The sequence below is a fragment of the Sinorhizobium sp. KGO-5 genome (assembly GCF_036245905.1).
In the GTDB taxonomy this organism is placed as follows: domain Bacteria; phylum Pseudomonadota; class Alphaproteobacteria; order Rhizobiales; family Rhizobiaceae; genus Sinorhizobium; species Sinorhizobium meliloti_A.
The window spans coordinates 903,307-958,246 of sequence record NZ_BDIZ01000002.1 but is presented as its reverse complement, the minus strand read 5'-3'; the positions used below and the strand labels follow the sequence as shown (position 1 = coordinate 958,246).

The window sequence follows — 54,940 nt, the reverse complement described above, 5'->3', positions numbered from 1 at the left end:
TTCACCCTCGCCGGGAAAGAGATCCAGGAAGGCATGCGGAACCGGTGGGTACTGGCAACCACCTTGCTACTGACCGCACTTGCCCTGACGCTGTCCTTCCTTGGCAGCGTGCCGACCGGTAGCGTGGGCGTCGACAAGCTTGATGTCGTCATCGTCAGCCTCTCGAGCCTCACCATCTTCCTCGTGCCGTTGATCGCCCTCCTGCTGTCGCATGACGCGATCGTCGGCGAGATGGAGCGAGGAACGATGCTGCTTCTCCTCAGCTATCCTATCGGACGCCGTGAGGTCGTCTTCGGGAAGTTCCTCGGTCATCTGGCGATACTCGCCTTCGCAACGCTCTTCGGCTACGGCGCGGCTGCTGCCGCGCTGGTCGCGACGGGAAGCGCTGTCGGACCGGATAGCTGGCGGGCCTTCGGGTCGATGATCGCGTCCTCGATCCTCCTTGGGGCCGTGTTTGCGTCGATCGGCTATCTTATAAGCTCGATGGCCAGGGAGCGCGCGACGGCCGGGGGCATCGCGATTGGAATCTGGCTGTTCTTCGTGTTGATCTACGACATGGCGCTGCTCGGCGGCCTCGTTGCCGCGCAAGGGCTGGCCATTCCGACCGGGCTGCTCAACCTGCTCCTGCTCGCCAACCCGACCGACGTCTATCGCTTGCTCAATCTCGGTTCCGGTGGGGCACGCGCTCTTTCGGCCCTGGGAGGCGTCGCCGACCACACCGGCCTTTCCGCGCCCGTTCTGCTTGCAGCGTTCGGGTTCTGGACGCTCGCACCGCTGGGATTCGCCACGTTGATCTTCTCAAGGAGGGAGCTATGAGGTTCACGGTCGCCACTGCCATCCTCGCCGCAACGCTTGTCCTTGCCGGCTGCCAGAAGGAGGAGGATGCGACGATGCCCTCCCCCTATGCGCTCACGGCCGATGCAATGGGACGCTACTGCGGCATGAACGTCCTCGAGCATCCGGGGCCGAAGGGCCAGATCATCCTGCAGGACATCCCCGAACCCATCTGGTTTTCTTCGGCGCGGGACACCGTCGCCTTTACGATGTTACCGGAGGAACCCAAGGACGTCGCCGCGATCTATGTTTCGGACATGGGCGCAGCGCCGAGCTGGGGGGAGCCGGGAGCGCAGAACTGGATCGACGCGACAAAGGCGTTCTACGTCATCGGCAGCAAGGTAAGGGGCGGAATGGGGGCCGAGGAGGCGGTGCCGTTTTCGAGCGAACGCGCTGCACGGGATTTCGCTGAAAGGAATGGCGGCCGGGTGACCGGATTCGAGCAAATTCCCGCGGACTATGTACTGGGGACCGGGGCCTCCGAGTACGGCGCGGGAATCGAAACCGAGAGCCATGGGGAGGCTCAAACTCGTGGTTAGCCCGATTACGCGCCGCAGGGCGATCTGCATCATGGCCGCTGCCGCCGGACTCCCGCTGCTGGACCTTGGCGGACGTGCCGAAGCCGCAGTGGCCGCGTTGACGTGGAGAGGCCGCGCCCTGGGCGCGCCCGCGACACTGATCCTGAACTTAGAGAGCCAGGCAGCCGCGGCGCGGCTCATAGACCGAGTCGTTGCCGAGGTGTCGCGCCTCGAGAGGGTGTTCAGTCTTTACCAGAGCGATTCCGTCCTCTCCGAACTGAACCGAACCGGAGCGATTGCCGCTCCGCCGTCGGATCTGGTGAACCTGCTCGAGGCGAGCCATGACTTCTGGGTGGCGACTGGTGGAGCCTTCGACCCCACCGTTCAGCCTCTGTGGACGCTCTATGCAGAGCACTTTTCCGCCAGCGACGCTGATCCTGCGGGACCGCCGGAGGCCGCGAAGAGGCGCGCAATGTCGCGCGTCGGCATGGACAAGCTCAAGTTCAGCCGCGATCGCGTCGTATTCTCCCGACCGGGAATGGCGTTGACCCTCAATGGCATAGCGCAGGGCTACATCACCGACCGGATCGTCGGCCTACTCAAGGATGCGGGTATGGCAAACAGTCTCGTCAGCATGGGCGAAACACGCGCCATCGGGGCGCAGCACGACGGTCGGCCGTGGCGGGTCGGACTTGCGACGCGAGAAGATGCCGGCACGCCGGACAGCGTACTGAACCTCGTCAACAGGGCCGTCGCGACCTCGAGCCCGGACGGCTTCCAGTTCGGCGGCTCCGGCCGGTTCGGCCATATTCTCGACCCGCTGAGCGGGGCAACGCCAAGACTCTATCGACGGGTCAGCGTCGTAGCCCCGACTGCGACGGCTGCCGACGCCTTCTCAACCGCCTTCAGCCTTATGGGCAGTTCGGCTGTCCGCATCGCGTGCGAGCACCATTCGGAACTGACCGTTGATATGATCTCCACTTCGGGTGCGCACGAGCGGTGCGGCCGTGCGTGACGCCGGTGGCCCAAAGATCCGGGGGTCCGAAAACGACAAGATCTGAAGCTCAATCCGCGCAATTCCGCTCTGTTGCTGAGTAGAATTCAAGGTCTGCGTCAGCGTCAGCGGAATGATGCACAGTCAGTGCAGCCGAGACAGCTGCACTCGTATTTTGAACAGGGCGCAGTCAGAGCGCCCCGGTTTGAAGAGCCGTTCAGCGGCCAAAGGAGAGCCCCAAATGCTGACCCAGAAAACCAAAGATATCGTCAAAGCCACGGCCCCAGTGCTCGCGCAGCACGGGCATGCGATCATCCAGCATTTCTATAAGCGGATGTTTCAGGCGCACCCGGAACTCAAGAACATATTCAACATGGCGCACCAGGAAAGGGGCGAGCAACAGCAAGCGCTCGCACGCGCCGTCTACGCCTATGCGGCCAACATCGAAAATCCGGAGAGCCTTTCGGCGGTGCTGAAGGATATCGCCCATAAGCACGCCAGCCTTGGCGTGCGACCGGAACAATACCCCATCGTCGGAGAACATCTGCTTGCATCGATCAAGGAGGTGCTGGGAGATGCCGCGACAGATGAAATCATTTCAGCCTGGGAACAGGCCTATGGCAATCTGGCGGATATTCTGGCTGGCATGGAGAGTGAGCTCTATGAGCGCTCGGACGAACGCTCCGGTGGTTGGACCGGCTGGCGTCGTTTTATCGTCCGTGAGAAGCACCCGGAGAGCGATGTCATCACCTCATTCGTGCTGGAGCCGGCGGACGGTGGACAGGTGGCGGATTTCGAGCCTGGACAATACACGAGTGTCGCGGTGCATGTGCCAAAGCTCGGGTACCAGCAGATACGCCAATACAGCCTTTCGGATTCTCCGAACGGACGCAGCTATCGCATTTCCGTCAAGAGAGAAGATGGCGGCTTGGGGACGCCCGGCTACGTCTCGTCCTTGCTGCACGATGATGTCAATGTCGGCGATGAACTCAAGCTCGCCGCTCCCTACGGGAATTTCTACATCGACGTCACCGCGACGACGCCGATCGTTCTGATAAGCGGCGGAGTCGGTCTGACGCCGATGGTCAGTATGCTGAAGAAGGCGCTCCAGACACCGCCGCGGAAGGTCGTGTTCGTGCATGGCGCACGAAACAGCGCAGTGCATGCGATGCGTGACCGTCTGAAGGAAGCCTCCCGTACCTACCCGGACTTCAAGCTGTTCATCTTCTACAACGAGCCCCTGCCGACGGATATCGAGGGGCATGACTACGATTTCCCCGGATTGGTCGACGTCGAGAAGATCAGGGACAGCATTCTCCTCGAGGAGGCCGACTATTACATCTGCGGACCGGTTCCGTTCATGCGGATGCAGCACGACAAGCTGCTCAGTCTTGGCATTTCCGAAGCGCATATTCACTACGAAGTATTCGGTCCCAATTTATTCGCCGAGTGAGGGCAGCACCGGACGAAGCGGTTTCTCCCAAGGGCCGAGGGGCCGGCCTTCGGACTGGCTGCGGCTGGGCTTGCGCTGCGAAGGGTCTGGGTCAAGATGCGTCTGAGGTCTGCGTGATCTCAGTTCGCGAGCTCGCGCGATAAAAGGTCACTTCTTCGCTGATCACGCGATCCTCGCTGTTCAGGATTGCGGTCCATATTCGGTTCCCGATTTTGACGCGCAAGCGGCACGTGCCAGCGTCTTCACCCTCGCCGCGCTCGACCGTGCTGGTGACGAGTCCCCTACGGATGTTCCGACGCAAGTCGTCGCTTGAGAGCTGGAAACGATCCGCGAGCGCAGCGGGGTCGAATGTGAAATCTCCATTTTGATCTCGTTGAACCTGCATGACTCTCTCCTGCAAGATACATCTAATCGGAGGGGCATTCTCAAGCACCGGCACCTTGGTGCTCTGCGGACATAGAAACCCCTTCCGCGGCCGTGATGCCGTTGCCACGCTCGACCTTATTGCCGAGTGCGGCGCTGAACGCGGGTCTAGGAACAGGACCGCTCATGGCCGGAAAATATGCGACGAGGAAGAGCGTCCACCCCGCCATCCAACAGATTGCGGCAGCAGCGACGGTGTCGAAAGCGTTTTCATTCAACCAGCCGCCGGAAATCCGCAGCAGCGCCGAGAGCGACACGAGTGAGAACGCGACCGCCATGGCCCGACCGAGGATCAGGAACTCGCCGTCGCGGACCATGGCTGGCCGCATCATCAAAGCCGCGATCATCGTGCTCATCGCGCCCATCGTCAGCGCGTGCAGGGCGTCATCTGCTGGAACCTGGTCGGGTATAATAGCTGAAAGACCGCCGAGAATGAGCGCCGTCGGTGTCCAGGCGAAGGCAACATGCAGGATGAACAAGGACGGATAGTGGCGGGTCTCCAGGATCTGCCATGCGCTCATCTGCCACAGCAGCACAGCGCCCGAAAACAACAGCAGGAGACCTGGCAGCGTGGGCGGACAAGCGCCATGAAGACAGGTCGCGACGAGAATGCCCGCAGCCGCCAGGTGCGAAAGCTCCCGCCGGTTGCGGAGGGACCTCCCTCCCCCTGCCCGGTCCAGCCAGGAGCGGGTGAAGGCGGGGACGGCGCGCCCGCCTATAAGAACGATCAGCGCGGCATAAAGCAGCGGCATGGGACTCGGGCCATCGCCGATGCTAGCCAAGGCATTTATGCCAAGCGCGCCTGTTCCAAGCGGCGCCCAGCACCGATCCCACGCCCCCGAGACCACGACGCCACAGATCAGCATCGACGTCAGGAACGCGAAATAGGCCGATACCCCGATCGCAGCAGCGATTAGGGGTAGATGCTCCGAGAGCGCGCCAGTCAGGCGGGCGGCGCACCATAGGCCGGTAGCGATCATAGTGGCGGCCGGCGGTACGGGCCCCCTCTTCGTCCAGGCCGGCAGGGCCGTCAGCAGATAGCCCCCTGCCGCAGCTCCCCCCATGCCGAACACAAGTTCGCGGCTGTGCCACTCGACCCTGTCCGGTGCGAGTTGTTGCGGGAGGAGCCAGACCATCGGCACGACAAGCGCCCATAGTCCCGCGAGAAAAAACAGGGGTCGGTATGGCGCCCGCCAGATGGAACCCCAATCGGTCGACTCGTAAGTCAAACGGCCGCCTGGGACTGGTCTTCGAAGCGCGGAAACAGCACGGCGTTCTCGAGATGCATGTGCGCGATCAAGTCGTCGGTGAACTTGCGCAGTCCCGTATAAAGCGCGGTCCACGAGCCGCAGGCGTCTGGCGGCAGCGAAAGCCCATGGGTCACATGTTCGATCGTCCGGAGATGCTCCGCCTCCTCCTCGTGCTCGTCTCGCATCCGCATGATCGGATGGGCGATCACCGCACTGCCGCCGCGTTGCATCATCGGGAAGAGGACCTGCTCTTCTTTCATCATGTGGCTCTCAAGGTTGTCCCGCAAGTGCTCAAGAACCTGGGAGAGCCCGATCGGTGCAGAGCGGTGGTCTCCGTGCACCCGCTCCACCTTCTGGGCGAGCGGGATGAGCCAGGCGAGCTCCGCACGGTGCGTCTGGTGATATCTGTCCAGGATGTGTCCGATGAGGTCCGATGTCTGCGCAGGTGCATCTCGTCTTGCGGCCACGACGAGGGATTGCAACTCTGCAAGCAGCGCCGACGGTGCGAGACCCGCCTTAACGGCGGCTTCCGAGAGTCGGACGTCGCCGCCGCAACAGAAGCTGATGTCATGTCCCCGGAATAGTTGCGCGGCTCCGGGCAGCTCTGCTGCGATTGCTGACACAGTGTTGTCGAGGCTTATTTCCGTCATGAGCTTTTCCTTTGCCGTGTTTCTTCCCAGGTGTGTGCTTGGATTCCGCTGGCCGAAGCCAGTATCGCGCCGAATTCGCGTCCCTGAATTCGACATTCCTTGTGCAGAATTTTGGTCCGCACGTCTTTGCGCCTGCGCAAACAGTGCTTTTCAACGTCGCGCTCCAGAATTGTGCTTTCGCAGAGAGAGAGCACGCGCGCCTTTGTGCCTGCAGGAAAGTGGCTTGCCGAATGTCTTGTCGAACACGGCGTCCTGGCCGCTCGAGACTTCGCCCCCCAGTGGATGTTAAGCTAAGCAAGGGGCATCTTCAGGGCCGGATTCCAACCTTGCCCTCGAGCTTCACGAGCTCGAAATCGGAGACCAGGAGATCAAGCCGCACATGCCAAGCGCCGGGCAAGGGCACCACGAGACCATCGACGCGCCAGTTTCTCTCCCCGGCGGGCTGCGCGGGCCGCCGGATCGCTTCTATGCCAGACGCGGGATTGGAAAGGACGAGCGTCACCTCCCTTGGCGCGAGGACCTGCCCGTCCTTGCCGAACACCTCGATGAATGCCGCCACCTGACCGACACGGCCTGGCGAGAGCCGCACATTCGCCATGGCTCGCGCTGCATGGAGATGAACGGCTGCAGGTCGGGAAGCGGCAACTTCCAATGCGCGCGGCGGGGGCGTGAACCGCCATACTGCGGCTACGCCGAAGATCAAGACGGCGACGACGGTTTCGATGGCGATCGACCGAGCGAGGCGCCCTGCAGCCGGTGCGTCACGTCGCTCTGCCGGCTCCGTCAGCCGCAGGCGATTAAACACCGCAAGAGCAAGAAGCAGAACAAACAAAGCCAATTTGGCGAGGAGGACCGCCCCGTAGGCGGTCTCAACCAATGCTGCCGGTTTGCGAACCTGGGTCACGGCCAACACCATGCCAGCGACGATCAGCAAGGCGAGAACGAGCGGGATCGTGGTAGAGAAGCGGCGCAGCATGCCCGCAGACTCTGGTGTGCGACGTGCCAGCGCTAGTCCCAGCGGTGTAAGCACTCCTGTCCAGAACGCAATCCCGACGCCGTGAAGGAAGACCATCGGGCGCGTAACCCATTGCGGTTCCGCGGCGCTGGCATGGCCGCTCAGCGCAAGTGCCAGACCGGTCCCGCTGAGCGCAGCCAGAGAAAGAAGGCGCCCCCAGCCGCCCTTCGCGACCAGCGCAAAGGTCGCCATCACAGATGCAAGAACGGCGACGACGGAGGTCCGGCCGAAGCTAGTGCTCATTCCAGCTTGCCAAGTAGCCAAATGCACGAGGCGCCGAAGAGGAACGGCGAGCGCGTCGAGACCCTGGAAACCGACAGACAGCAGCGCTCCGACGAGTCCGACGCCGAGAATGATGTGAATGGCCACGGTTCCGGAGCGCTCGCCCTTTCCAAGCCACGACAGCGCGAACGACCCGCCAATTCCTAGAAAGAGGCCGAGATAGAGGGCGAGCTTTGCCATCCATATTGCCGTGCCAACCTCCCAGTCTATGCCCACTGCGGCTGCGGGAGGCGTTGCGCTCGGCGCCCCAATCGTGAAGATCACCGAACCACCGATCGGATGTCCGTCTTCGGAGACCACACGCCAGGAAAGCACATGCGTGCCCCGGACGAGTCTGGATGGTGGTTCGATTTTCAGTGTTCGATCGCGTAGCTCGTAGTGTTCGAGGCTAACGCTCGAGCCGTGCGGCCCGACCAGTCTGAGGGAGAGCGGCGAGATCACCTCGCTGAAGGTCATCAAAAACGCCGCAGGCGCCTCGGCGAGCACGGCGTTGTCTGCCGGGTTGGTCTCGACCAGCGATGCATGCGCGAAGGCCGTTGCGGCGAGCCAGAGCCATGCGGAACAGGCCAGCACCGAAAGCGCCAGCATGCGAGCCGGGGCGTGGCATCGGCGTCCCTCCAAGCGCGGGTTGATCATGCCAATCTCCGTCAGCCATATAGGGAAGCGCGCCTCGAGTGCACGCTTCCCTCCGCCTCTCATTGTTTTTAGTGGCTGCCCGCCTTTTCGAGGAGCTTTACACCGGGAGCCGGAAACTCGAGATCGTCGCCGCTCTGGCCTTCTGCCGGGATCTCGATCCATCGTTCAGCCGCGCCGTCGGGGCACTCCTGCACGGTCGGGAAATAGAGCACCTTGCCCGCCGGCAGGTCCGACGTCAGATAAACGCGCACTACGAACTCATCGTACTCGTCGTCTCCCAGATGGCCCCCCTTCCACAGCACCTCCTTCACGCCCTCCTTCGTCGGGGTGCCGTGGTTGTCGTAGGACTTCTCGTAGGCGCCGCTTACCTTCTCCAGGGTCCAGCCGGGCTTGGGCATCGGCTTAACGGCAATAACGCCCTCCGGAATCTGGACGCGCACCGCGTTGGTCGGCTTCCCGTCGCAGCCGTGCGGCACGCGGAAGACGGCCTTATAGCTCGCGCCTACCGGAGCTTCCTTCGTTTCGAGCGAGGTGTGAGCGATCGCCGCTCCCGCACCAACGGCAATCAGGGGGGCGGTCAGCACCAGTTTCTTTAGCATTGGACTTCTCTCCTTATCGAATGCCGGCTCGCGTCGGCGGGGTTCGCGAGGACCAGCGTCGCCGGTCCGCTTCACAGCTGAAGGGGTTGAGTTGGGGACTGGACAGCAGCCCGCAGTTCACGAAGTTCGGATAGCCCGCACCTCGACTAACGTTGGTCCAGGCGCCAGGAAGTTTCCGGCGTGGGAAAACACGCTCGACGCGATCTAGGCAGTCGGCGGCGGAGCTCGGGGACAGCCGGGATCATGGTCGCTTCTGCGAACCAACAGCTCGCAGGATGGGGGCAGGACAGCGCTTGAAGACCGCGGCGTTACAGGAACCGACGCGAGACCGCCAGGTGCTGCAGGCAAAGCTGAGGACAGGCCGCATCCGAGGATACAGCACTCGGCCAGCCTGTCGTGATCGCGGCCGCCAGGGTCAGTGTCGGAGTGGCTTGCCCCCGTAATGCAGAGGGGATCGCCGAAGGGATCCAATTGTCGGACAACCGGTCCTTGACCGGCAAAAGCGTGGACAACGGACTGCAGGACGAGCATGCAGGCGGCGACCAGCGCCAGCCCTCGGCTCAATCCCGTTCGTCGTCTCGCCATCGTCCATTCTCCATTCGGGCGCAGCACTCGATGCAGCAAATAGACGAGCCTGTTGGAACAATCCTTGTTCCAGATCAACAAACGCGGGGTCGGAGAGATAAGCGCAGTTATTCGCGGATCAGCTGGCCGCATTCGCCCTAACGATTGGCGTTTACCGCCGACGCTTTGGCAACAGCGATAAAACCAGCGTCGCAATAGGTCCGGTTTCAAGCGACGCGATAGCCGTGGTGATCAAGGCCCGACTTGTCTAGGCACCCGGATGCCGCGCGTGATGCCGATCGCCGCTCCCAGCGTCCCCCCGGCGACGATCCCCGCAGACCCACCAGCAAGGACTGCAATTAGACAATTGAGGACAGCGGCCCCGAGTCCGGAATTCGACAGGAGAGTGATCCCGGCGACGAGGCCGACTAGACCGCCGATCGCGCCAAGGGCAATTGCAAACAAGGTCACGGACTCCGAAGGATCAATCTGGCGGTCCGGCATGTCGTTCTGTTTCGAACTTGACCTCTCCACAGCTTGCTCCGGGGAGCGGTTGTCCATGTGTTCATCCGTGTTTGGCATTGGATCCTCCGGGGTGCAGCGTCGCTTCATCGTCTTCTTTCGGTCCAGAACGCTGGCCTGTGCTGGCGGTTCCGTCCCTGGCCGGGTCCGCCGGCGGCCCTTCGTCTTCCTTATCGTCCAACAGGACTCTTTCAGCCGCCCCGTCCAGGTCCTCATATTGACCCGCACGCAGCGACCAGAGAAATGCCAGCAGTCCGACAGCGCCCATCGCCAATGCCACCGGTATAAGAACGGCAAGATAGTTCATGGCTTTGCCGTGACTGGTTTGGTCGCCCGGAAAAAGCGCGGGCCCTTTCTAACCTTTGCACGGAGGCGCAGCGCGTTTCCAACGACGACGATCGAGGACAAGGACATGGCCAGCGCCGCAGCGAGCGGCGTGACCAGTCCTGCGATTGCGAAGGGCACGCTGACGATATTGTAGGCGACTGCCATTCCGAAGTTCTGGCGGATCAGCACATCGGCCCTGGACGCGGCTTCGATGACTTCTCGGACAGCCAGCAGGCTGTGACCAAGGAACACGAAATCGGACGCGCTTCGTCCGATGTCCGTCGCCGACGACGGGGCGATCGACACGTGTGCGGCGGAAAGAGCCGGCGCGTCGTTGAGACCGTCGCCGATCATCAGCACCTTGCTGCCCGCCTCGGCCAATGACCGGATGGCCTTCACCTTCTCACCGGGAAGTAGCTCGGCCGAGAACTTCTCGATGCCCAACTGCTTGGCGACGGACGAAACCGCGGGTTGGGCATCTCCTGAAACTATCGCTAGTGAATAGCCGGCGGAGCGGAGTGTCTGTACAAGCTCTCGAGCGCCAGGACGGATGGAGTCCTCAAATGCGAAAACCGCTATCGTTTCGCAGTCCTTCGACAGCACGGCTACTGACGCCGCTCCCAGGTCGACCTGCCTTGCATTCGACGCCCACGACGGGCGCCCGAGACGGTAGACCGCATTCCCTGCCCGCCCCTCGATTCCGCAGCCATGAACCTCCTCCAGACTCTCGAACTCCAGAGGGGACCCGGGCCGTCCTGCGCCCGCCATGGCAATGGCCGCGGAGGCGGGATGCCGCGAGACCCTCGCCATCGCCGCGGCCAGAGACAAGAGCCGGGGCTCAATGTCGTCCGCATTGACCAGACGCATCTCGCCGAAGGTCAACGTCCCGGTCTTGTCGAAGAGTACGGTGTCGATTTCGTTCAGTCTCTCGAATGCGGACCCGTCGCGCGCCATGATTCCGCGTTCGAAGAGGCGCCGTGCCGCCACCACCTGTACCATCGGCACGGCAAGTCCAAGGGCGCATGGGCAGGTAATGATCAGCACGGCGATGGCAATGCTGACTGACTTGTGGAGATCTCCGGTTCCGTAAAGCCATGCGAACATGGAAAGGAGGGCGACACCGTGCACGACGGGCGCATACAAGCTTGCGGCGCGATCAGCGATTCGGCGGTAATTGGAGCGCCCGCTCTCGGCAGCCTCCATCATGCGGGTCATCTCGGCCAGGAAAGAACCGTCGGCGGATACGGTCGCCACCAGTGTCAGCGGATTGGCGAGGTTCATCACTCCCGCCTGCAATGCGCTTCCCGGCGCTGCACGCTTCCACTCGCTCTCCCCTGAAACGAGCGAACAATCAAGCTCCGAGGCGCCTTTAACAACAACGCCGTCGACCGGCACGCGCTCGCCGGCGGCGACCAGCAGATGCATGCCAGGCTTGATCTCGGAAAGCGAGACGTAATCAATCGCGCCGTCCGCCCGGATCACATTGGCGCCCCGCGGCGCGAGCCTCGCAAGCGCTCCGACGGCGGAACGCGCCTTGCCCCGCACCAGGTGATCCAGTGCTCGCCCTGCCAGCAGGACGAACAGCAAGGACGTGCTCGCGTCGAAATAGGCATAAGCCGCGTTGTGAAGGGTGTCGTAAACACTCAGGGCGAAGGCAAGGAGAACGCCGACGCTGATCGGAACGTCCATATTGGTGCGGCCGTGCCGCAGCGCCGCCCACGCCGAGCGATAAAAAATCCTGCCGGAATAGACGATCGCCGGCAGAGCGAGCGCGGCCGAGATCAGATGGAAAGCATGGCGCGTCGCGGGATCAGCCCCGGACCAGACCGATACCGAGAGAATCATGATGTTCATCGCCGAGAAGCCGGCAACCGCGAGCGCCTTTAGAAGGGAAGAAAGCACCGGATCCTGGGTGTCCTCCTCAATGGAGGCCAGATGCGAGGCATAGCCGATTTTCACAAGTGCGGCGGTGAAATCCGGGCTCTCGTCGTCATTGCCGCGCCAGTTGATGGTCACGCGCCGGGAGGACAGATTCACTCGTGCGAGTTCCACGCCGGGGAGTTTCCTAAGCACGCCTTCGACGGCAGCGATGCAGGCGGCACAATGCATGTCGGGCAGCGCCAATACGGTTTGGCGAAGGCCGTCGCCGAGATCGCGGCTCGCAAGCCGGATCTCCTCAGCCTGCGGGCTCGTCCGAGGAGCGGCCCCAGCGCTTGCAACGGCTATCCCGGAACAGCAGGACATGACTAGTGCACCGCCTTGTAGGCGTGCCACGTTGCATGCCCGAGCAAGGGGAAGATCACGACCAGACCGATCAGCCCGGTGGCGACGCTTACCAGGAACAGTCCAAGCACAATCGCGCCCCAGACGAGCATCGGACGGAGATTGTTCCAGACAAGCGCCACGCTGATCCCCATTGCCGTGAACGCATCGATGCGCTGGTCCAGAAGCATCGGGATGGAGAACACGCTGATAGCAAAGGAAAAGCCCGCAAAAAGCGCGCCTATGAAAATGCCGACTGCAAGCATGGCCCAACCGGTCGGCGTCGTCAGAAGCAGTTGCGTGACATGCCCTAGGCCCGGAAACGGCCGAACTCCAAAAAACAAGGCATAGATGAGCACGGCCGCACGCATCCAGAGCAGCATGAGCATGCAGAGCAGAAGCCCCGTGAAGAACACCTGGGCCCCGGCCACCGGTCTGACGCGGAGCATGCTCCCAAGAGTGACCGGCTCGGAGCGCTCGAGGCGCGAGCTCTTCAGGTAAAGGCCCGTGGCGAGGAGCGGCGCGATGATCATGAAACCTGCAACGGCGGGGAACAAGAAATAGTCGCGTCCGGTCGCGAAGAGGAGCCAGATGATCAGGAAGGAAACGACGAAGACGGTTATCCCGTAGGTCAGGCTGAGCATCGGGAAAGTGATCAGGTCACGCCAACCTTTCGCCAACCACTCGAAGGGCGCCTGGGCCGGTAAATGGCGCTGCCATTTCGGGTTCCAGGTCTCCTCTATTCCTGAGACCTCGCCTACCCAACGCTGTAACTTTCGAGTTCCAGACATATGTCTCTCCACGGGTACACCATGCCGTCAGCAGGATGATTTTGCGGCCCTGTACTGTCCCGGTGTCGGCCCCGTCTCCTTGAGGTGGGCGACGCATCCGGGATCGCTATCGATCGCGACGTAAAGCATGTGGGCGTTAGCGCCGAGGAAAATCGCCGCAGCAACGAGGCCCCACCAGGCCAGCGTCGATCTGCTTCGTCTGGCAACAACCTTCGTCATCACGGCTTCTCCACGCCCAGCGCGTTGACATAGAGGGCCAGAATCTTGATCTCCGCCGGTGTCAGCCGCTCGTCCCATGTCGGCATGTGGCCCTGGCGTCCGCCATGGACCGACTCGATGATGGTTTGCATCGAGCCGCCATAGATCCAATAGGCATCGGTCAGGTTCGGAGCGCCGACCTCCCGGCTGCCTCTCGCGTCTTCGCCGTGGCAGGCGGCGCAAGTGGTGAGGAACACTTCTCTGCCCGTCTCGATCCGGCCGATGTTCTCCGGCGTGGAGTATTGGGGATTGGTGAGCGAATAGACGTAGGCGGCGACATCACGGACCTGATTGCGTTCGAGCATCTGGTCGCGTCCGAACGAGGGCATCTGCCCGACGCGGCTCTCAGGGTGCCTGGTGTTGATGCCAACCCTCAGGGTCTGCTCAATATCCTCCGGTCCGCCGCCCCAAAGCCAGTCGTCATCGGTCAAATCCGGATAGTTGCTGCGACCCTTTCCGTCGACGCCGTGGCAAACGGCGCAGTTGTCGCCGAAGAGTTGATGGCCGGTTGAGCGCACCGTCGCCATAAGGCGTTCGTCCGCCCTTATCTCGTCGTAGGAGAGCGTATCGATTTGGTTCTCCCAGGTCGCTCTGGCGGCAGCCGCGGCGGTTAGTTTTTCCTCGACAACGTCGCGCTCGTCGATCCCAAGCAGGCCCTTGGTGTAGGTGGTGCCCAGCGGCCACGTGGGCAGCAGAACCCACCAGATAAGCGCGAAGACATGAGTGATGACGAGGAAAAGCAGCACTCCGCGCGGAACCGGGGTGTCGAGCTCCTTGATGCCGTTCCACTCATGCCCGGTGGTCTTCCGGCCGCTGATTGGATCGACTTCTTCTACGTCCATGGCTGATCATCCTTGTCGAGAATCGCCTTCTTGGCGCGATCGAAACGGTCGCGGTTAGCCGGCCAGAACGTGTAGACGATGACGCAGATCGAGAATCCGATGAGATAGAAGAGCCCCCAGCTTTTCGCCGCCTCCACCAGTGTCTCGTGCGTCACGTCCATGACGAATTGTCCCTTTCTCGTTCAATCGGCTGGATCGGGTACCTGTTCCGGCGCTGCCGTGTTTTGGTACGCCGCCTTTGTCAGCCGTCCGAGGACCTGCAGATAGGCGACGAGCGCATCCATTTCCGTGACCCGTGTTGCCACCCCGTCGAAGGCGCTGACCCGGGTCTCCTCGCCATATCGTTCGGTGACGCCCGACGCCTGCTCGCTGTCGGGCATGGCCTGGCCGAAGGCGTCCTGCGCGGCGTTCTCGATCATTTCGTCGGTATAGGGCACTCCGACGCTTCGCTGCGCCTCCAGATGAAGACCGAGGTCATCCAGGCGCAATGGTGTCCGCGCCAGCCAGGCATAGGCCGGCATGTTCGACTCCGGCACGACGTCGCGCGGGTTGGTGAGATGGGCTACATGCCAGAAATCGGAATATTTGCCTCCTACCCTGGCGAGATCCGGTCCGGTTCGCTTCGACCCCCACAGCATCGGGTGATCATATTTGGATTCGACCGCCAGCGAATACGGGCCGTAGCGCTCGACCTCGTCGCGCAGCGTGCGGATCATCTGGCTGTGGCAGGCATAGCAGCCCTCGCGGATATAGATGTTGCGGCCGGCGAGCTCCAGCGGCGTGTAGAGCCGCATGTCCTCGACGTCCTCGACGGTCTCGTCAATTGTGAACAGCGGAGCGATCTCCACGATGCCGCCGACACTGGCCGCCAGAATGATCGCCAGCACGAAACCGATCGCCGTCCGCTCGAGCTTTCGATGGATAAGTTCGCGCATGATCCTACTCCGCCGGTCCCGTTGCCGCGCCTTTCGGCAATGGCGCGGCGACCGGAACGTCGTCGTGCCGTTCAGCCAGCACAGGGACGCCGCGAACGGTCATCCAGATGTTGTAGGTGGCGACAACGGCTCCGATCAGGAACAGCAGGCCGCCGAAGGCGCGTGCAATGTAGTAGGGGTACATCGCCACCAGGGAATCCACGAAGGAATAGGCGAGCGTCCCCTCCCCGGTATAGGTCCGCCACATCAGGCCCTGAATGATGCCCGAGTTCCACATTGCGAAGACGTAGATCACGGTGCCGGCGAAGGCGAGCCAGAAATGGACTTCAACGAGGGCTGCCGAATACATCCTCTCGCGCTTCCAGATCGCCGGCACGAGCGTGTAGAGCGAACCGTAGGTGATCAACGCCACCCAGCCCAGGGCCCCTGCGTGGACATGGCCGACTGTCCAGTCGGTGTAGTGCGAAAGCGAATTGACGGGACGGACCGCGAGGAAAGATCCCTCGAAGGTCGACAGGCCGTAAAAGAAGGCGGCCATCATAATGAAGCGCAGCGTCGCGTCGTCGCGAACCTTGTGCCAGGCGCCGTTCAGGGTCAGCAGCGCGTTGCCGGCCGATGCCCATGAGGGAACAAGCAGCATCACAGAGAATGTCATGCCGAGGTTCTGCACCCAATGTGGCAGGGCCGTATAATGAAGGTGGTGCGAGCCGGCCCACATGTAGAAGAAGGTTATGCCCCAAAAGCTGAGGATAGACAGCCGATAGGAAAAGATGGGCCGCTCGGCACGCTTCGGCAGGTAGTAATAGAGCATCGCCAGGAAGCCTGCCGTCAGGAAGAAAGCGACCGCATTGTGCCCGTACCACCACTGCACCATCGAGTCCTGCACGCCCGCCCAGATCGTGTAGCTCTTGGCATGCCCCAGGGAGACCGGAACTGTCAGGTTGTTGATGATGTGCAGGATCGCCACGACCACGATGAAGGCCATGTAGTACCAGTTGGCGACGTAGATGTGAGGCTCCCTGCGCCGCGCCAGCGTCCGGATGTAGAGGATGAAATAGGTGACCCAGACGATGACGAGCCAGAGGTCGGCATACCATTCTGCCTCGGCATATTCCTTCGACTGCGTGACGCCCATGAAATAGCCGGTCACGGCCAGAATGCAGAAGAGATTGTAGCCGAACAGCACGAACCATGGGCTGAGTTGGTCCGCCAGCCGGGCGCGCGAGGTCCTTTGAACCACGTGGAACGAGGTTGCGATCAGGGCGTTGCCGCCGAACCCGAAAATTACCCCGGTCGTGTGGGCCGGCCTGATCCGCCCGAAGCTCGCCCAGGCGGTATCGAAATTGAGGCTAGGCCAGGCGAGCTGCGCGGCGGCCCAGACTCCGACGAACATGCCGAAGATCGCCCAAAACAACGTGAACCAGACGCCGACCTTGATGGGATCGTCGTAGTAGCGGGAGATTCGCGACGGATCCGGCGGAGGTCCGAACGAGCTCGACATTATAACATACAGCAGGCCGAGGCTGTATAAGAGGACAATCGCGCCATGTACTCCGAGCGGGTCGAACCGGCCTGCTGCCGCCATGGCTATGCCCACAATAGCCAGGACGAGCAATATTGCCGCGGCTCGATCCCGTTCTCGCGTCGTCAACTGTCCCATGAAGTTGCTCCCTCGTCATGAACAGCCCCTAGCAACGAGCATCTATCCCCCAAGGGGGACAAATCAAGGCTTCTGTCGATCTTTGCCGATCGCATCCAGGGCTTGAAGTCGATGCTTGACGGCACGGCACATGGTTCCCCATCCTCGCGCGACGCGGATAGCGAAACCAAGCATCCGCAGCCTTCTGGAACCGGACCATGTCTTACCGGAAGATGTATTGTGTCAACTCCTCAATTATCAGTAAATTAAACGTTGTGCGTGTATTTTCGGATCGGTCGTGCTGCTGCTCCGGCTTAGATCCGCTCCAGCTCGTGCCGGTCGTGAATCTCGATCATCCGACCCTTTACGGTGACCCCGGACTGGCGCAGCGTCGAAAAGGCGCGTGACAGGGCTTCCGGGGCCAGGCCAAGCTTCCCCGCAAGCACGTACTTCTGGAACGGCAAGCGGAACGAGAAGCTTGTGGTGGTGCCGTTTGGACAATGGCTGAGGATGTAGCTTGCAACGCGCTGCGTAGCGGTGAGCAGGCGATCTTGTGCGAGCAGGTCTTCCGTTATATTGCCTCGATGGCAGAGATGCTCGATGAAAGCCTGCGCCACATCGGGGTCTGCGGCGGCAAATTGGCGAAGCTTGGCACTGTCAATGCGCGCAATGTTGGATGCTTCGGCAGCCTCCGCGCTGGCGGTGGCACGCCCCAGGTACATGACGTTCTCGGCAAACATTTCGCCTTTGGAGAACACCGCCACATCGGCCTCGCGCCCGTCTTTTCCAACGCGGTAGAGGCGGATCAGACCTGAAAGTACAAAGAACACGTCGTCGATGCTGTCGCCCTTGTGGAAGAGGATATCGTGCTCCTCGTAGGTGGATAGCCTCGTGTCCTCGATAATGGCGTCGACGGTGGAGCACGGCAGCCGTCCGAAGAAGCGCGAACTCAGGAAGGTCGTCCTATCGCTCGAAGTCAATTGCAGCGTCTTCATTGCGAATGTCCCAATAAACCTGCCATCAGTCTAGCGCTATGCCGGTTTCGGTAAGTTGATCTTGGTCAAATAGCTGGAAAGGCCGGCTCGATTCACCCTTGCGATCTCCGTCGTCGAGTACGCGCCAGGAGGCTCCGTCGAGGTCCTCGTACTGTCCGCTCTTGAGCGCCCACAGAAATGCGACCAGCCCCAGACCACCGAGACTGAGTGCGATTGGAATGAGATAGATGAGGGTGTTCATGAGGTCACCGCGTCTGAATGCATCAATGTGGATGGCGTCGCGGCCTTACCGGCGGCAAGGCTGCGCTTCAGTCTCAGAGCATTGAAGACCACCACGAGCGACGAGGTGGACATAGCGACAGCGGCAACAAGCGGAGTTGCGTACCCAAGAATGGCGATCGGCACGGCGATGACGTTGTAGCCAATCGCCAGCACGAAGTTCTGCCTGATAAGTCGTCCGGCGTGCCGCGAAGTCTCGATGGCGAAGGGAACTGCCGAAAGGGCCTCATGCATAAAGACGAAGTCGGCAGCCTGGCGCCCTACATCGGCGGCAGTCGCCGGAGCCATGGAAACGTGTGCCGCACGCAGAACCGGCGCGTCGTTTATGCCGTCCCCCACTACCAGGGCCTTGTGACCTGCCTCGGCGGCAGCGGCGCATGCCTCGACTTTTTCGCGTGGCGAGAGTTCGGAATGCCAGTTCGAAATCCCCAAACTCCTGGCGAGGGCTGCGACCACAGACTCCCGGTCGCCGGATAGGATTCCCGTCGCAATGTCCAGGCGGCCAAGGGCTTCGATCGATTCGCGCGACGCGGGGCGCGGCCGATCCTCGAACCGGAAGCAGGCAAGCTCAAGAAAATCCAACGACAGGATTGCCTCCGATTGCCCGCCATCGGAGCCCGGATCGCCGACCGCAAAGCCGCGGCTTCCGAGCCGATAGACGCCGTCCGTGGTCTTCACTTCGATGCCGGCGCCGGGAATTTCCCGGATATCGCCAGCAAGCGCAGGGATTGCCCCTGCCGAATTCTGAATCGCTATTGCGATCGGATGGCGCGAATGCACCGCGATAGCCGCCGCAATCGCGAGCCGACCCCCTGCGATTTCGTGCGCATTCACGAGCCGTGGTCTGCCGATGGTCAGCGTGCCGGTCTTATCCAGGAGCACCGAGTCGATCTCAGAGAGACGCTCCATCGCCGTGCCATCCTTGACCATGACACCGCCTTGGAACAGCCGCCCGGCCGCAACGACCTGGACGACGGGAACCGCGAGACCAAGAGCGCAGGGGCATGTGATGATGAGCACCGCCACTGCGATCAGCATGGCATGGTGGACATCTCCCTCCACTAGCATCCAGCCGACAAAGGTCAGGAGCGCCAGCAGATGGACGGCCGGCGAGTAATAGCGGGCAGCGCGGTCGGCTATGCGTCGGTAGCGCGCCCTGCCCCCTTCGGCAGCCTCCATCAATCCGATGATTTCGGCGATGAACGAGTCGCGCGACGCGGCGGTCGTCTCCAGCGTGAGCGGTCCGGTGAGGTTGAGCGTGCCGGCCTGAACCGTGTCCCCTGTGGCGACCACGGTCGGCGAGCTCTCGCCGTTGACCACGGAGCGATCGAGGTCGCTTGTCCCGGACAGCACCCGTCCATCGACGGGGATACGCTCGCCAGCCGCGACAATCAGGCGTTCGCCTGGCTTGATCTCGTCGACGGCGCGGTACTCGCGCGAGCCATCCGGATGGACAATCGTGGCCCCGCGCGGAGACAAGCGTGCGAGACCGCTGATCGCCGTTCGTGCACGGCCCCGCATCATGTGATCGAGCGTACGGCCGATCAGCAGGAAGAACAGCAAGGTCACGGATGCATCGAACCAGGCATGTTCGCCATGACCAATCGTCTCGTAGAGCGACATGCCATAGGAAAGGCTGACGGCGAGCGCGATCGGCACATCCATGTTGGTTCGGCCGTGGCGAATGGCGTTCCATGCCGACTCGTAGAAAAAGCGGCCAGCATAGATCAGCGCTGGTCCGGCGATCAGCGCCGAGATCCAGTGGAAGAGATCGCGGGTGGCCGCATCCGCCCCAGACCAGACTGACACGGAGAGCAGCATGATATTGGTTGCGGCGAATCCGGAAACGGCAACCGCGAGGATCAACTGCTTCAGCAGGTCGTCGCCCTCGTCCCCGCCGGGCGAAAAGAGGTGTGTCTGATAACCACGCTCAGCGATGGCATGCAAGAAGTCACAGGGATCGGTGCGACGACCGCCAACCTCCTCCTTCCAGACGATTGAAACCCGACGGGAGGAGAGATTGACGCGGGCGCGTTCGACTTCGGGCTTGGCGTGCAGCGCTCCTTCGATCGTGGCGATGCAGGCACCGCAACAGGCATCGGGGACGCTCAGCTCCGACTGACGCAACCCGCCTCCGAGGTCCCGGCTCGCAAGCCAAAGTTCCTCGGAGACGGGCGACGCCTGCCCTCCTTCGGCAAGCATGGTTGCCGCACCAACGGCGCAGCAGCTCATTTGTCACCTCCCTCTGCGATGAAGCGGATCGTCTGGCGGTGAACCACCGCATCCCCCGCCATGGCCGTAATGGCGGCGATCCATTGACCGGGCTTCAACTCCTCAGCCAATGCAAAAGCGCCCTCGCCCCGCGGACGGAGCTCGACGCGAAGGTCCTCATGCTCCTCAACCGGTCGTTTGAGAACGGCGATTACCTTGTCGATTTGTCGGTCCGGTTCTCCGTTGCGGGTAAGGACGTAGCGGATTGCGCGGGGTTCGGCCGTCAGTCGTCCCTTGATGCCGCTTGCCTGAAAGGCGCGGCCCTCAGCCACCTTGCCGTTGAATTGCTGGCTGGCGACGTAGGTGTTCTCGACGACAAGGCCGCTCCAGCTTCGGCTGGCGTTCCAAGCCATGACGAGGTTGACGGAGATGATGGTGCCGAAGAAGAGGCCCATGACCGCCACCATGTGCCAACCGGTGAATCCGCGCTCCGGGCCGCGCTGTTTCGTTGTCGTGCTCATCGTCTTGCTGCTCCCGGGAGATTAAAATTGGCCTGATACACATCGCGTTCGTGGCTGGACGGATCCTCCGCGATGAGGGAGAAGCCCTCTTCCGCTTCGGCGAGTCTACCCTTCGGCAACGTGACGAAGACCTTGAGTGGGGTGACCTTGTCCGGCTCGACGCCGATCGTGATGCTGCGCCCGTCGCCGGTCGCCTGGCCGGCCACGCGCATGGTGGCGGCGGGCATACCCTCGATGGTCAGGCTGATGGTACGCTGTTCGGGGATCATGTTGAGCAGCTTGACCATATAGCCGTTGCGCACCGAGCCGTCGGATTCTACGACGAACTGGGGGTTGCGGTCGTGCAGGACGTTCAGTTCCAATCGGTCGCGCGCCAGCAGGCCGAAAAGAAGACCGAGTCCGACAATCGCCCAGACGCCGAAATAGACGAGAACGCGGGGCCGGAAGACGATGCGCCAGTTGAGATGCCGCACCTTGTCACGGAAGGCGCCATTGGCGTCGCGCACGCGGGTCGGGTCGATCTCCGCAGTCCCGCCGCTGGTCGCAAGGGCCATATTGGCGGCATAGTCGCTGAGCGTCGCGTACGAGATCAGCCCGCGCTCGCGGCCGAGCTTGTCCATCACGCCGTCGCAGGCGTCGATGCAGAGGGCGCAGGTGATGCATTCGAGCTGCTGGCCATCGCGAATGTCGATGCCCATGGGACAGACGGCGACGCAGGCGTTGCACTCGACGCAATCCCCGACGACTTCGCCGGCAGCCGCCGCCTTCTTCGCATGCCGCGAGCGCGGTTCCCCCCGCCAGTCGTTGTAAGTGACGACGAGCGAGTTCTCGTCCAGCATGGCCGCCTGGATGCGCGGCCATGGGCACATGTAGGTGCAGACCTGCTCGCGCATCAGTCCGCCGAAGACATAGGTCGTCGCGGTCAGAATGCCGATCGTGGTATAGGCGACCGGCGGCGCATCGAGCGCGACCAGGCTCGCCAAAAGCGAGGGCGCATCGGCGAAATAGAATATCCACGCACCGCCGGTCGCAACCCCGATCGCCAGCCAGACGGAATGCTTGGCCATGCGCTTGCGGATTTTGTCGAAGCTCCACGCTCCAGCGTCGAGGCGCATGCGCGCGTTGCGGTCGCCCTCGATGAAGCGCTCGACGACGAGGAAAAGGTCGACCCAGACGGTCTGCGGGCAGGCATAGCCGCACCAGGCCCGCCCGACCGCCGAAGTCACCAGGAAGAGACCGAAGCCCGCCATGACGAGGAGCCCCGCAACGAAGAAGAACTCCTGCGGCCAAATCTCTATGAAGAAGAAATAGAAACGCCGGGAAGCGAGGTCGATAAGGACTGCCTGATCCGGCGCATGCGCCCCGCGGTCCCAACGGATCCACGGCGTCAGATAGTAGATGCCGAGCGTCACCAGCATCACCAGCCACTTGAACCGGCGGAAGCGACCCTCGGTCCTCTTCGGGAAGATCTTCCGACGCTTCTCGTAGAGCGGCCCTCGCACGCGCGCGGCATTGACCGCTTCGGCATCGAGCCGTTCGACTGAAGCTTTGGTTATCGGCTGGTGGAGCATGCAGGCAGGTCCCGGCGGTGGTTTCGCTTGTGAGGCGACCTTTGCCGATGTGCACTCCGGTCACCTTGATCTGCATCAAGTCCGCGCTCGGATGCCGAACGTTGCGGTGGGCACCCCACGGGCTTTGAACGGGCCGGTCTCCCCTGCCCGTAGACGAACGAAAGCTTGCCACCCCACCCGTGACCAGGAAAATCGGCCGCACGCGTGCACGGCCAATCGGTCGTGGACCTCTACTCGCCGCCGCCGAGCGAGTGGACGAACACCGCGAGCTGCTTGACGGCGTGGTCGCCGAGGCGCGGCAGCCATGCGGGCATCACGCCATGCTTCGGCGTCTTCATCTGCGCGATGACCGCCTGCTCGCCCTCGCCCTTGAGCCAGATCGCATCGGCGAGGTTGGGTGCTCCCATCTCACGGTTTCCTTTCGCGTCTGCGCCATGGCAGGAAGCGCAATTGTCGGCGAAGACCTGCTTGCCCTGCTCGACGAGGTGCGGTTGCGACGGTGCCTGAGTGAGGCTCACGACGTAGGCGGCCGTCTGCTGCATCTGCTCTGGCGTCAGCATGTCGCCGAAGGGCGGCATCTCCGAAACCCGTGTCTCCCCGTCGGGGGCGTGGCGAACCCCATGAGCTATGGTCTGATAAATTTCTTCCGGCTTGCCGCCCCAGAGCCAGTCGTCGTCATTGAGATTCGGGAAGCCCTGCCCGCCCGCAGCCCCCGAGCCGTGGCACTGGGCGCAGTTCACCTTGAAGACGGAAGCCCCGGCTGAAACGGCGAATTTCTGCAGTTGCGGATTTGCGATGATCTCCTCGACCGAGCTCGATGCGATCTGCTCCAGGTTGCCGGCCTGTGCAGCCCTGGCAGCGTTCAGTTCGACGCTGACTTCGGCGCGACTCGAATAGCCGAGCACGCCCTTGGTCGCCTCCGTCAGCATAGGCCACGAGGGATAGGCGATCGCATAGCCGATCGCCCAGATGACCGTGGCATAAAAGCTGTAGACCCACCAGCGCGGCATCGGATTATTGAGTTCGCGGATGCCGTCCCACTCATGCCCGGTGGTTTCTACGCCGCTGACCTCGTCGACGTGCTTGTGCTTGTCGGCCATAGATCAGTCCTCCTTCAGCGGGATGACAGACGCCTGAGCGGCAGCCTTCTTGGCGCCGGGGCGGAAGATGAAAAAAACGACACCGAGGAAGAACAACGTCATCGCGAGCAATCCCCAGCTATCAGCAAAATGGCGCATGGCCGTGTACGTTTCCATGTTGCCTCCTTCTCAGCGATAGCCGGCGGCGTCGTCGTAGGTGGAGAAGTCGACGAGCGTGCCCAGCATCTGGAGATAGGCGACGAGCGCATCCATCTCCGTAAGCCTTTGCGGATCACCGTCGAAGTCGCCGAGCTTGGCCTTGGGATAGCGTGCCTCCACGCCCGAACCGTCGGCATTCGGATCGGCCTGGGCCTTAAGGTCCGCAGCCGCGTTTCCGATCATCTCGTCGGTGTAGGGGACCCCGACAGCTCTGTTCGCCTTAAGGCTCATGGCAATATTCGTCACCTCGAGCGGTGTCTCCTTCAGGAACGCATAGCTCGGCATTACAGATTCCGGTACGACTGAGCGGGGCTCGATCATGTGCTGGACATGCCATTCATTGGAATAGCGGTCGCCGACGCGGGCGAGATCCGGTCCGGTTCGCTTGGAACCCCATTGAAAGGGATGGTCGTACATCGACTCCGCCGCCAACGAGTAATGGCCGTACCGCTCCACCTCATCACGGAAAGGACGGATCATCTGGCTGTGACAGACGTAGCATCCCTCGCGGATGTAGATGTCTCGGCCGGCAAGCTCAAGCGGGGAGTATGGCCGCATGCCCTCGACTTTCTCGATGGTGTTTTCGAGATAGAAGAGCGGCGCGATTTCGACGATTCCGCCGATGGAAACGACCAGGAGCGAGCCTATCAGCAGCAGCGTGGCATTGCGCTCGAGTATCGCGTGTTTGTCGAGAATGGACATAGTCTTTGCTCTCCTATTCTGCAGGCGCCGGCAGCGGTACAGCACCAAAGATCGGTTCCTCATCGCGGACGCGCCCGAGTATCGTCATGGTTACGTTGAAGGCCATGAGGAGCGCGCCGGCGAGAAACAGGGCGCCGCCGGCGGCGCGCATGACATAGTAGGGGAACATGGCCGCGACCGTTTCCGCGAAGGAGTACACGAGGAAGCCTTGGTCGTCGTATTCGCGCCACATCAAACCTTGCTGAATACCGGCGACCCACATAACAGCGGCGTAGACGACGATGCCGAGGGTGGCGAGCCAGAAGTGCCAGTTGACCATGCGCACGCTATAGAGCCGTTCGCGGTTCCACAGCTTCGGCACGAGATAGTAGATCGCGCCGAAAGTGATCAGTCCGTTCCACCCGAGCGCGCCGGAATGGACGTGGCCGATGGTCCAGTCAGTGTAGTGGCTGAGCGAGTTGACTGTCTTAATCGACATCATCGGGCCTTCGAAGGTCGCCATGCCGTAGAAGGCGACGGCCATCACCATCATGCGGACCACCGGATCGGTCCGGATTTTGTCCCAGGCGCCAGACAGCGTCATCAGGCCGTTGATCATGCCGCCCCACGAGGGCATCCAGAGCATGATGGAGAAGACCATGCCGAGCGTTTGCGCCCAGTCGGGCAGTGCCGTGTAATGCAGGTGGTGAGGACCGGCCCAGATGTACATGAAGATGATCGCCCAGAAGTGGATGATCGACAGACGGTAGGAATAGACAGGGCGGTTCACCTGTTTCGGGATGAAGTAGTACATCATCGCCAGGAAGCCCGCCGTGAGAAAGAAGCCCACCGCGTTGTGCCCGTACCACCACTGCGTCAGCGCGTCTTGCACGCCGGAAAATGCGGAGTAGCTCTTCGAACCAAGGAAGGAGACGGGCACCGCCAGATTGTTGACGACGTGCAGCATCGCGATGGTGACGATGAAGGCGAGGTAGAACCAGTTCGCCACATAGATATGCGGTTCCTTGCGCTTCAGGACCGTGCCGAGGAAGGCGACGAGGTAGGCGATCCACACGATGGTGAGCCAGAGGTCGACGTACCATTCCGGCTCCGCATACTCGCGACTCTGGGTAATTCCGAGCAGGTAGCCGGTAGCCGCGAGGACGATAAAGAGCTGGTACCCCCAGAAGACGAACCAACCGAGGTCCCCACCGAAGAGCCGTGCGCGGCTGGTACGCTGCACGACATAAAACGAAGTTGCGATAAGCGCGTTGCCCCCGAAGGCGAAAATGACGGCGGACGTGTGAAGCGGCCGTACCCGGCCGAAGTTGAACCAAGGCTCCACGTTGAGATCGGGAAAGGCGAGCTGAAGGGCAACGACCACACCGACGAGAAAGCCGACCACGCCCCAGAATACCGTCGCGATTACGCCGTACTTCACGACCTCGTCAAAGTATTCGTTTCGACGGCCGGGATGACCCGCGGTAGCCGGACGGAAGTCAACGCGGCGCATGAGCACCAGGGTGCCGGCGAGCAGCACGAAGAACAGCACCCACATGTGCGCGCCGAACTGGCGGTCCTGCGCAAGGCCGGCTCCGACCAGCGCCAGGAAGGCGCCCACGGCAAGCACGACCATCTCGACTGTGTGTTTCATGATTGGGCTCCAACCCTCTCTAATCGCTGACTGACGCACGCGGTGGGGACCGCAAAACTATTGCGAGAATTGTCAGAGGCCGGCCCGTGGCACCTTGATCCAGATCAAGTTGCTTGGGAGCTCGCGAGACGTGCTGCCAGGGCAAAAAGTGCCGGACAAGAGCGGAAAGACATCGGTATGCAACGATGCGACCTCCTCCGCTCGCACAGCGGTGCGGACCGTGAGGTCGCGAAGGCGCCGGAAGTTTGCGGGCTTGGAATAGTGGGATCGGCCGGCCCAACGGAGCTGCAAAGGTATATACAAGCGACGGAGACTGGGGGCGTAGGATCCATCGGGCGATCGCCTGCGGATGTGGGAGACTATTGCTCGCCGGCGCAGGCTGCCCGGCCCGTCATCTCGTCCATCTCGACGCAGAAGAAGATATGCGCAGACGCCCCTGAGATCTCTTGCGGTACAGGTTTGAAGCCCCCTGGTTCCCACCAGTTGGCCTTCTTTTGGAGCAGGGACCAGGCGTGAAGCCGCTCGTTACCGCAGCCTTGCGCCGGTAGTTCTCTGTACGTGCCCGTCACGACCACGCTCTTCCACCGTCGATTGCTGGCAAATTCGGAAATCTGCAGCGACACCTTTGGGTTGCTGCGCATCCAGTCGATTTTCTGGCCAGGCATGGAAAAGAAATAAAATGCTTTACCCGAATGCGCGTACGTGATCGGCACTATGTAGGGCTGGCCGCCCCTGCAACATGCCAGCCGCGCGAGATCTCCGGCTGCCACGACGCCTTGGCATTCCTCACGAGACATTTCCCTTACAAACATGGCTCTTCCCTCCTCCAGTTAGACCACGCCGGATTGGCGGCGGCGGAGAATCAGAGGGGCCTATTGCGCGGCCCCGGCCAGTCTTAGTCGCAGAGCGAACGCAGAGCTTCCAGCTTGACGATATCGATCGTCCTTGCGTCCCTGAGCGCGATGACGCTGCGCGCCTTCAGTTTTGTCACCACGCGCGATACCGTTTCGATCGTCAGGCCGAGATAGTCCGCGATATCCTGTCGCGACATGGGCAAGCGTAGCTGCCTGCCTCCTCCCTGACGTTCGCAAAGATCAACGAGGAATGCGGCGATCCGCTCCACGGCACATTGCCTGCCGATCACCAGAAGATGCTGCTGAGCCCGCGCCATGCCGGTCAAGGCGAGCGCGAGAAGCTCCCGCGAACGCTCCTGCATATGCCGGCGCCCGAAAACGGCCAATGTTGTTTCCGTGATGGCTTCGGCAAAGAAAGAATGGTTGGATCCCGCTTCGAAACCGAACATTTCGCCTGGGAGATGAAAGGACACGACTTGTCGGCGTCCATCTGAAAGGAGACGGTAGACACGCACGGCTCCGATCGATACCTGATAGCACTTGTCGTTGAGATCGCCCTGGGCATAGATCTCGCGACCCGGCTTGTAGGTGGCGACAAGATGGGGCCCAGCAATTGGGGCCGGTCCAAGGTGTTCGGCCTCGATGGACTGTGGTTTGGCTTGTGCAGCGGCGTACATGGTTATCCCCCGTTCGATGTGGGGACAGATTGCCAATTCGCGTGACTTGGAGAAATTCGGTTAGATCACTAAGGAAGACTACTTAGCCGCCTCGATCAGGCTGTTGATCACGCCGAGCAGGTCGGCACCGGTGAACGGCTTCGTCAATGTCGTATTGTCAACACGTTGCTGAAGGGCCGACAGGCCATCAACTAGCAATATGGCCCGGCGGCCCCTATTGCTAAGGAATTGCGCCGCGGCCTGAGGCTCGGATCTCAGTACGTCATCGTCGAGAATGGTGCAGAGCGCTTCCCGGCAAGAGGCTTCAGCCTTCTGCACAGTGTCGTAGGATTCGGTGGAATATCCTTCGACCTCCAGGGCGAATGCCACGGACCGCCGGATGCCCTGGTCCGCTGCAACGACGATAATGGTTTTCGCATCCAACAATTTAAGTCCCGCGCAATCTGCCCTGCAACTGGCAGCAATGAGCCGCCATTAAGCCGCTTGCGGCAACGCACCGCATTGCGCGAGATCAACTCGGCGGATCAGGAAGGGCCGAAACCTGCGGCCAGAGCCATTCGCACAAGATGGGGAAGGCTCTTCGCCTTCATCTTGGCCATTACGTTGGCACGGTGCACCTCGACGGTGCGAGGACTGATGTCCAGGTCATAAGCGATCGACTTGTTGGGAAGGCCCGCGACGACTGCCGAGAGCACCTGGCGTTCTCTCTCGCTCAGCGTCTGGAGCCTTGCTCGGATATCGTTGGCTTCATCCGCATCGGCTTCCGAAGCGACCAGATGTTCAGATGCCCTCTCGATTGCCTCGATGATCACGGTATCTTCGAAAGGCTTTTCGATGAAATCCACGGCCCCCGCCTTCATAGCCTCCACCGCCATGGGTACGTCGCCGTGCCCCGTAATTACGATCGAGGGTATATTGATCTTGCGATCGCCGAGATTGCGCAGAAGCTCTACGCCGGACATGTCCGGCATTCTCAGGTCCGTGACGAGAACCCCGGTTCTGACGTCCGGCGCGAAAGCCAGAAAGGCCTCGGCGGATTGATGCATTTTCACGGCGAATCCGTTCATTGTCAGCATGAAGGCCAGCGACTTTCTGACCGGCTCTTCGTCATCAACAATGTGCACCGTATAATCAGTCATTTGCAACGATCCGTTCATCTACATAGGCGGGAAGCGTAAACCGGAAGGTGGCTCCGCCGGCCGCATTTTTCGAGACTGTCATCTCACCGCCGTGCGCCTCGACAATCCGCTTCGAAATGGACAGCCCGATGCCCATTCCGCTAGCCTTGGTCGTGACGAACGGCTTGAAGAGCTGGCCGGAGATTTCCTCCGGAATACCTCCACCCGTGTCTTCGACAAGGACGGCAACCTCCCCCCCACCGGCCGGCATGGTGCGGATCGTCAGCTCTCGGCGGTCGACGAGGCGCATTGACTCGATCGCGTTGCGCATCAGATTGATGAGGACCTGCTGGACTTGGATACGGTCCACCATTGCCATTTCGGCACCGGGCAGATATTCGAATACGGTTCTGACGCCCTGCTCGCGGGAGCCGACCAGAGCCAGCGCGGCGGCCTCCTTCACCAGTTTGCGGATGTCTTCCGGCGCCTTCTCCGTCTCCCCCTTTGTGACGAACTCCCTGAGATGTTTGATGATCTGGCCGGCCCGCAGCGACTGGCTCGCCACCTCTTCGAGCGCCTCGCGCATTCGTGTAGCTATGGCGTCGTCCATGTCACGCAACAGCCTGGTACAGCCATGCGCATAGTTGGCGATCGCCGAAAGGGGCTGGTTCAGTTCGTGGGCGAGCGTCGAGGCCATCTCGCCCATCTCGTTGAGGCGGGCAAGGCGCGCCAGTTCAGCTTGTATCTGCTCGAGCCTTGCGGCAGACTCCTCCCGCTCCGTCAGGTCTCTGATGAAGCCGGTGAAGAACCTCTCGCCGCCGGACCGCATCTCTCCCACGGCGAGCTTCATCGGAAACGTCGATCCATCCTTCCGCTGCCCGGAGACAACGCGATCGATACCGATGATGCGCTTTTCCCCCGTTCTCATGTAGCGCTGCATATATCCGTCGTGTTCGTGGCGGTAGGGTTCCGGCATCAATATGCGCAGGTTCTGGCCGATAACCTCCTCTTCCGTGTATCCGAACTGCCGCACGGCCGCGGCGTTGAAGGACACGATTGTGCCATCGGTAGCGCTGACCACTGTGGCGTCGGGAACAGTATCCAAAATCGATCTCAGATGAGCGTCGCGGGCCCTTATGACGTTCTCGGTCCGGTCGATGGCGCGTTTTGCCGCCTCAAGCACTTCTCCCAGTGCCACGATCAGAAGCACTGCCGACCCGAAGACCACCAGTTCCACGAGACTCGGACCGTCGGCACTGGTGATCTGCTGATGAAGAACCGCTGCAAAAAGCGACAGCCCGGCCGCAAAGAGGATCGCATTGCGGCCGCCGACCAGCGCCACGACGAGCATGGCAGGGATAAGCGAGAAGAGAAGAAGGCCTTCGCCGATTGGTTCGCCTAGTGTCACTCTGAGGGCGACAACGCTCGACGTGACTATCGCGGCGACAACATAGGCTGCGACGCCGTGGCCTCTCCACCTGACGAGCAACCTTCCCAACCGAGTTCTCTCAAAAACGCTCTCTGAAAGCATCCCATTATCCATCGAAGGACTATATACCGCTGCAGTGTCTAGCGTCTTCGCTGTATTTGCACCATGCAGACTCTTCCATAGACGATGCTGGAGTAAACAGCCAACCCGCCGCTTGCTCCGAATCGCTTCAGGACGGGAGTCCATCACGACGCTCTTGACCGTGATCAATGTAGCCCCCGAGACGCAGAGTAGGATCGCTCTGCATTTAAATTGGGTTCGGGAGACCAGATCAATGACGTACAAGACGATCCTCCTCGTCGTTGGTGTCAGCCAATTCGAAGATGACCTGAGAGCAGCGGCAGATCTTTGTGCATCGGAGGGTGCGCACCTCTCGGTTCTCGCTAGCAAGATAGCCACTCTCCCTCCGATGGGAGACCTCTCAGCGATCTCCGACGCCTGGATTGACAGCCGTGACAGTGACATGGAGCAACTGCGCCAAGCAGTCAGAGGAGCTAAGGAGATCCTCGGAAATACCGGGACTTCATTCGATGTGACTGGGCGATACTCAGAGACGACGCGGCTCGGGCAAGACGTCGGAGAGCGTGCCCGGTATGCGGATGTCACCTTGATCGGCACAAGTCTAAGGGTAGATGACCTCCTCCGGCGGGGAGTCATAGAAGGTGCTCTCTTCTTTTCGGCACGGCCTGTCCTGCTCGCAGCGAATCTCCGATCGGCCACCTTGCAACCGAAGAACGTCCTTCTTGCGTGGAACTCGACCATTGAGTCCACAAGGGCCGCCCGCGAAGCGCTGGACATGATGAGAGATGCCGAGGGGGTGAACCTGGTGCTCGTCGATCCAAAGATCAAGAACGGCAAAGAACCCGGCGCCGATATCGCCACCTATCTTGCACGCCACGGGGTCAAAGTAACAGTCGCCCGGCTTCCGAGTGCCGGCCGCCCGGTCGAAGAGGTACTCGTCCAGTACGCACGCGACACTTCGGCCGACCTGATCGTGATCGGCGCCTACGGGCACTCGCGCATCCGCGAGAGGATATTCGGCGGCGTAACTAAGACGATGATTGACGCACCGATCCTGCCGGTCTTGATGGTCCGATAATCCTTTGTTCTCCCCCTGCCGGGAGGCTTCCGAAGCGCCGCCCAATGCGTCGGAGCCGGCGGTCTCAATTCGCGAGCGCGGCGCTGTGAGCCTCGTCCAAGACTCGCTTTAGCTCATCGATCGCGGAAGCGGAGGGCAGCGTCTCACCTTCCAGTTCCGGAGGCAGCTTCCATCCGGGCTCAACGCCCTGCATGTTGGGCAGTTCGTGAGCGATGCCCTTATGGCAGTCGATGCAGGTCGCCCTGCCCGGCAGCAGGTAGCGTGTATGGATTTCTGCGGCACGCTTAGTCTGCTTGGAAAGGTCCATCGCTGCCGACGAGTGACAGTTGCGGCACTCGAGGATGTCGTTGGCCTTGAGCCGCGCCCCCGTTCGTGCTTGGCGAGTTCCAGGCGGTGGTCGAGGAACTTTTCGCGCGTGTTGATGGTCCCGAAGATCTTCCCCACACTTCCTTGGAGGCCTGCATCTTTGCGGGCGATCTTGTCCGTCCATTCATGCGATATCGCTGAAACCAACAATGACAGCACTAAACAGACCCGACGCAGACGGGCTTGTACTGCGCCGGGTTATTAGTTGGCGTGCTGCCGATACTATTGGAGAGCAACGGCGAGCGCCGCGTCGAGGCGCTCCCGCGCCTTCTTGGGCAGCTTCACTGCCTTTACCTTTTCGACATTGGCGGGCGCGTCACCGACGACGACTGCCGCGACCATGCCCATGCCGACGTGCGGCGTGCACTTCACGCCGTAGACTCCTGGCACGTCGAAGGTCACCTTGTAGGTCTCGTTCATCTTGCTCTTGAATGCCGAAGCCCCGTCGGGAATCATGTCCTTGATCGTCTCGACATTATGTCCCTTGTCGGTCGGAACAAACGTGACGCTGTCGCCCGGATTGACCTTGACGAATGCCGGCTCGAAGACCATTGCTCCCTCAGAGCCCTTGTTAAGCATGTGGACCTCGAAATCGGCGGCGAATGCTGTGCCGGTGAAGGCGGCAAGAACTGCGGCGACTGCCATGCCCTTTGCGATTATGCGCACTTGAAATTCTCCTTGGTTTCAGAACCCTGTTCGGTTCTTGCTACAAGGAGATAGAATAGAAAGAGCACCTGCTCTTTGATGCTTGTCAAATAGCCATCGGAAATCCGTCTAGTCGCGCCCGCCGTCTGCGAGCGCCGTCAAGCCTGGCAGGTCGCAGACGATGAGCTTTTGCCGCCCGCCCTCGACCAGTCCCTTCTGCTCCCAGGCGCTGAGAATGCGCGACACCGTATGCAGCGTGGTTCCGGTCATTTCAGCTATGTCCTGGCGGGAGATCGGAAAGTCTATGCGGACGCCGCCTTTTTCCTGCTTGCCCGCCTGCCGCGAAAGGCGCAGCACCGCATGGGCGACGCGCCTCTCCACCTCCTGGGTCGACATCTCGCGAATCCGCGTGTGTGCCTCTTCGAGGCGCTGGCCGATCGTCTGCATGGTGCTGACGGCTAGATGCGGATTCTGCTCGACGAATTGCGGCCAGAGATCCGTAGGCCAGGAAAGAGCAAGACTTTCCGTAACGGCCGTAGCAGTACCGGGATAATCCGAACGCTGCAGCGCCTTTGCAAATCCGAAGAGGTCACCCGGATGGACGACGCGCACGATGATCTGCTGACCGTCCTCAGTGACCTGGGTCACCTTCAGCCGCCCGTGCAGGAGGAGGAAAAAGCTTGTGGCTCTCTGACCTTGCTCGAAAACAGCGTCACCTTGGGGCACGCGCCTTGCCGTCGCATGGGCGAGCATCCTGTCCAGATCCGCGTCGCTCATCCTGTCGAACAGGGCAAGCGACCGTACGACACTCCGGTCGATCTTCATTCGATTTTCCTACTGCAGGATTCCTTGGATCGGAACCAACGCGACCATGATCTCACTATCATGGCGGAAGGAGGGAACAAAGCAGAGTATCCGCGGCGCGACAGAACGCGGTTGTCGTGAGTGCTTGAGAAGCACCCTTCAATGCGATGCACCTCAGACGTCGAGGCCCTTCTCGCGAAGCGCCTGCAGCAGGGGTGCATACCAACGGGTATTCTTCACTAGACGGAAGCCGACGTTGTCCGGGGGCGCGCCGACGGCGCAGCCGCCCCCCTTGGGCTTGCGGATAAAGGAACTGAGCGCGGCGCGATGCTTGCCCGTGGCTATGTAGATGCCGCAGGATGAGGTGTCGCTGGTAATGCTTCCTGTGCGGTCGAGCGTGACACGCCTAACGCAGGTCGTCGTCCATTCCCAGACATTGCCGCCAAAGTCGGTGAGGCCCGTCTCGCTTTCGCCGAAATGTCCGAGTCGCTGCGGCTCCGGCTCGCGGGAGGCCTTGCGCGCGGTCTCGCGGTAGTAGTCGGCAAGCCACCGCAAGGCTGGATTGGAGCCGTCGTCCTCGACGTCGAGCGCGTCGTCGGGAAAACGGCTGCCGGCCGCAAAGGCGAGCTGCTCGTCAGTCGGCAGCATCCAGATCGTGCCGCTTCGCCGGCTGAGCCAGGCGGCATAAGCTTGCGCATCGTCGAAGCTGACGCCCGTTGCCGGCGTGCTTCCAGTATCTGCGGGTACGTGCTCGGGTTCGGCGGGCGGGCATGCCTGTTCCGCGACGCAGCGCGCGTAGTCTGCGGCGGTTACTTGATATTTCATGATGATGAGCGGCGCGCTCATGCGCACAGTCTCCACCGGCCCGTCGACGGCATAGCCGTTCTTGAAGAACTCCCCGGCTGCACGATACCGGAAATCCCTCGGAGCTACGGTTACGACGGGCGGTTCATCAAGGGCGCTGCCCGACGGAGCGCTGCCCAGCAGCCCTGTCTCAAATGCGAGGATTCCGGCGAGTATCAGAAAGAGCGCGGAGGGTATTGCAAGAGAGATGGGAGCGACTTCTCTGCCTTTTGAAAGTGCGTCCATGGCGGCCTCCTTGCGACGATCGTTCCTTGCCGGTCTCACCGAGAGATCTGGCGGCGAGTGTGCCGGTCGCTCCGACGCGGGCCATCGGGGCGACCGGCTTCAGTCAGGTACCCGATGGAGCAAGGAGCGAGGTCATCAGGTCGTCGTTCCAATCGCCGGTGACGGCGAAATGAGCGGCAGCGCCGAGCTCGAACGCCTCGATCAGGTTGTGGTTGACGTAGGCATAGATTCCGGGCTGCTCGAAGGTGTAGAAGGCAGCGCCCGCCGTGCCGCCGGGTATGAACCAGGTCTCCTGATCGACCTCGGGAGGATTGCGGAACTTGCCGGTCGCCCAGACATAGTCGCCATGGCCGCCGATCAGGTGCGGGCGCGTGTCACGATTTGCCTGCGAATGGAGGATCAAGACTTTCTCGCCGACGGCGGCCTTGAGCGCGTTGTCGCCGGTGAGCGCCCCGACTGCGCCGTTGAAGACAATGTGGGACGGGGTAAGCGTGCGCATCACTTCGAGCGTATCAGCATAGGCTTCCCCGACGCTTTCATACTTCTTGAACTTGCCGTTTGCGTCGCGCGGCACGTAGAAGTCCTGCTCACCGACATAGTAGACCTTGTCATAGGTAAGCGGCTTGCCCTTGCCGTCGGTTAGTCCTTCGCGCGGCAGCACCATGATCGCACCGTTCATCCCCGAAGTGACGTGCCACGGAACCATGCCGGGAGGCGCACAGTGGTAGACGAAAACGCCCGCCTTGGTCGCCTTGAAGCGCAGCACCGTGGTCTCGCCCGGATTGACGACCGTCAGTGCGCCGCCCCCAAGCGCGCCGGTTGCCGAATGGAAGTCGATATTGTGCTGCAGCGTGTTCGTGTCCGCGTTGATGAGCGTCAGCTCGACATAGTCGTCCTGGTGCACGACCATCAGCGGACCGGGAACCGAACCGTTGAAGGTCATGGCATGGAGCTCAGTACCCTGCTCGTCGATGACGATCTTCTTCTCCACGATCGTCAGCGTGAACTCGACGACCTTCGGCCCGCCTTCGGCCTTTTGCGTATGGGCGTGGACAAAGGGCGGTTTGACGAGATCTACCTTGACGCGCGGCAGCGACGCGACGTCGAGGGAGGCCACCTTGGCTACCGCCTCTTCCGCATGGGCCGATACGGCGCCAACCAGCGGCGTCAGTGCGCCTGCGATCGCGGCGCCGGCCAGCATGCTGCGACGTGTCATCTGGAATTGCTCAGACATGGAACCTCTCCTTGAGAAGACGGAGCGAATATCGCCCGGTCATGCTCATTCTAGGGTGGTAACGGGTAGGCTCTTTGAGGTGGAGCAAACAGGCAAATTGCCCTGATGCGACATTTTGGCCAGCAGGGCGACAACTCCGTACGGCGTTGCCGCCGGTACCCAGCTGCCACGTCTTTGACAATTGGCAAAGAAGACCTTGCTCAACTCCGGTAGTCAGAGGCGACCCAGACATTAGGAGTTGAATCATGAATGGATCAAAGGCGGCCAAGCGGGAAGGCTACGTGCCGCGGGGCCTCGCCCGCACGGGCCCGGTGCTCTTTTCATACGGATTCAGGCCCTTCTTTCTCGGCGCCGCTGTTTGGGCGGTCGTCGCTATGACCCTCTGGATCGCGGCCCTGGCAGGTCATCTCGAAATCGCCGGAGGGTATGGGCCTCACGCCTGGCATGCGCACGAGATGCTGTTTGGCTTCGCCCCGGCTGTCCTTGCCGGCTTCTTGCTGACCGCGGTACCGAACTGGACAGGCCGCCTCCCCGTCTCCGGCTGGCCGCTCGCCGGGCTGTTCGCGCTGTGGCTGGCGGGACGCGCGGCGCTGCTGTCCCCGGATGTGATCGGCATCCCGCCCGCAGCGGCGATAGACTGCCTCTTCCTACCCGCGCTGCTCTTGATCTGCGCCCGCGAGGTAATCGCCGGCCGCAAGTGGAAGGATTTGAAGGTGTTGGGCGGTCTTCTCGCGTTGTCGCTTGCCAATGCCTGCTTTCATTTCGCCGTGGTCACGGGAGACCATGTCCATATCGCGATGCGCCTCGGCATTTCCGCCTATGTGGTACTCGTCACCATCATCGGCGGTCGGATCTTGCCGAGTTTCACCCGCAACTGGTTGAATCGTGCCGGCCGGACCGAATTTCCGGTTCCCTACAACCACTTCGACACAGGCGCCATTCTCGCAGGCATCGCAGCGCTTGGCGCATGGACGCTTGTTCCCGACCATCAGCTCACGGCGGTGGCGGCTTTTGCCGCCGCACTGCTGCACACCGTCCGGCTCGCCCGCTGGCGCGGTTGGCGCACCTGGCCGGAAATGCTGCTCGTCATACTGCACGTCGCCTATGCCTTCGTTCCCCTGGGCTTCGCCGCAATCGGCATGGGCGCGCTTGGCTTCGTCGAAGAACGTTCGGTCATGCATGTGCTCACGGTGGGGGCCATCGCCGCGATGATGCTAGCAGTCATGACCCGCGCGAGCCGCGGCCACACGGGCTATCCGCTTACCGCATCGCGATTGACGGCCGCCTCATATGCCGCGATCGTCGTTTCGGCACTGTTGCGCCCGCTGGCTGAAATACTTCCCGTCGTCGCAGCGGGTCTCTATGCTGTCTCCGGAAGCGCGTGGATCATGGCCTTCGCGCTGTTCTGCGTCGAATACGGGCCAATTCTCGTGCGCAAGCGCCGTGCGTTGCGGTAGAGCACCCTCACAACCGAAGCGACGAAAAATCAGGAACTCGACCGCCTGGACAACAGGCGCCTTCTCGAGGGCGAATGGCACGCCAAGCAGCCCGTCGGTGAACTCGCGAAAGTGCGGAGAGCGTTTTGCAACTAAAGAGAATTAGATTTGTTTGCTCGCCGTCAAAGTGAGACGGCGCTCTCAGGGATAGGGTCGGCCGACTTCCGATCTGGTTCCAGCCGCTGCCGCATCGGAATGCACGAGGGGCGGCCAACAGAGAAGTCCAAGACAATGACGCAAACACCAGCGAAACCATCCATCGACGTCCGCACCGTTCCCCCGCGCGAGCGTCATCCGCGCATCTTCGGAATGCTCGAAACGCTCCCGGCTGGCAGCTCTATGTTGATCACCAGCGACCACGATCCGCGGCCGCTCCACTACAAGTTGGAAACGACTTTCCCAGGCGAATTCGGCTGGGATTATCTCGAAGAAGGGCCGGCAGTCTGGCGCGTCGAGATCGCCCGTCTTGAAAACGGCTCCGGCTGCGAATGCTGCTGCGACTCGGATCATTGATCCGGCCCCGCAGGTAACAATTACCGAGCATGGTGATTTAAATGCCAGCAGTCACGCTTTCCCCATGGACGATGTCCTATTTCGCCGCTGCCTGCCTCTTTCTGATGGTCGGGCAGGGCGTGATGGCAGCGGGCTATGGCCATCCGTTCGCCGCCGTCGAAGCACCCGCGACGTTGGCGCTTGTGCACGTCGTCGTCATCGGCTGGCTGGGCCTCCTGATGACGGGGGCTCTGCTCCAGTTCGTGCCGGTGCTGGTTGCGGCGCCGCTTCGCGGGAGGCGGCTGGCTCTCCCGGCTCTGATGCTCCTTATTCCCGGACTTCTTCTGCTCCTCGGCGGCTTTGCTGCACTTGGCGGGGCGGAAGGGGTATCGCCGGCCATGTTGCCGTCCGGCGCGCTCCTACTGGCGATGGGCTTCGGTCTCGTCATCATCATGCTCGCGGCGACGCTCCTTTCGGCGCGACCGCTGCCGCTTCCCGCTCGCTTCGTCGCTGTGGGTCTCGGCGCGCTGATCGTCGCGGTTCTTGCCGGCGGCGCCTTCACGCTCGTCTTAACTGGCGCCGTCACGAGTGCTGCGGCGATCGCGCTTCTCCTCAAGGGAGTGCCGCTTCACGCGGCGCTTGGCCTTGCAGGCTGGCTGACCTTCACCGCGATCGGCGTTAGCTATAGGCTGCTGCCGATGTTCATGCTTGCGCCGGATGACACGCGGGCCACAGGCAGGATCGTCTGGTGGACGGGCGCCGCTGCCCTGGCGATCGTCGTTGCCAGCATCGTCTCCATTGCAGTGAATAGCGAAGCCGTGGAAGGGGCGAGGAGCACCGCGGCATTTCTGGCCGTCTTCGCCACCGTTCTCTACGCGGCCGACGTCTTGCGCCTGCTTCGCGAGCGCCGCCGCAAAACCGTGGAACTAAACATCCGCGCGAGCTATGCGGCCTTTGCCGCTCTTTTCGCTTCCGTGGTCATGTTCGCCGTGCCAACCACACGGGTCGCGGCAGGTGAAGACGCAGCGGCGCTCGTCTACCTCTTCGTCTTTGGCTGGTTGACCGGCCTTGGCCTCGCGCAGCTCTACAAGATTGTTCCGTTTTTGACATGGCTCGAATGCTATGGCCCCGTTCTCGGGCGGGTCGCAGTACCGCGTGTTCAGGACTTGGTCGAGGAGAAGCGCGCAAGCCTCTGGTTTTTCGTCTACTACTTGGCCGTGATTGCGGCAACGCTTTCGCTTTTTGCCGAAAGGTCGGCGGCTTTCCGCGTCGCCACGCTAGCGCAACTCTGCGCGACGATCGGCCTGATGGTGGAATTCGTCCGCGCCCGTCTGCTTTGCTCCGTCGCGGCGCCGCTGCGCCTTCCCGCGGGCGCGCTGAGGCCGCATCTCTTCCTCCCGATCTCTCGACCACAGGAGTAATCGATGACTATCGAGACCCAGAACCCAGCACCAAGAGAATTCGACGTCCGACCCATATTGAGGAGCGGCGGCGAGCCGTTCCAAGCGATCATGGAGGCGGTGAACGAGTTGAGAACGGGCCAAGCGTTACGGCTGCTTGCTCCCTTTCGTCCGCAGCCGCTGTTCAAAGTGATGGAGGGCCGCGGCTTTAGCCACGAGGCACAGGAGATACAAGGCGGCGACTGGGAAGTCTTGTTCACGCCAAAGGCAGCGGGAGCCCCCGTCGAGGTCTCTGCAGATGCCGACGATCCGGACTCCTGGCCCGATCCCGTCGAAAACCTCGACCTGACCGAGCTCGACCCCCCGGAACCCATGGTCCGCATCCTCGCGGCTGCAGAGCAGCTGCGGCCGGGCGAGGTGCTGTTCGCGCTACTTTCCCGCGAACCGATCTTCCTCTTCCCGGAGCTCTCCAAGCGGGGGCACCAGTGGGCGGGTAATTTCGACGAAACACGAACCACCTTCCGCATCTTTGTCCGCGTCGGTGATAAGGGCTGAAGCCATGATCGAACCGGAAAACGCGACGATCTGCGATTCAATCCGCGATGCACTGCGCATGATCATCGACCCTGAGCTTGGCCGCAATATAGTCGATCTCGGACTTATCTATGATGTATCCGTCGAGGATGGCGGCGTCGTCCATGTGACGATGACCACGACCACGAAGGGCTGTCCGGCAAGCGAATATCTGAAAGAGGCAGTGCGCAACTGCGTCTGGTATTTACCGGGTGTTGAGTATGCAGAGGTTCGGCTGACCTACGAGCCGGCCTGGACCCCAGATATGATGGCCGGCAGACATGGTTGGCTCCGCTAACCCCACGGCCTGGGCTCGCAGTCATAGTTGAATGCGCCCAATCCCCATGGATTGGCTGGATCACGCGAGCTCTCGTCCATGTCTTTGACATTCAAAGAGAACGGTCCGCCCGCGCCGAGTACTAGATAACAAGCCCCTATGAGATCGCGGCTGCTGTGAGTTTCCTCTCGCTCAGGCACAAGTGCTTTGCCCGAGAAGGTCCTTCTTGCTTTCGTGCGACGCCCTTCGCGACCGCGTTTGCTATGCCGCCCGCACCGCGGCCGAATAGACGCGGCGCAGTCCTCGAAGGTGCGAATGGCAGGTTAGGATTGCGCATGTAAATCCGGATGGCCGAAGTCTCCCCTGCCTGAGAAGATCATCAAACGACCGACGGGGATTGCCGGACAAATGGTCGTCGCCTGGGTGATCACGACACTCGCTGCCGCGCTGATTGCGGCTTCCATAGATGCAGTCGACATCCTTTGACATTGCTCAAAGAGGCCGCCCCGGTCCGCCGCTAGAATGGCACCCGATCAAGGTTCCACCCTCACCAGAAGGACTCTCCATGCAACCGGCTCTTGTCGCAAAATATGGCGAGGCACGCCTGCCCCGTTACACGAGCTATCCGACGGCACCCCGTTTTTCGCCCGCCGTCGGCGCCAGCACCTATGCCGACTGGCTCGCAGCCATCGCTCCGGGGAAGCCGACGTCGCTCTACCTGCACATCCCCTTCTGTCGATCGATGTGCTGGTACTGCGGCTGCCACACGACGATCACGCAGCGCGACCAGCCGATCCTCGACTACCTCGACATGCTTCGAGAGGAGGTTCGTCTAGTCTCGGCAATCACGTGTTCGCCGCTCAGCATCGACCACGTGCATTTCGGCGGGGGCACGCCGACTATCGTGCAGCCGGAGGAATTCCGTGCACTGATAACACTGCTGCGCGAGCATTTCGAGTTCGCGAGCACCGCGGAAATCGCCGTGGAAATCGACCCGCGAACGCTCGAGCACGAAATGGCTACGGCCCTCGGCCAAGCCGGTGTCCGTAGGGCGAGCCTCGGGGTGCAGAGCTTCGATCCGGTGGTACAGAAGGCGATCAACCGGATCCAGAGCGAGGAGCAGACGATGGAGGCCGTTTCGCACCTGCGTCAGTCCGGCGTCAACAGCATCAATTTCGATCTCATCTACGGCCTGCCGCACCAGACTGTCGAATCCTGCATCGCGACCGCCGAGGCGGCGATCCGGATGGGACCCGAGCGCTTCGCAGTCTTCGGATACGCCCACATCCCCACGTTCAAGAAGCACCAGAAGCTGATCGACGAGCAGGCGCTTGCTGATGCGGAGGGCCGCGTCGCCCAGGCCGAGGCCATAGCGGCGACACTTGCCGCCGCCGGCTACTGCCGCATCGGGCTCGATCATTTCGCCCTCGCGGACGACAGCCTGGCGATCGCGCAGGCAAGCGGTCGATTGCACCGAAATTTCCAGGGTTACACGACCGATGCCTGCGAGACTCTCATCGGCCTCGGTGCGTCGGCGATCGGGCGGATGGACGACGGCTATGTGCAGAACGAGGTGCCGCCGGGCCTGTACGCGCAACACATTGCCTCGGGTCGGCTTGCAACGGTGAAAGGCTACCGGATGACGCGGGAGGATAGGTTGCGGGCAAGCATCATCGAGCGGCTGATGTGCGACTTCGGCGTCGATGTTCCCGCTCTCGCCACCGCGCACGGCTTCGATCCTGAGATGCTGCTCCGTGGCAATACCAGGCTCGCAATGCTGCAAAGTGACGGCATCCTTGATATCGCCGACGGCGTCATACGGCTGCGCGAAGGGGGACGCTTCCTTATCCGTGCCGCCGCTGCGGCCTTCGACGCCTATATCGATCAACCGGGACGGACCCATAGCAAGGCGGCGTGAAGGCCGCCTCAAGCTGAGAACAGAGAGGCCCGGCATGTACGCGCATGCCGGGCCTTCCGTCTCGCGGCCTGCCCCCGCCTATCTTACAAGGCCGCGATAGATCGCCGGCAGGGCTGCAGGCAGCCTGCCGATGTTACTGACGACTGCGTAGCCGTTCTGACCGAATATGACCGGCAGATAGGATCTCGCCTCGCGATCCACTGTCACCCCGAAGACGCTGATGCCCGAGCGGCGCGCTTCGCCGACTGCGCGGCGGCTGTCCTCTAGCGCGAAACGTCCCTCGTAGTGGTCGACATCGTTGGGCTTGCCGTCGGTCAGGACGATGAGGAGCTTGCGGCGATTCGGCCGTTCGATAAGCCCCGCTGCAGCGTGGCGGATGGCCGCGCCCATGCGGGTGTAGTAGCCGGGTTTCAGCGCCGCGATGCGCGCCTCGATCGTCGCGCTCATCACCTCGTCGAAGGCCTTCACGGTCTCCATCCGCACCCAATCCCGCCGTCGGGACGTGAAGGTGAGGATTTCATGGGCGTCGCCACAGGCCGAAAGCCCATGCGCCAGCACCTGAAGCGCCTGCTTCTCGACATCGAGGACGCGAAGATCATCGAACCAGGCGTCGGTCGAGAGCGACACGTCCACGAGGATCGTCACCGCAAGGTCATGCTCCTGGGGGCGGCTCATCATGTGGATGCGGTCGCTGCCCTGCCCTCCGGCCCTTATGTCTGTGCGAGTCCGGACAACCGCGTCGAGATCGAGATCGGCGCCGTCGATCTGCGCCCTCAACATCTCGTGTCGCGGCCGCAACACCTCGAACTGACGACGCACACGCCGGATCAGGCTCTTCGTCGTCGGATCCGCTTCTCCCGGCAGGCCTTCCGCTGAGGCGGGCGCCGCAAGCACCCGGCAATGATCCTTAAGGTAGCCGCCGCTGCGATAGTCCCATTCGGGATAGGTGACTTCCGCCATGAGCGGCGTGCGGTCCAGCGCTTCCGGGGGAAGGTCGAGGTCGAAGCGAAAGCGAGCGGCCGGGCGCCCGTTGCGTTCGCCGAGTGTCATGTCGTCGAGCTCGTCGGCGGCGCTGGCGTCGTGGTCATCGCTGTCGTCCGCCGGACGATCGACATTGACCATTTCGGCCATGGCGAGGATCTTTTCGAAGCGGTTGAGGATGAACGGGCTCCGCTCGGACTGGCGCTGTGCCTCGCGTGTCGCCACATGGCGCGTCGTCTCCGGCCCTCCTGCTCTGTCGCCACCGCGAGCGGGCTCGTCTTCGCCGTGTCGCCGCTCCGTCTCTTCACGCAGGAGCGCGTCGGGCCAGAGCGGCACTGGAAGCATTGGCAGGTAGCCGGGTGGGGCATTTCGGGGAAAGATGACCGGCGGCACGTCGTCATTCAGGCCGGCGCCGTCTCTCAGCATGTAGAGTATCCGGTTTTCGACATGCTGCTCGACCGAAGGAAGCGAGCGCCGCTGTCGGACCTTGAGCACCGCCCTGCAGAGACGACGATAGCGTTGGCGCATTGCGGGATAGGTGGCGAGCACCGACCTTACCGTTTCACCGGCACGCGAAAGGAGTGCCAGATCGCGCGATAGCGGGTCGGCGGCGCCGACGGGCTTGAGCGGCATGACGGCCATCATCGCGGCCAGCCAGAAATACAGGTCGCGGTTGAGACGCCGCAGGGGAAAGAGATCGACCTCTGCCGGCAGCATCAGCGTCGCATGGTCGCGCGCCGGCTGGACGAGCTTCTCCTCGCCAAGGCCCATGCGCTGGCGCAAGCGCAGCCGGTGCGCGGAGGTACGGCCGCGGGCGGGTGCGATCTGCACCGCCCGCTCGCCGCCAAGACCGCGGAAGTACACGGCGAGCACGGCCTGGACCTCATCGAGCCGGACCACCTCGTCCGGGAAGCGCGGCCAGGTCCGCGTATTGCCGATCAAGCGGTGCCAGGCGCGGCCGACCGTTTCTTCGAGTTCGAGGAAGTCCAGCATTTTCTTATCCCTGGCGGACGACCGCGTCCGCGATCTCTATGAGCGCGGCCTTGACGTCCGGCTCGTCGGTGAGCGGTTCGATCATCGTCGCCAAAACGGCGTCGCGCACCGACACTCCGTTTTCGACAAGGCTGGCGCAATAGACGAGCAGGCGCGTCGAGACACCCTCCTCGAGATCATGCCCCTTGAGACCCCGTAGCCGATGCGCGAGATCGACAAGCTGCGCGACCCGGCTCTCGTCGAGCCCGCTCTCTTCGGAAACGACGGCAATCTCGCTCGCCCTCGGCAGGAAGTCGAACTCGATGGCAACGAAGCGCTGCCGCGTGCTCGGCTTGAGGGCCTTGAGCAGGTTCTGGTAGCCGGGATTGTAGGAGACCACCAGCATGAAGCCGGGGGGCGCCTCCAGGAGCTCGCCGGTGCGTTCGAGGGGCAGGATGCGCCGGTCGTCGGTGAGCGGATGCAGCACCACCGCGACATCCTTGCGGGCCTCGACGATCTCATCGAGGTAGCAGATGCCGCCCTCGCGCACGGCCCTAGTCAGGGGGCCGTCGACCCAGACGGTGTCGCCTCCTTTGAGGAGATAGCGGCCAGTCAGGTCTGCGGCGGCGAGATCGTCGTGACACGACACGGTCGAAAGCGGCAGCCCGAGCTTCGACGCCATATGGGCTACGAAGCGCGTCTTTCCGCAACCGGTCGGGCCCTTCAGCAGGAGCGGAAGCTGGCGCGTCCAGGCGCTTTCAAAGAGCTCGCATTCCCGGCCTGACGGGGAATAGGCCGGGATAGCCGAGTCAGGAATGGGCGGAGTCTTGAGGGCGATGTTCATGAACAATCTCCGGGTTCTAACTTCAAACGAGGCGGCCGGCCAAGTGGGCCGGCCATTTCCCTTCATTCGGCGGGTTGGACGGCTTGGTTGAGGGCCGCGCTGGCGCTCCTGCCGGGCACAAGGACTGCCCAGAAGAACATCAACGCCGAGATGAGTACGACCACGCCGGATCCGAGGCGGATCCAGTAGAAGAGGGCCAGTTGCTCCTGCACGGCCATGAAGCTCTCGCCGAGGACCCGCTGCAGGTGGACCTGGACGACGCCGGCGAAGGTGAGCGCGAAGGTCATGACGGACATGGCGCTGCACATGGCCCAGAAGCTGGCGATCGACAGCCACTGGTTATAGGGCGCCCGTCCCTTGATCTCCGGGATGGCATAGGCCATCACGGCGAGGTTGAGCATCACATAGGCGCCGAAGAAGGCGAGATGCCCGTGCGCAGCGGTGACCTGGGTACCATGGGTGTAATAGTTGACCGACGAAAGCGTGTGCAGGAAGCCCCAGACGCCGGCTCCGAAGAAGGCCATCACCGAGCAGCCGATCGACCACAGGAGCGCGGCCTTGTTCGGATGCTTGCGGCCGGCCTTCCAGGTCATGACGAAGGTGAAGGCCACCATGGTGAAGAAAGGGGCGACCTCGAGCGTGGAGAAGAGCGAGCCGATCCACTGCCAGTAGCCCGGTGCGCCGATCCAGTAATAATGGTGGCCGGTACCGAGGATGCCGGAGAAGAGCGCCAGGCCGACGATGACATAGAGCCACTTTTCGACGACCTCGCGGTCGATGCCGTTGAGCTTGATCATCAGGAAGGCCAGAACCGAGGCCATGATCAGTTCCCAGACGCCTTCGACCCACAGATGGACGACGTACCACCAGTACATCTTGTCGAGCGCGAGATTGACCGGATTGTAGAAGGCGAAGAGGAAGAAGATCGCCACGCCCCAGAGGCCGAAGATCAGGATGTTCGTAACCGTGGTCTTGCGACCCTTCAGTACGGTCAGGGTGATGTTGAAGAGAAACATCAGGGCCACGACGACGATGCCGACCTTGATCGCGAAGGGCTGCTCAAGAAATTCGCGGCCTTCGTGGATATGGAGGAGATACCCGACGACCGCAACGGCCGCGGCCACCAGGAAGATCCAGAACTGTGCGACCGCGATCTTGGGACTATAGAGCTCCGTCTCCGCCTCTTCCGGGAGCAGGTAATAGGTGGCGCCCATGAAACCCATCAACAGCCAGACGATCAGCGCGTTGGTGTGCACCATGCGGACGATGTTGAACGGCAGCAGTTCGGAGAGCGTGTTGGGAAGCACATAGATGGTGCCGGCGAGCACACCGAAGAGGATCTGGGCGAGAAACAGGCCGAGCGCACCGTAGAAATACAGCATCGCGACCTTTTGGGTTTGATATTTCATGTCTTTTCTCCTTGTCCCGTCGTCTCAGCCGGCCTCGTTCGGGGGCCACTTCTGCGTCTTGATGCGGCTCGTCCATTCGAGGAAATCGGCAAGGTCGTTCAGTTCCTGCTCGGTGAGATCGAACTGCGGCATCTGCCGCCGCCCCTCGGCGCCGGAGGGCTGCGCCGCCATCCAGGATTTGAGCGTCTCGCGCGCGCCTTCCGGGTCGGACTCGCCGCCCCACCGCTTCCAGACATTGCCGAGCTCCGGCGCGAAATAGGCGCCTTCGCCGAGGAGAGTGTGGCAGTTGATGCAGGAGTTCTTCTCCCAGACGTGCTTGCCGCGCGCCACGGAGTCGGTCAGCGTCGACTCGTCGGTGGATACGGTTCTCATGTAGTAGTGGCTGTGGGCCGTCAGGCCGACAAAGATCGCGAAGAAGAAGATGGAGCCGCCGTAGAAGACGTTGCGTGCCCCTGTCTTGGTAAGGCGTTCTGCCATCCCGTGGTCCTTTCAATTCCCGCAGGCCGCATTGCGCGGGCCGGCCTGAGCAATTCCCGCCGGTCGGCCGCGGATCCCCCCGCCCCACCGGTAAACGCGATCTCTTCTAAAGTCTGCGCGCCGGCGTTCTTTGCGTTTCGGCAAACAAGTGACGAAGAGCCCTTCAACCGACGGGCGAGACGGTCGCGATGAGCGCTTTTGCCGCAGCCGCGAGCGCAAAGAAGAACGGCCAGGCGATCAGGCCGACCTGCAAGACCCGCGGTCCCGAACGCAAGCCTAGAAAGTCCAGCACGACGAGACGGGCTTTCAACAACGCGAGCGTCAGCAAGGCGAGCGTGACCACCAGCGGAGCTGCGGGATCCCGGGCCTTGAGGGAGAGCAGCATGCCGGCGAGAACCATCAGGACAAGGACCATCCAGGTCTTCTGCAACTGTCGGGGGTCGTGGTCGGTCATGGTGCTCAAACCAGATAGAGAATGGGGAACATGACGATCCAGACGAGATCGATCACATGCCAGAGGGTGGTAACGAGGTCGACATTGGCGCGGCGCGGCTTCCAGGCGACGACGAGCAGCACGATGGCGACGAAGCCGACATGGACGAGATGAAAGCCGGTCAGGAGGAAATAGAGTTCAAAGAATGAGTGAAACGCGACCTCGCCAGCAAAACGGATCTCCGTGCCGTACTCGTAGATCTTGATGGCAACGAAGGCGAAGCCGAGAAGCGCCGCCAGCACAAGTGCCCGGCGCCGCCTGGCGACTGACGCGCCCTTTCCTGCCGCAACCGCCGCCTGCCAGCCGCTCGTCAGCAGGACGAGCGTGTTGAAGGCGGCTATAGCCGGTTTGAGGTGCAGCCGTGCGACGGCGAAATCGTCGGCAGCAATCAGCGAGGCGACCAGGAAGGCGGCGATAAGGATCCCGAAGGCGGCGAGCTCGCTCCAGATCAGGACCCAGAGGATGAACGTATCGGCTTCCTCTTCGTCGGCCGCGCCGGCCGTCATCACGTTTTCCATGCCGCATCTCCGCATCGGTTGCCGAAGCGGAATAGGAGAAAGGAGCGCCCGGTTCTTTGCTCTCGATCAAAGACCGGTCCGGCCGACCCGCTATGTTCCGACGAAAAGGAGATCACCATGTCTGATGCGCAGATCGGCCTCTCGGTAGCCACCCCGATCATCATCATCTTCGCGCTCGTGCTCTATCGCATGGGTGTCCTGCAACGGACTGGAACGGCCGCCGCCGTGCTGGCGTCGCTCGCCTGCGCCGCCGTGCTGTTCATTGAACGCTGAATGCGGGAGAAACAACGTGGCTATCTCATCTCCGCTCCATCGACTTGAGGCGAAGTATGGCGAGTTGCTCGCGCTTTGCGATGCGGTCGAGTCCATCATCGATTCGCTTGGGGGCCCCATGGACCGGGACCTCTGCATAGCGACCGCGGCAAAGATCCGGTCATTGAGCCTTGGACAAACGTCCAATGAGCCGCAGCCTTTGCCGCTTGATGTACGTACGACCCGTGCGGGTCGAGCAGTCGCCTTAGACGGTAGCCACGTCGCAGACACGCTCCGATCGGCAGCATCAGATCGATGCGCAGTTTCTTGGGAGACAGTCGCTTTGATGCTACACGCTTTCCTCGAGGGGCTCCGCCACCATGTTGCAGCGGAACAGGCAATCATCGCCGCGATAAAGCGGTCGAATACAGCGCACTGAGGAAGACGACTATGGCCGAGTTCCTTCTGGCACTGTTTGTCTTTCTCATCCTTCACTCAGTTCCGGCGATCCCCGCCATCCGCGAGCGGCTGTTAATCCTGCTCGGCAGGGCGGCCTATTTCTCGATCTATTCGCTCGCTTCCATACTCGCACTCGCTTGGGTGCTCTACGCGGCGCTTGATGTCGACTATATCCCGCTCTGGCAGCCTGCGGCTTGGCAGGCTTGGGTGACCTTGATTGCCGCTCCAGTCGGCGTGTTTCTCGTGCTTGCCGGTCTCTTCAGTAGCAATCCGCTATCGGTCTCGATCCGCCAAGGACAGAGAGCGGGCTCAATCGTCTCGGTTACTCGCCATCCGGTTCTCTGGGGGTTCACCATCTGGGCGATCGGCCATCTCGTCGCCAACGGCGACGTGCGCTCGCTGATCCTCTTCGGCGGCTTTGCGCTTTTTGCTCTCGGCACCATACCTATGATCGAAAAGCGCGCCCGGCGCCGACTTGGAGATCAATGGCAGCACCAGTCTGCGAAGACCTCCATTCTGCCGTTCGTCGCCCTCTTCTCCGGGCGCACCCTTTTGTCCGGCGACACGCCAATCGCCATCGCCACCGCGGCAACGGCAGTATTGACCCTATGGCTGCTTGCCGGAGGCCATGCCGCCCTGTTCTATGCCGACCCTCTCCTCCTCGCGACGGCACAATAGTTAGCCATGCCTCAGTCCATCTCACTGGCCTCCCGACCCGAACTTCGGACGTAGCGGCTTCAACCGTCTTGCTTGGCTTCATGCAGCTCGCCACCAGCGGTAATGCAGCGCTTGTCCACCCGGAACCTATCTCGCCGCAGTGTGCTGACGGTGGGACTGCGGATCCCATTCGGTTGCAAGTGGCTCCCCCGGCAGGCCGACCAGATCGATCGCGCGCGCTGCAAGATGGTCGATGATCTCTTCGACGCTTTGCGGCCGTTGATAGAAGGCCGGCACCGGCGGCATCACGACCGCTCCCATTTGGGTAACTGCCGTCATGTTGCGCAGGTGACCGAGATGCAGCGGCGTCTCGCGGGTCATCAGCACGAGCCTTCGCCGCTCCTTGAGGTGCACGTCCGCCGCTCGCACGATGAGATTGTCCGCAAGACCGGCAGCGATCGCCGCCAGAGTCCGCATCGAACAGGGAACGACAATCATACCGGCAGTCCTAAACGAGCCGCTAGCCGTTGCCGCTCCGATGTCCCGTATTTGATAGCTACGATCAGCGATCGTCAGCAATTGATGCAGCGCGTGCGGGCCGACCTCGTGGAGCAGCGTGCGCCTTGCGGAATCCGAGACGATCAGATGCGTCTCGACGGAAGGGATTTCCGCAAGGCGCTGGACGACCCGGAGCGCCAGCGCGGCACCCGATGCCCCCGAGACGCCGACCACGACATGTTTCTTACTCATGGCGTTGCTCCCAGGCCCAGTTCAGTCCAAACTTGATCGACCTTCCCGACAACTTCCGCCGACATCTCAAGCACGCGTCCCCATTCGCGGGTTGTCTCCGGCTCGAGCTTGCGCGTCGCGTCGAGTCCGAGCTTGCCACCGAGCCCCGGCTTCGGAGACGCGAAATCGAGGTAGTCGATCGGCGTGTCGTGGAGGATGGTCACATCGCGGCTGGCGTCGAACCGGGTCGACAGCGCCCAGATGACGTCGCTCCAGTTCCTGACGTGGATATCGGGGTCGACCGCGACGATGAGCTTCGTATAGTTGAACTGCGGCAGCATCGACCAGAGCCCCATCATGATACGCTTCGCCTGACCGGGGTAGCGCTTGTCGATGGAGACGACCATCGCACGATACGAGCAGGCCTCCGGAGGCAGGTAAAGATCGACGATCTCCGGGAACTGCCGCTTCACCAGCGGCAGGAAAAGCTCCATCATAGCCTCGCCGAGCTTCGACGGCTCGTCGGGTGGGCGGCCCGTAAAGGTCGAGAGATAGAATGGCCTGCGGCGCATTGTGATCGCCGACAACGACATTACCGGAAAACGTTCGACGGAGTTGTAGTATCCCGTGTGATCGCCATAGGGACCCTCCTCGGCGGTGTCGTCCGCCGCGACGACCCCCTCGAGGACGATCTCGGCATTGGCCGGAACAGACAGCGGTACCGTGACCGCCGCCGCGACTGGTGGCCGCTCCGCCTTCAGCAGCCCTGCGAAGGCAAGCTCGCTCATGCCTTCCGGCAGCGGCATCACCGCGGCGAGGATCGTTGCCGGGTCGGCGCCGATGGCGACCGCCACCGGCATGGCTTCGCCGCGCTGTTGCCACATGCGATGGTGTCGGGCGCCGCCGCGATGCGCGAGCCAGCGCAGGATGAGTCGGTTCGGTCCGAGCACCTGCATGCGATAGATGCCGACATTGATGTCGCTCGGATCGTCCGGCGCACGGGTGATCACCAGTGGCCAGGTGACGAGCGGCGCCGGCTCTCCCGGCCAGCACCATTGGATCGGCAGCCGCGAAAGGTCGGCCTCCGCGCCGCGCCACACCGTCTCCTGCGCCGGCGGTCGTGCGACGCTTCGCGGCCGCATCGCAAGGGCGGCCTTCAGCAGGGGCAGCTTTCCCCAGGCGTCCGACAGCGACCGCGGCGATCTCGGTTCCCGCAGTTCCGCCAGCATTTCCGCAAGGCCCGGAAGACCCCCTGCGGGCAGCCCGAAACCCCACTCTATCCGCTCGATCGTACCGAACAGATTGGCGAGCAGCGGAATGTCGCAAATGCGGCCGGAAGCGTCGACCGGCTTCTCGAACAGCAGGGCTGGCCCGTCCGCGAGGAGCACCCGCCGGTGGATCTCGGTGACCTCATGCACGAGCGAAACGGGCCGCGATATACGGCGCAAGCGGCCACGCCGCTCGAGCATGGCGGCGAAGTCCTGGAGGTCGGAAAAGCGGCGGATGACTTGATCGCTGCGATACATGCGAGGTGTCTCGCCCGCGAAAACCCTTCTGTCTTTGCTCCAGCGCAAATTGCCCACGGAGGTTGCCGCTAGGTTCTCCGCAGAAGTAGCCGAGTCGTCATTTGCAAAGGCGAGAGATATGGAATTTCCACGCCCGCTGACAGCACCTCTTGCCGTTGTGCCGATCGCTTTGATCGACGGGGCGGTGAAGTTGATGTTCAAAAGCCTGCTCGACAGGCATCCCGCCCTCTTCGACCGCCTCGGGGAGCACAGGGGGAAGCGCTATGCCTTTTGTCCGCTCGACGTGCCGCTCGTCTTTGTGGTGGAGCCGTCACGCGCGGCGGTGTCGGTAACCCGCAAGCCAACCGAATGCGCTGCAGATGCTCTCGTGGAGGGCCCCCTATTCCTGCTACTGGCGCTTCTCGAAGGCCGCTGCGACGCAGACGCCCTGTTCTTCTCACGGGCGCTCACCGTCGGCGGAGACATGGAGGCGATGCTGGCCCTCCGCAACGCACTCGACGGCTGCGAAATCGACCTGCCGCGCGACCTTGGCGCTTCCGCCGGGCCGCTCGGACCGCTCGTCAGCCGCACCGCGGCAGCAATCCGCCGCCGCGCACTTGCCGGGGAGAATGCCGCATGGAATTGATCTGCCCGGCGGGGACGCCTGCCGCTTTCCGCGAGGCCGTCGATGCCGGTGCTGAAGCCGTCTATTGCGGCTTCCGCGACGAGACCAATGCGCGGAATTTCCCCGGCCTCAACTTCTCGCGCGAGGAACTCGGCGAAGCCATCGCTTATGCCCATCGGAGAGGCGCTCAGACCTTCGTCGCGCTCAATACCTTCATGCGCGCCGGACATGAAGGCTTGTGGTACCAGGCAGCGGCGGACGCGGTCCGGCTTGGCGCAGACGCGCTCATCCTTGCGGACTTCGGCCTAATGGCCCATGTCGCGGAGACCTATCCCGAGCAGCGGCTGCACGTGTCGGTGCAGGCATCCGCGTCCAATCCGGATGCGGTGAATTTCCTGGTGGGGGCCTTCGGCGCAAAGCGGGTCGTGCTCCCGCGCACGCTGACGATCTCCGACATCGCGCGGCTCGCCCGCCAGATCCGCTGCGAGATCGAGGTCTTCGTCTTCGGCGGGCTCTGCGTTATGGCGGAAGGTCGCTGCTCGCTGTCATCCTACGCCACCGGCAAGTCTCCCAACATGAACGGCGTGTGCTCCCCCGCAAGCCACGTGCGCTATCGGCAGGACCGGGGTGATCTCGTCTCCGAGCTTGGCGCCTACACCATCAACCGCTTTCCCCGTGACGAGGCGGCCGGCTATCCGACGCTCTGCAAGGGGAGGTTCGACATTGCGAATGCCCGCGGCTACGCCTTCGAGGATCCAGTCTCGCTCGACGTCATGGAACAGATCGACGCCCTCCGGGAGGCGGGCGTCAGTGCACTCAAGATCGAAGGGCGGCAGCGAGGCAAGGCCTATGTCGCCGAAGTCGTTGCAACCCTACGCAAGGCACTCGATGCTCGCCCGGAAGAGCGCCGTACGCTTCTGGCCCGCCTCAGGCTGTTGAGCGAGGGGCAGCGGACGACGTCCGGTGCCTACGAAAAACGCTGGAGGTAAACAGGCATGAATGCCGGCAAACCCACGCTGACGCTCGGTCCGGTCCTCTATCTCTGGGAGGGGGAAAAATGGCGGGACTTCTACTTTCGCATCGCAGACGAGGCTCCGGTGACCCACGTCGTCATCGGAGAGACCGTCTGCTCGAAGCGGCTGCACTTTACCGATCCCCATTTCCCGCCGGTGATCGAGCGGCTCCTGGCGGCGGGAAAACGCATCGTCTTTTCCACCCTCGCCCTCGTGACGCTCGAGCGCGAGAGCCAGTATGTGCGCAGTCTGGTTGCCGACAGCCCCTACCCCGTCGAGGCGAACGATCTCTCCGCTCTGGCCCTGCTTGAAGGCGAGCCGCACTGGATCGGGCCGCTTGTCAACGTCTACAACGCTGCGACGGCCCGCGTGCTTGCGAGGCGGGGCGCAAGGAGCATATGCCTGCCCCCCGAACTTCCGGCAAGTTCAATCGACGAGATCGTTTCGCAAACGCCCGGCGTCGCCTTCGAAGTGCTCGCCTTCGGCCGCATGCCACTTGCAATTTCGGCCCGCTGCGCCCATGCCCGCGCCAAGGGGCACATCAAGGACAACTGCCAGTTCGTCTGCAAGGACGATCCTGACGGACTGCCCGTAAACACGCTCGACGGGCAGTCCTTTCTGGCACTCAACGGCGTCCAGACGGTTTCCTTCACCTGTCAGGCGCTCCTAGCCGATCTGTCGGCCCTCATCGGTTCCGGAGTGAGTCGCTTTCGCCTTTCGCCACAAGATTGCGACATGGTGGCGGTCGCCCGTCTCTACGACGAGGTCCTGCACGGCCGCGTGGATGCTGAGGACGGTCTCGTCCGGCTGCGGCAGATCTATCCCGCCGCCCCGTTCTCCAACGGGTTTCACCACGGACAGGAAGGCGCCGCCTGGGTCGCCCGCGCACGCAACATTGCACACGGAGCAAACGCATGAAAGCGAACGATTCCGCATTGGAAATCGCATCGACCTTCGCAAAAGCAAACGAGGAGATCAGCCGCGCAGTCGGGCGCATGCGTGGCGCGGTCCTGAGCAGCGCCATCGATTGTGAATGCCGCGACCGAGTGGACGGGGCGCTGCGCGACCTGGAAAGACTTGAACGGAACCGAATCGCGCAGCGCCTGCTGGCCGCTGCCGATGAGCAACGGCGAAGGATCGAGGCGCTGCTCGTGCTGCTTGCTGATTTCGACTCGAACGAACCCGCGGCGCTGGACGATGGCATGATTGTTGAAGCCGGCCTGCTCTTCGGCGACATCGCCGCGACCGCCGAACTGGGTTCAAGTCTGTTGAGACAATCGCGCCAGCTTCAGTTTACAAGCGACATGGTGAAGGAGATTTCCGAAAGCGCCAGTTGCGCGTCTGCCGGGATCGATGAGTGAAGCCACTCAGTATAATGAAGGGATGGACTGTATGAACGCCTTGAAGCGAACCCCCTGGCGAGAAGCGGCACTGGACATCGTCATGTCTCAGACCATCGCTCTTGGGGAGATGAGTTCTCTTTTCGAAGCGCTCCAGGAGGAGCAAAAGCACGCCAGCGGTACAGATCGGCGTGTTCTTCGTGACACGTGCCGTCCTCTCCGCATCCGACCCTGACGGCCGGTAAGAAAATGAAGCCGCGATAGCCGACTGTTGGGAGCGCAAGCTTTGATAATTGGTCTGCTCTTCGGGGAACTCACTGAATCCAATAAATAAGCTTTGCGCTGTCCCCAGTTACATACCGGGCGTGAGAATGAATTAGATTGACATCGAGGCTTCCCAGACGCTCCCGCGCCACTCATATCGCTGCCGCTTAGACCAAGAGTGAGACTACCGTCTGTCTACCGGATAGGTCGCCAGGCGGTAGTCTCGTCGACACCGCGGTCTGTAATCGAAGACTCAACCGTTCAGATCGAGAACGATACGGCCGTCTATCTTGCCTTCTTCCATCCGCTCGAAAATGGCGTTGATGTTCTCGATCTTGTCCCAGGAGAAGTGGGCCGCGACCTTGCCCTCGCCGGCAAATTCTAATGCCTCCTCGAGATCCTGGCGGGTGCCGACGATCGAACCCCGCACCGTGATACGCTTCAGCACCGTGTCGAACACCGGCAGGCAGATCTGCCCGGGCGGCAGACCGACCAGCGCCATCGTACCTTTCGAACGCAGCATGCTGTAGGCCTGTTCCATGGCCTTCGGCGAGACTGCCGTGACCAGCGCGCCGTGCAGGCCGCCTGTTCGCCTCTGCACCTCTTTGACCACGTCGGGCGCCCGCGCGTCGACAACGAGATCGGCGCCGAGGTTCTCGGCAAGGGCGAGCTTGTCGGAGAATATGTCGGCTGCGGCGACATGCATGCCCATGGCCTTGGCGTACTGGACGGCCATGTGGCCGAGGCCGCCGATGCCGGAGACGAGAACCCATTCTCCGGGTCTGACCTCGGTCTCCTTCAGGCCTTTGTAGACTGTCACGCCGGCACAGAGCACCGGAGCCGCCGGTCCGAATTCCAACGTCCTGG

The 54,940-nt window shown here is 62.1% G+C and carries 58 protein-coding genes and 1 pseudogene (2 of these 59 running past the window's edge); 17 read left to right on the top strand and 42 right to left on the bottom strand.

Annotated elements, in window-relative coordinates; translation table 11 throughout:
- The 4 genes from BHD07_RS13885 to hmpA form a co-directional block, all read left to right on the top strand.
- On the top strand, positions 1-816 hold the 3' portion of the coding sequence (locus tag BHD07_RS13885) for an ABC transporter permease (protein ID WP_127712335.1). Its footprint begins 12 nt before the window's first position; the window shows 816 of its 828 coding nt (coding positions 13-828); its start codon lies off the left edge, out of view; its stop codon occupies positions 814-816.
- Positions 813-1,373, top strand: coding sequence for a nitrous oxide reductase accessory protein NosL (locus BHD07_RS13880; protein ID WP_338280834.1), 561 nt, complete (start codon positions 813-815; stop codon positions 1,371-1,373). Before BHD07_RS13885 ends, BHD07_RS13880 begins: the two co-directional genes overlap by 4 nt.
- Entirely contained in the window at positions 1,366-2,367 is a 1,002-nt protein-coding gene (locus BHD07_RS13875) for an FAD:protein FMN transferase (protein WP_338280832.1), read from the top strand. The genes BHD07_RS13880 and BHD07_RS13875 overlap by 8 nt, the downstream gene beginning before the upstream one ends.
- Before the next feature lie 220 nt (positions 2,368-2,587).
- Complete coding sequence (gene hmpA, locus BHD07_RS13870) at positions 2,588-3,799, top strand: NO-inducible flavohemoprotein (RefSeq protein ID WP_338280830.1); 1,212 nt, start codon at positions 2,588-2,590, stop codon at positions 3,797-3,799.
- Between the two features lie 91 nt (positions 3,800-3,890).
- Here the strand turns inward: hmpA and BHD07_RS13865 are convergent, their stop codons facing one another.
- From BHD07_RS13865 to fixL, 28 genes and pseudogenes are all read right to left on the bottom strand, one after another.
- Positions 3,891-4,184 carry a DUF6522 family protein gene (locus BHD07_RS13865; RefSeq protein ID WP_338280829.1) on the bottom strand — a complete coding sequence of 98 codons (294 nt, stop codon included), beginning with the start codon at positions 4,182-4,184 and terminating at the stop codon, positions 3,891-3,893.
- A gap of 40 nt (positions 4,185-4,224) precedes the next feature.
- On the bottom strand, positions 4,225-5,451 hold the full coding sequence (locus tag BHD07_RS13860) for an NnrS family protein (protein ID WP_338280827.1): 1,227 nt from the start codon (positions 5,449-5,451) through the stop codon (positions 4,225-4,227).
- On the bottom strand, positions 5,448-6,122 hold the full coding sequence (ric, locus tag BHD07_RS13855; RefSeq protein WP_338280825.1) for an iron-sulfur cluster repair di-iron protein: 675 nt from the start codon (positions 6,120-6,122) through the stop codon (positions 5,448-5,450). Before ric ends, BHD07_RS13860 begins: the two co-directional genes overlap by 4 nt.
- A gap of 307 nt (positions 6,123-6,429) precedes the next feature.
- Entirely contained in the window at positions 6,430-8,055 is a 1,626-nt protein-coding gene (locus BHD07_RS13850) for a copper resistance CopC/CopD family protein (RefSeq protein WP_338280823.1), read from the bottom strand.
- A 68-nt stretch (positions 8,056-8,123) separates the two neighbouring features.
- Positions 8,124-8,654, bottom strand: coding sequence for a YcnI family copper-binding membrane protein (locus tag BHD07_RS13845; RefSeq protein WP_338280822.1), 531 nt, complete (start codon positions 8,652-8,654; stop codon positions 8,124-8,126).
- An 816-nt stretch (positions 8,655-9,470) separates the two neighbouring features.
- Positions 9,471-9,800, bottom strand: coding sequence for a hypothetical protein (locus BHD07_RS13840; protein ID WP_338280820.1), 330 nt, complete (start codon positions 9,798-9,800; stop codon positions 9,471-9,473).
- Positions 9,784-10,047 carry a cbb3-type cytochrome oxidase assembly protein CcoS gene (gene ccoS, locus BHD07_RS13835; protein ID WP_338280818.1) on the bottom strand — a complete coding sequence of 88 codons (264 nt, stop codon included), beginning with the start codon at positions 10,045-10,047 and terminating at the stop codon, positions 9,784-9,786. Before ccoS (BHD07_RS13835) ends, BHD07_RS13840 begins: the two co-directional genes overlap by 17 nt.
- On the bottom strand, positions 10,044-12,311 hold the full coding sequence (locus tag BHD07_RS13830; protein WP_338280816.1) for a cation-translocating P-type ATPase: 2,268 nt from the start codon (positions 12,309-12,311) through the stop codon (positions 10,044-10,046). The genes ccoS (BHD07_RS13835) and BHD07_RS13830 overlap by 4 nt, the downstream gene beginning before the upstream one ends.
- A gap of 2 nt (positions 12,312-12,313) precedes the next feature.
- Positions 12,314-13,120 (bottom strand): DUF2189 domain-containing protein, encoded by an 807-nt coding sequence (locus tag BHD07_RS13825; protein ID WP_338280814.1) that lies wholly within the window; start codon positions 13,118-13,120, stop codon positions 12,314-12,316.
- A 27-nt stretch (positions 13,121-13,147) separates the two neighbouring features.
- Entirely contained in the window at positions 13,148-13,339 is a 192-nt protein-coding gene (locus tag BHD07_RS13820; protein WP_127712324.1) for a hypothetical protein, read from the bottom strand.
- Positions 13,339-14,220 carry a cytochrome-c oxidase, cbb3-type subunit III gene (gene ccoP / locus BHD07_RS13815; RefSeq protein ID WP_338280811.1) on the bottom strand — a complete coding sequence of 294 codons (882 nt, stop codon included), beginning with the start codon at positions 14,218-14,220 and terminating at the stop codon, positions 13,339-13,341. The genes BHD07_RS13820 and ccoP (BHD07_RS13815) overlap by 1 nt, the downstream gene beginning before the upstream one ends.
- Entirely contained in the window at positions 14,211-14,381 is a 171-nt protein-coding gene (locus BHD07_RS13810; RefSeq protein ID WP_100673587.1) for a cbb3-type cytochrome c oxidase subunit 3, read from the bottom strand. Before BHD07_RS13810 ends, ccoP (BHD07_RS13815) begins: the two co-directional genes overlap by 10 nt.
- 21 nt (positions 14,382-14,402) lie before the next feature.
- Positions 14,403-15,155, bottom strand: a complete 753-nt coding sequence (gene ccoO / locus BHD07_RS13805) for a cytochrome-c oxidase, cbb3-type subunit II (protein WP_338280808.1) — start codon at positions 15,153-15,155, stop codon at positions 14,403-14,405.
- Between the two features lie 4 nt (positions 15,156-15,159).
- Positions 15,160-16,815 (bottom strand): cytochrome-c oxidase, cbb3-type subunit I, encoded by a 1,656-nt coding sequence (gene ccoN, locus BHD07_RS13800; protein WP_127712321.1) that lies wholly within the window; start codon positions 16,813-16,815, stop codon positions 15,160-15,162.
- Between the two features lie 293 nt (positions 16,816-17,108).
- Positions 17,109-17,789 carry a Crp/Fnr family transcriptional regulator gene (locus tag BHD07_RS13795; RefSeq protein ID WP_338280806.1) on the bottom strand — a complete coding sequence of 227 codons (681 nt, stop codon included), beginning with the start codon at positions 17,787-17,789 and terminating at the stop codon, positions 17,109-17,111.
- 82 nt (positions 17,790-17,871) lie between these two features.
- Positions 17,872-18,030, bottom strand: a pseudogene (gene ccoS / locus BHD07_RS13790) (cbb3-type cytochrome oxidase assembly protein CcoS); the annotation flags it as partial.
- Positions 18,027-20,300, bottom strand: coding sequence for a cation-translocating P-type ATPase (locus BHD07_RS13785; protein ID WP_338280804.1), 2,274 nt, complete (start codon positions 20,298-20,300; stop codon positions 18,027-18,029). The gene BHD07_RS13785 and the pseudogene ccoS (BHD07_RS13790), both read right to left, overlap by 4 nt.
- Positions 20,297-20,800, bottom strand: coding sequence for a FixH family protein (locus BHD07_RS13780; RefSeq protein WP_338280802.1), 504 nt, complete (start codon positions 20,798-20,800; stop codon positions 20,297-20,299). The genes BHD07_RS13785 and BHD07_RS13780 overlap by 4 nt, the downstream gene beginning before the upstream one ends.
- On the bottom strand, positions 20,797-22,371 hold the full coding sequence (gene ccoG / locus BHD07_RS13775) for a cytochrome c oxidase accessory protein CcoG (protein ID WP_338280799.1): 1,575 nt from the start codon (positions 22,369-22,371) through the stop codon (positions 20,797-20,799). Before ccoG ends, BHD07_RS13780 begins: the two co-directional genes overlap by 4 nt.
- Before the next feature lie 230 nt (positions 22,372-22,601).
- On the bottom strand, positions 22,602-23,471 hold the full coding sequence (gene ccoP, locus BHD07_RS13770) for a cytochrome-c oxidase, cbb3-type subunit III (RefSeq protein ID WP_324765270.1): 870 nt from the start codon (positions 23,469-23,471) through the stop codon (positions 22,602-22,604).
- A 3-nt stretch (positions 23,472-23,474) separates the two neighbouring features.
- Positions 23,475-23,627, bottom strand: coding sequence for a cbb3-type cytochrome c oxidase subunit 3 (locus BHD07_RS13765; protein WP_102763113.1), 153 nt, complete (start codon positions 23,625-23,627; stop codon positions 23,475-23,477).
- Positions 23,628-23,639: 12 nt separating this feature from the next.
- Positions 23,640-24,371, bottom strand: a complete 732-nt coding sequence (gene ccoO, locus BHD07_RS13760) for a cytochrome-c oxidase, cbb3-type subunit II (RefSeq protein WP_127712314.1) — start codon at positions 24,369-24,371, stop codon at positions 23,640-23,642.
- 13 nt (positions 24,372-24,384) lie between these two features.
- On the bottom strand, positions 24,385-26,004 hold the full coding sequence (gene ccoN / locus BHD07_RS13755; protein ID WP_338280795.1) for a cytochrome-c oxidase, cbb3-type subunit I: 1,620 nt from the start codon (positions 26,002-26,004) through the stop codon (positions 24,385-24,387).
- A 359-nt stretch (positions 26,005-26,363) separates the two neighbouring features.
- Positions 26,364-26,816: a pyridoxamine 5'-phosphate oxidase family protein gene (locus tag BHD07_RS13750; protein WP_324765267.1), complete on the bottom strand. Its 453-nt coding sequence runs from the start codon at positions 26,814-26,816 to the stop codon at positions 26,364-26,366.
- A gap of 83 nt (positions 26,817-26,899) precedes the next feature.
- Positions 26,900-27,535: a helix-turn-helix domain-containing protein gene (locus BHD07_RS13745; RefSeq protein ID WP_324765266.1), complete on the bottom strand. Its 636-nt coding sequence runs from the start codon at positions 27,533-27,535 to the stop codon at positions 26,900-26,902.
- A gap of 78 nt (positions 27,536-27,613) precedes the next feature.
- Positions 27,614-27,961, bottom strand: coding sequence for a transcriptional regulator (locus BHD07_RS13740; RefSeq protein WP_127712310.1), 348 nt, complete (start codon positions 27,959-27,961; stop codon positions 27,614-27,616).
- Between the two features lie 98 nt (positions 27,962-28,059).
- Entirely contained in the window at positions 28,060-28,674 is a 615-nt protein-coding gene (gene fixJ / locus BHD07_RS13735; RefSeq protein ID WP_338280790.1) for a response regulator FixJ, read from the bottom strand.
- A complete protein-coding gene (gene fixL / locus BHD07_RS13730; protein ID WP_338280961.1) occupies positions 28,667-30,184 on the bottom strand; it encodes an oxygen sensor histidine kinase FixL in 1,518 nt (505 codons plus the stop codon). Before fixL ends, fixJ begins: the two co-directional genes overlap by 8 nt.
- Positions 30,185-30,416: 232 nt before the next feature.
- On the opposite strand from fixL, the gene BHD07_RS13725 reads away from it, so the two are divergent.
- Positions 30,417-31,241: a universal stress protein gene (locus BHD07_RS13725; RefSeq protein ID WP_338280788.1), complete on the top strand. Its 825-nt coding sequence runs from the start codon at positions 30,417-30,419 to the stop codon at positions 31,239-31,241.
- A gap of 64 nt (positions 31,242-31,305) precedes the next feature.
- On the opposite strand, the gene BHD07_RS31930 is transcribed toward BHD07_RS13725, so the two are convergent.
- From BHD07_RS31930 to nirK, 5 genes are all read right to left on the bottom strand, one after another.
- Positions 31,306-31,584, bottom strand: coding sequence for a NapC/NirT family cytochrome c (locus BHD07_RS31930; RefSeq protein ID WP_445190491.1), 279 nt, complete (start codon positions 31,582-31,584; stop codon positions 31,306-31,308).
- 245 nt (positions 31,585-31,829) lie between these two features.
- A complete protein-coding gene (locus BHD07_RS13715; RefSeq protein WP_324765263.1) occupies positions 31,830-32,273 on the bottom strand; it encodes a pseudoazurin in 444 nt (147 codons plus the stop codon).
- Between the two features lie 108 nt (positions 32,274-32,381).
- Entirely contained in the window at positions 32,382-33,077 is a 696-nt protein-coding gene (locus tag BHD07_RS13710) for a Crp/Fnr family transcriptional regulator (protein ID WP_324765262.1), read from the bottom strand.
- A 153-nt stretch (positions 33,078-33,230) separates the two neighbouring features.
- On the bottom strand, positions 33,231-34,145 hold the full coding sequence (locus tag BHD07_RS13705) for a formylglycine-generating enzyme family protein (protein ID WP_338280785.1): 915 nt from the start codon (positions 34,143-34,145) through the stop codon (positions 33,231-33,233).
- Between the two features lie 103 nt (positions 34,146-34,248).
- Entirely contained in the window at positions 34,249-35,379 is a 1,131-nt protein-coding gene (gene nirK / locus BHD07_RS13700; protein ID WP_338280783.1) for a copper-containing nitrite reductase, read from the bottom strand.
- A gap of 245 nt (positions 35,380-35,624) precedes the next feature.
- Here nirK and BHD07_RS13695 point away from each other — a divergent pair, with 245 nt between their 5' ends.
- The 6 genes from BHD07_RS13695 (at position 35,625) to hemN (ending at position 41,535) form a co-directional block, all read left to right on the top strand.
- On the top strand, positions 35,625-36,836 hold the full coding sequence (locus BHD07_RS13695) for an NnrS family protein (protein ID WP_338280781.1): 1,212 nt from the start codon (positions 35,625-35,627) through the stop codon (positions 36,834-36,836).
- A 270-nt stretch (positions 36,837-37,106) separates the two neighbouring features.
- Entirely contained in the window at positions 37,107-37,388 is a 282-nt protein-coding gene (locus BHD07_RS13690; RefSeq protein WP_338280780.1) for a DUF2249 domain-containing protein, read from the top strand.
- A 41-nt stretch (positions 37,389-37,429) separates the two neighbouring features.
- Positions 37,430-38,788, top strand: a complete 1,359-nt coding sequence (locus tag BHD07_RS13685) for a hypothetical protein (protein WP_338280778.1) — start codon at positions 37,430-37,432, stop codon at positions 38,786-38,788.
- Positions 38,789-38,791: 3 nt separating this feature from the next.
- Positions 38,792-39,322 carry a DUF2249 domain-containing protein gene (locus BHD07_RS13680; RefSeq protein WP_338280775.1) on the top strand — a complete coding sequence of 177 codons (531 nt, stop codon included), beginning with the start codon at positions 38,792-38,794 and terminating at the stop codon, positions 39,320-39,322.
- Between the two features lie 4 nt (positions 39,323-39,326).
- A complete protein-coding gene (locus BHD07_RS13675; protein WP_338280773.1) occupies positions 39,327-39,638 on the top strand; it encodes a metal-sulfur cluster assembly factor in 312 nt (103 codons plus the stop codon).
- A gap of 544 nt (positions 39,639-40,182) precedes the next feature.
- Positions 40,183-41,535: an oxygen-independent coproporphyrinogen III oxidase gene (hemN, locus tag BHD07_RS13670; RefSeq protein ID WP_338280772.1), complete on the top strand. Its 1,353-nt coding sequence runs from the start codon at positions 40,183-40,185 to the stop codon at positions 41,533-41,535.
- Positions 41,536-41,613: 78 nt separating this feature from the next.
- On the opposite strand, the gene BHD07_RS13665 is transcribed toward hemN, so the two are convergent.
- The 6 genes from BHD07_RS13665 to BHD07_RS13640 all read right to left on the bottom strand — a co-directional run bounded on the left by BHD07_RS13665 (position 41,614) and on the right by BHD07_RS13640 (position 47,229).
- Positions 41,614-43,509, bottom strand: coding sequence for a nitric oxide reductase activation protein NorD (locus tag BHD07_RS13665; protein WP_338280769.1), 1,896 nt, complete (start codon positions 43,507-43,509; stop codon positions 41,614-41,616).
- Positions 43,510-43,513: 4 nt separating this feature from the next.
- Positions 43,514-44,332 (bottom strand): CbbQ/NirQ/NorQ/GpvN family protein, encoded by an 819-nt coding sequence (locus tag BHD07_RS13660; RefSeq protein WP_338280767.1) that lies wholly within the window; start codon positions 44,330-44,332, stop codon positions 43,514-43,516.
- A gap of 62 nt (positions 44,333-44,394) precedes the next feature.
- Complete coding sequence (locus BHD07_RS13655) at positions 44,395-45,741, bottom strand: nitric-oxide reductase large subunit (protein ID WP_324765251.1); 1,347 nt, start codon at positions 45,739-45,741, stop codon at positions 44,395-44,397.
- 24 nt (positions 45,742-45,765) lie between these two features.
- Positions 45,766-46,218, bottom strand: coding sequence for a c-type cytochrome (locus BHD07_RS13650; RefSeq protein ID WP_102763141.1), 453 nt, complete (start codon positions 46,216-46,218; stop codon positions 45,766-45,768).
- Positions 46,219-46,381: 163 nt separating this feature from the next.
- Complete coding sequence (locus tag BHD07_RS13645; protein ID WP_338280764.1) at positions 46,382-46,672, bottom strand: cytochrome C oxidase subunit IV family protein; 291 nt, start codon at positions 46,670-46,672, stop codon at positions 46,382-46,384.
- A gap of 5 nt (positions 46,673-46,677) precedes the next feature.
- Entirely contained in the window at positions 46,678-47,229 is a 552-nt protein-coding gene (locus BHD07_RS13640; protein ID WP_338280762.1) for a cytochrome c oxidase subunit 3, read from the bottom strand.
- 117 nt (positions 47,230-47,346) lie between these two features.
- Between BHD07_RS13640 and BHD07_RS13635 the strand changes: the two genes are divergently transcribed.
- Both BHD07_RS13635 and BHD07_RS13630 read left to right on the top strand, forming a co-directional pair.
- Positions 47,347-47,502 carry a hypothetical protein gene (locus BHD07_RS13635; protein WP_011970971.1) on the top strand — a complete coding sequence of 52 codons (156 nt, stop codon included), beginning with the start codon at positions 47,347-47,349 and terminating at the stop codon, positions 47,500-47,502.
- Between the two features lie 429 nt (positions 47,503-47,931).
- A complete protein-coding gene (locus BHD07_RS13630) occupies positions 47,932-48,618 on the top strand; it encodes an NnrU family protein (protein WP_338280745.1) in 687 nt (228 codons plus the stop codon).
- Between the two features lie 126 nt (positions 48,619-48,744).
- Here BHD07_RS13630 and BHD07_RS13625 read toward each other — a convergent pair whose 3' ends face one another.
- Together BHD07_RS13625 and BHD07_RS13620 are read right to left on the bottom strand one after the other, a co-directional pair.
- Positions 48,745-49,347, bottom strand: a complete 603-nt coding sequence (locus BHD07_RS13625; RefSeq protein ID WP_338280743.1) for a UbiX family flavin prenyltransferase — start codon at positions 49,345-49,347, stop codon at positions 48,745-48,747.
- Positions 49,344-50,852: a UbiD family decarboxylase gene (locus tag BHD07_RS13620; protein ID WP_338280742.1), complete on the bottom strand. Its 1,509-nt coding sequence runs from the start codon at positions 50,850-50,852 to the stop codon at positions 49,344-49,346. Before BHD07_RS13620 ends, BHD07_RS13625 begins: the two co-directional genes overlap by 4 nt.
- A 118-nt stretch (positions 50,853-50,970) precedes the next feature.
- Between BHD07_RS13620 and ubiT the strand changes: the two genes are divergently transcribed.
- From ubiT to BHD07_RS13600, 4 genes are read left to right on the top strand one after another with little or no spacing between them, the layout of a single operon-like run.
- Positions 50,971-51,477: a ubiquinone anaerobic biosynthesis accessory factor UbiT gene (gene ubiT / locus BHD07_RS13615; protein WP_324765244.1), complete on the top strand. Its 507-nt coding sequence runs from the start codon at positions 50,971-50,973 to the stop codon at positions 51,475-51,477.
- Complete coding sequence (gene ubiU / locus BHD07_RS13610; protein WP_338280739.1) at positions 51,468-52,445, top strand: ubiquinone anaerobic biosynthesis protein UbiU; 978 nt, start codon at positions 51,468-51,470, stop codon at positions 52,443-52,445. Before ubiT ends, ubiU begins: the two co-directional genes overlap by 10 nt.
- A 6-nt stretch (positions 52,446-52,451) precedes the next feature.
- Positions 52,452-53,387: a ubiquinone anaerobic biosynthesis protein UbiV gene (gene ubiV / locus BHD07_RS13605; protein WP_324765242.1), complete on the top strand. Its 936-nt coding sequence runs from the start codon at positions 52,452-52,454 to the stop codon at positions 53,385-53,387.
- Complete coding sequence (locus tag BHD07_RS13600; protein ID WP_338280737.1) at positions 53,384-53,830, top strand: hypothetical protein; 447 nt, start codon at positions 53,384-53,386, stop codon at positions 53,828-53,830. The genes ubiV and BHD07_RS13600 overlap by 4 nt, the downstream gene beginning before the upstream one ends.
- Before the next feature lie 496 nt (positions 53,831-54,326).
- On the opposite strand, the gene adhP is transcribed toward BHD07_RS13600, so the two are convergent.
- On the bottom strand, positions 54,327-54,940 hold the 3' portion of the coding sequence (adhP, locus tag BHD07_RS13595; protein ID WP_338280735.1) for an alcohol dehydrogenase AdhP. Its footprint extends 409 nt past the window's final position; the window shows 614 of its 1,023 coding nt (coding positions 410-1,023); the start codon falls outside the window, past its right edge; the stop codon is at positions 54,327-54,329.

What these genes read in the sequence shown, in the direction of transcription:
- BHD07_RS13880 (WP_338280834.1), top strand. Translation starts at nt 813, where the DNA reads ATGAGGTTCACGGTCGCCACTGCCATCCTCGCCGCAACGCTTGTCCTT.
- hmpA (WP_338280830.1), top strand. Translation starts at nt 2,588, where the DNA reads ATGCTGACCCAGAAAACCAAAGATATCGTCAAAGCCACGGCCCCAGTG.
- BHD07_RS13865 (WP_338280829.1), bottom strand. Translation starts at nt 4,184, where the DNA reads ATGCAGGTTCAACGAGATCAAAATGGAGATTTCACATTCGACCCCGCT.
- ric (WP_338280825.1), bottom strand. Translation starts at nt 6,122, where the DNA reads ATGACGGAAATAAGCCTCGACAACACTGTGTCAGCAATCGCAGCAGAG.
- BHD07_RS13850 (WP_338280823.1), bottom strand. Translation starts at nt 8,055, where the DNA reads ATGATCAACCCGCGCTTGGAGGGACGCCGATGCCACGCCCCGGCTCGC.
- BHD07_RS13845 (WP_338280822.1), bottom strand. Translation starts at nt 8,654, where the DNA reads ATGCTAAAGAAACTGGTGCTGACCGCCCCCCTGATTGCCGTTGGTGCG.
- BHD07_RS13840 (WP_338280820.1), bottom strand. Translation starts at nt 9,800, where the DNA reads ATGCCAAACACGGATGAACACATGGACAACCGCTCCCCGGAGCAAGCT.
- ccoS (WP_338280818.1), bottom strand. Translation starts at nt 10,047, where the DNA reads ATGAACTATCTTGCCGTTCTTATACCGGTGGCATTGGCGATGGGCGCT.
- BHD07_RS13830 (WP_338280816.1), bottom strand. Translation starts at nt 12,311, where the DNA reads ATGTCCTGCTGTTCCGGGATAGCCGTTGCAAGCGCTGGGGCCGCTCCT.
- BHD07_RS13825 (WP_338280814.1), bottom strand. Translation starts at nt 13,120, where the DNA reads ATGTCTGGAACTCGAAAGTTACAGCGTTGGGTAGGCGAGGTCTCAGGA.
- BHD07_RS13820 (WP_127712324.1), bottom strand. Translation starts at nt 13,339, where the DNA reads ATGACGAAGGTTGTTGCCAGACGAAGCAGATCGACGCTGGCCTGGTGG.
- ccoP (WP_338280811.1), bottom strand. Translation starts at nt 14,220, where the DNA reads ATGGACGTAGAAGAAGTCGATCCAATCAGCGGCCGGAAGACCACCGGG.
- BHD07_RS13810 (WP_100673587.1), bottom strand. Translation starts at nt 14,381, where the DNA reads ATGGACGTGACGCACGAGACACTGGTGGAGGCGGCGAAAAGCTGGGGG.
- ccoO (WP_338280808.1), bottom strand. Translation starts at nt 15,155, where the DNA reads ATGCGCGAACTTATCCATCGAAAGCTCGAGCGGACGGCGATCGGTTTC.
- ccoN (WP_127712321.1), bottom strand. Translation starts at nt 16,815, where the DNA reads ATGGGACAGTTGACGACGCGAGAACGGGATCGAGCCGCGGCAATATTG.
- BHD07_RS13795 (WP_338280806.1), bottom strand. Translation starts at nt 17,789, where the DNA reads ATGAAGACGCTGCAATTGACTTCGAGCGATAGGACGACCTTCCTGAGT.
- BHD07_RS13785 (WP_338280804.1), bottom strand. Translation starts at nt 20,300, where the DNA reads ATGAGCTGCTGCGCCGTTGGTGCGGCAACCATGCTTGCCGAAGGAGGG.
- BHD07_RS13780 (WP_338280802.1), bottom strand. Translation starts at nt 20,800, where the DNA reads ATGAGCACGACAACGAAACAGCGCGGCCCGGAGCGCGGATTCACCGGT.
- ccoG (WP_338280799.1), bottom strand. Translation starts at nt 22,371, where the DNA reads ATGCTCCACCAGCCGATAACCAAAGCTTCAGTCGAACGGCTCGATGCC.
- ccoP (WP_324765270.1), bottom strand. Translation starts at nt 23,471, where the DNA reads ATGGCCGACAAGCACAAGCACGTCGACGAGGTCAGCGGCGTAGAAACC.
- BHD07_RS13765 (WP_102763113.1), bottom strand. Translation starts at nt 23,627, where the DNA reads ATGGAAACGTACACGGCCATGCGCCATTTTGCTGATAGCTGGGGATTG.
- ccoO (WP_127712314.1), bottom strand. Translation starts at nt 24,371, where the DNA reads ATGTCCATTCTCGACAAACACGCGATACTCGAGCGCAATGCCACGCTG.
- ccoN (WP_338280795.1), bottom strand. Translation starts at nt 26,004, where the DNA reads ATGAAACACACAGTCGAGATGGTCGTGCTTGCCGTGGGCGCCTTCCTG.
- BHD07_RS13750 (WP_324765267.1), bottom strand. Translation starts at nt 26,816, where the DNA reads ATGTTTGTAAGGGAAATGTCTCGTGAGGAATGCCAAGGCGTCGTGGCA.
- BHD07_RS13745 (WP_324765266.1), bottom strand. Translation starts at nt 27,535, where the DNA reads ATGTACGCCGCTGCACAAGCCAAACCACAGTCCATCGAGGCCGAACAC.
- fixJ (WP_338280790.1), bottom strand. Translation starts at nt 28,674, where the DNA reads ATGACTGATTATACGGTGCACATTGTTGATGACGAAGAGCCGGTCAGA.
- fixL (WP_338280961.1), bottom strand. Translation starts at nt 30,184, where the DNA reads ATGCTTTCAGAGAGCGTTTTTGAGAGAACTCGGTTGGGAAGGTTGCTC.
- BHD07_RS13725 (WP_338280788.1), top strand. Translation starts at nt 30,417, where the DNA reads ATGACGTACAAGACGATCCTCCTCGTCGTTGGTGTCAGCCAATTCGAA.
- BHD07_RS13710 (WP_324765262.1), bottom strand. Translation starts at nt 33,077, where the DNA reads ATGAAGATCGACCGGAGTGTCGTACGGTCGCTTGCCCTGTTCGACAGG.
- BHD07_RS13705 (WP_338280785.1), bottom strand. Translation starts at nt 34,145, where the DNA reads ATGGACGCACTTTCAAAAGGCAGAGAAGTCGCTCCCATCTCTCTTGCA.
- nirK (WP_338280783.1), bottom strand. Translation starts at nt 35,379, where the DNA reads ATGTCTGAGCAATTCCAGATGACACGTCGCAGCATGCTGGCCGGCGCC.
- BHD07_RS13695 (WP_338280781.1), top strand. Translation starts at nt 35,625, where the DNA reads ATGAATGGATCAAAGGCGGCCAAGCGGGAAGGCTACGTGCCGCGGGGC.
- BHD07_RS13690 (WP_338280780.1), top strand. Translation starts at nt 37,107, where the DNA reads ATGACGCAAACACCAGCGAAACCATCCATCGACGTCCGCACCGTTCCC.
- BHD07_RS13685 (WP_338280778.1), top strand. Translation starts at nt 37,430, where the DNA reads ATGCCAGCAGTCACGCTTTCCCCATGGACGATGTCCTATTTCGCCGCT.
- BHD07_RS13680 (WP_338280775.1), top strand. Translation starts at nt 38,792, where the DNA reads ATGACTATCGAGACCCAGAACCCAGCACCAAGAGAATTCGACGTCCGA.
- BHD07_RS13675 (WP_338280773.1), top strand. Translation starts at nt 39,327, where the DNA reads ATGATCGAACCGGAAAACGCGACGATCTGCGATTCAATCCGCGATGCA.
- hemN (WP_338280772.1), top strand. Translation starts at nt 40,183, where the DNA reads ATGCAACCGGCTCTTGTCGCAAAATATGGCGAGGCACGCCTGCCCCGT.
- BHD07_RS13665 (WP_338280769.1), bottom strand. Translation starts at nt 43,509, where the DNA reads ATGCTGGACTTCCTCGAACTCGAAGAAACGGTCGGCCGCGCCTGGCAC.
- BHD07_RS13660 (WP_338280767.1), bottom strand. Translation starts at nt 44,332, where the DNA reads ATGAACATCGCCCTCAAGACTCCGCCCATTCCTGACTCGGCTATCCCG.
- BHD07_RS13655 (WP_324765251.1), bottom strand. Translation starts at nt 45,741, where the DNA reads ATGAAATATCAAACCCAAAAGGTCGCGATGCTGTATTTCTACGGTGCG.
- BHD07_RS13650 (WP_102763141.1), bottom strand. Translation starts at nt 46,218, where the DNA reads ATGGCAGAACGCCTTACCAAGACAGGGGCACGCAACGTCTTCTACGGC.
- BHD07_RS13645 (WP_338280764.1), bottom strand. Translation starts at nt 46,672, where the DNA reads ATGACCGACCACGACCCCCGACAGTTGCAGAAGACCTGGATGGTCCTT.
- BHD07_RS13640 (WP_338280762.1), bottom strand. Translation starts at nt 47,229, where the DNA reads ATGGAAAACGTGATGACGGCCGGCGCGGCCGACGAAGAGGAAGCCGAT.
- BHD07_RS13635 (WP_011970971.1), top strand. Translation starts at nt 47,347, where the DNA reads ATGTCTGATGCGCAGATCGGCCTCTCGGTAGCCACCCCGATCATCATC.
- BHD07_RS13630 (WP_338280745.1), top strand. Translation starts at nt 47,932, where the DNA reads ATGGCCGAGTTCCTTCTGGCACTGTTTGTCTTTCTCATCCTTCACTCA.
- BHD07_RS13625 (WP_338280743.1), bottom strand. Translation starts at nt 49,347, where the DNA reads ATGAGTAAGAAACATGTCGTGGTCGGCGTCTCGGGGGCATCGGGTGCC.
- BHD07_RS13620 (WP_338280742.1), bottom strand. Translation starts at nt 50,852, where the DNA reads ATGTATCGCAGCGATCAAGTCATCCGCCGCTTTTCCGACCTCCAGGAC.
- ubiT (WP_324765244.1), top strand. Translation starts at nt 50,971, where the DNA reads ATGGAATTTCCACGCCCGCTGACAGCACCTCTTGCCGTTGTGCCGATC.
- ubiU (WP_338280739.1), top strand. Translation starts at nt 51,468, where the DNA reads ATGGAATTGATCTGCCCGGCGGGGACGCCTGCCGCTTTCCGCGAGGCC.
- ubiV (WP_324765242.1), top strand. Translation starts at nt 52,452, where the DNA reads ATGAATGCCGGCAAACCCACGCTGACGCTCGGTCCGGTCCTCTATCTC.
- BHD07_RS13600 (WP_338280737.1), top strand. Translation starts at nt 53,384, where the DNA reads ATGAAAGCGAACGATTCCGCATTGGAAATCGCATCGACCTTCGCAAAA.